The sequence below is a fragment of the Glutamicibacter sp. 2E12 genome, from assembly GCF_050030965.1.
GTDB lineage: Bacteria > Actinomycetota > Actinomycetes > Actinomycetales > Micrococcaceae > Glutamicibacter.
In genome coordinates this window covers 569167-624564 of record NZ_CP188297.1, presented here as the reverse complement: position 1 = coordinate 624564, position 55398 = coordinate 569167, and the positions used below count along the sequence as shown (strand labels likewise).

Below are 55398 nucleotides of genomic sequence, written 5' to 3'. Positions count from 1 at the left end.
ATCTGCTCGCCGGGTGCAGGGGAGTCCATGCACCGATTCTAGGACGATTCGCCCGGCCGGGTGAACCATGCGGGGTGCACTAGCATTGAGCAATGACCTCTTCTGTCTCCACAGGTACGGGAATGCCGCCAGCGGAAGTCGACATTGATGCGGAGCTGGTCAGGCACTTGCTGGCTAGCCAGGCGCCGCACTGGGCGAACCAGGACATTGCCTATCTGGCTACCGGGTGGGATAACGAGGTGTACCGGCTGGGAGCTGAGCTGGTGGTGCGCCTTCCGCGCCGGGAACTAGGCGAGGCCATTGGACTCAAGGAACGGCGTTGGCTGCCGCAATTGGCCGCCGAGACCGGCCTGCCCATCGCCATGCCGGTCTTCGTTGGCCGACCCGCGCCGCGATACCCTTTCACGTTCTCCATCTGCCCCTATGTCCCGGGCCGCAGCGCCGCGACGGTGGACCGCCGCAGGCGCGATGGCTACGCCGGAGAATTCGCGCAGTACTTGTACCGGCTGCACCAGCCTGCCGGAGCCGCAGCGCCCAGCAGCGAATTCCGGGGCGTGGGGCTGGCCGCACTCGATGCGAAAACCCGCGGCCAGATTGCGGCGCTGGACTCCCCGCTGCAAGGTCCGGCGCAGGTCCTCTGGTCCCAAGCATTGTCCGCCGCGCCGCATGATAAGGCACCGCTGTGGTTGCACGGTGATCCGCATCCGCACAATACGGTCATCACCGAGCAGCACGGCCGCTGCCAGCTAGCTGCGCTGATCGATTTCGGGGATTTGTGTGCCGGGGACCCGGCCTCGGATCTGGGCATGCTGTGGATGCACTTCAGCGCCGAAGCCACCGCCTCGGCTTTCGAAGGCTACGGCGCCCAACCGGGCAGCGACCTGTGGCAGCGGTCCAGGGGATGGGCGCTGCGCTACGCCATGCTCACCGCAACGCTGGCCGAGGAGGATCCGCTGGGCCGCATCGGGCGCCAGACACTACAACTGCTGCTCGCCGGCGGCCAGCGCCGGAAGTGAGCAGCAACCGGCCTGAGCGGATCGGGATTCTTGGAAGTGACCGGGGATTTGCGCCGGGCACTGGCCGGGCCCGGTTTCCGGCGATAGCCTGAAGCCACGCACGAAGTTTCTTGCAACTTCATCGATCCATGAGGAGCTGGACATGCCCAAGAAAACCTCGCCGGAACCGGTTCGCGATCAGCGCGCAGACCACTTGCTCACGCCGGAGAATTGCGTGCTGGCGTTGATCGACTTCCAGCCCGAGCAGTATGGCACCGTCACTTCCACCACTCGCGAGCGGATCGATCTGAATGTCGTGGCGCTGTGCCGGCTGGCTACGGAGTACGGGATTCCGGTGGTGCTCTCGACCGTGGGCGTGGACATGGGAGTCAACCAAGGCACCGCGCAGGTGATCAAGGACGAGCTGCCCGGGGTCAAGGAAATCGACCGCAGTGGAGTCAACGCCTGGGAGGATGCCGAGTTCAGGGAGGCCATCGAAAGCAGCGGCCGGCGCAAGGTGGTCATGGCCGGGTTGTGGACCGAGGTCTGCCTCGCCTTTCCCACCCTGGATATGCTTTCCGAAGGCTACGAGGTCTATCCGGTAGCCGACGCGGTGGGCGGCATATCCCAGGCGGCGCACGACTTCGCCTTCGAACGGATGATCGCCGCCGGCGCCCAGCCGGTCACGGCCATTTCCTTCGGAGGCGAGCTCATGCGCAACTGGGCCCGCGATGATTCGGACAAATTGCGCAAGATCATGCGCTGGTACTTCCCGCTGAAGCATGAACTGGATTCGGCTGGGAAGTAGGCCCCGCGGATTTGCCGAGGCGTCAGTGCGATAATTCCAGCTGGCGGTTACCTATTCTTGTGAATGTCCTCCGTTGAGTTTTCGAGAAAGCCGCACGATGTCCGCCAGCACGGGTCTTGATTTCTACCAGCACGGCCTGCGCCGCATGCGCGGACGCGATCCGCAGGAGCAGAACCGGACCGCCACCACCTTGGAACTGTTCTTCGACCTGACGTTTGTCACGGCCTTCGGAGTTGCCGGCAGCGAGCTGGCCCACGGCATCGAGGTGGGGCACTATGCGCCGGCCATCATCTCCTTTGCCATCGCGTGCTTGTCGATCATCTGGGCCTGGGCCAATTACGCGTGGCTGGCCTCGGCCTTCGACAACGACGACTGGCTGTTCCGCAGCCTGACCTTGGTGCAGATGTCGGGCGTCATCGTGCTGGCGGTCGGCATCCCGATGATGTTCGCGTCCATCGATCAGGGGGCGGTGTTTGATGCCAATGTGATGGTCGCCGGCTACATTGTCATGCGCGTGGCGCTGATCGGGCAGTGGCTGCGGGTGGCCCGGCACGATCCGCAGCACCGGATGGCAGCGCGCGGCAATGCTATCGGGGTGGGCATTGCCCAGCTGGGCTGGACCTCATTCCTCTTCCTTCCGCTCTCGCTGGTTCCGGCGTTGTGCTGCCTGGCGGTCTTCTGGATCATCGATTTCAGCGCACCGCTGATTGCGGAGCGGGTGGCCCGTTCCCATGGCGAATCGGGTATTCCCTGGCACGCCCACCATCTGGCGGAACGCTATTCGCTCATGTCGATCATTGCCCTGGGCGAATGCATCATGGGAACCTTGGCAGCTGCCCGGACGATCTCCCAAGGGGCGAACTGGAATTTCGAGAGCATCGTGGTGGTCGCCGCGGGCGTGCTGATTTCTTTCTCGCTGTGGTGGGCGTACTTCCAGCTGCCCTCCGGACCGGTGCTCCATTTGCGGCGGGACAAGGCCGCGGCGTGGATCTTCGGGCATATTGCGCTTTTCACGTCCATTGCCGCGATCGGCGCCGGGCTGCATACCATCGGCTACGCCTATGATCCCGAAGCCGCTACTGACCCCGTGATGGTCATCGTGGCTCTGGCGATTCCGGTTTTCGCCTTCATGGTCATCATTACCCTGCTGCTGACCTGGTTGCTCGGTGCCCCGATGTTCACCTGGGCGCATTTGCCCACATACCTGATGCCGCTGGCCGCGGCTGGGCTCAGCCAACTAGGCGTTCCGGTGTGGGCCTGCTTGCTGGTGCTGCTGTGCTCCCCGCTGACCGTGATCATCGTCTACGAGCTGGGGTATTGGCGCAAGCTGGCAGTATCCCTGGACAGGGTCCTGGTCCGGCCGGCGGGGTAGCGGTACTCGATCAGCGCAGCCGTCAATTATGCTCCGGAAGCCATGCCGGGCAGTGCGTCCATGCTGCTGAACACATGGGTTGCTCCGGCCGCGCGCAGCAGCTCGGGCGAAGTGCTCGTGGGTCCGCCGTTGGAATAGCCGTACACCGTCGCGCCGGCCGCGATCCCGGCAGCCACCCCGGTGGCAGTGTCCTCGATAACCAGTGCGCCAGCTGGGTCAATGCCCAGTGACGCGGCTGCGGCCAGGTAGACATCCGGTGCCGGTTTGCTGCGTGGGCATTCCATGCCGCTGAAGACCCGGTCTCCGAAGTACTCGGTGAACCCGGCCAGGGCCAGCTGCATTTCGACCTTGGCCCGGTCTGCGCCGGTGGCGCAGGCAATGTTCTGGCCGTAGACCGAGGAAATCTGCTTGACTGCTTCCAGCGCTCCGGGGATCGGCTGCAGCTCCGAGCGCAGCGCTTCGTCGCGGCGTGCGCGGAACTGGCTAATCCACTGGTCGTCGATGCGGAATCCGGTCTGGTCGAGAATGGGTTGCCACTGGTCTTTCAACGCCTTGCCGATGAAGATCTCGATGCATTGCTCGGGGCTGATCGCCCAGCCCAGCTCGATGAGCATCTGGCGGAGCACGGAATTGGTGATGGACTCGGAATCCACCAGGACGCCATCGCAATCGAAAAGCACGGCGGAAAATTTCGGATGCAGCAAGGACGGTCCCTTCCAAGGATTCAGCAATTGGCTACGCGGCAGAGAATTCGTGGAGAATGCGGGCCAGCGGCGCCAGCTCGGGCTGCTCTTCTGCCTGCTTCAACACGCGTTCCAGCGTGGCATCGTGAATGGGCTTGGCCTTCTGGTATAGCTCGTGGCCAGTGGCAGTGAGCTCGGTGTAAATGCCGCGGCGGTCATCGGCGCACAGCACCCGCGAGAGCAGATTGCGGTCTTCGAGCCTGGTAACCAGTCGCGTCGTTGCGCTGGGGCTCAGGGCCGTGGCGCGGGCCAGCTGCGCCATGCGCATATGCCAGCCATCCTGACGATTCAGGGCATCCAGAAGTGTGTACTCGACCACAGAGAGCCCCACTTGCGCCGTCAGGTCCTTTTCAAGTGCAGTATCGATTAATCCGTGCAACGACGCCAAAGTGCGCCACCCTCTTGCCCGAATTTCGACAGCATCATCTGCGATTCCCATCGGTTCCTCCAAAAGTACTTGCTTGCGCTGGTTAGTTGCGTGTGCAACGATAGTGTTCATCGCGCAATAACAAGCGTGTGCAACTAATTTATCTAGTCTATCAGGAGTAACGCTATGCCGCTCGGTCTTATTGCGTTGGCCATCGGTGCCTTCGGCATCGGGCTTACCGAATTTGTCATCATGGGCTTGTTGCCGGATGTGGCGGTCGACTTCGGCGTCAGCGAGGCCGCAGCTGGCTGGCTCATTTCCGGATACGCATTGAGCGTGGTGGTCGGCGCCCTCGGCCTGACCGCAGCCACCGTCCGCTGGCCGCGCAAGCCGGTGCTCGTCGGTTTGCTGGTGCTTTTCATCATCGGCAACTCGCTTACCGCGATGGCAGCAACGTACGAAGTGGCCATGATCGGCCGCGTCATTGCTGCCCTGTGCCACGGTGCCTTCTTCGGCATCGGCGCGGTCGTGGCAGCCGACCTGGTCCCGGCCAACAAGAAGGCTGGCGCCATTGCCATCATGTTCACCGGGCTGACCGCGGCCAACGTACTGGGTGTTCCCTTCGGTACCCTGCTAGGGCAGCATTCCGGCTGGCGCTCGACTTTCTGGGCCATCTCCGGCATTGGCGTTATCGCCCTGATCGGCATCCTCGTGCTGGTGCCAGTCATCAAGCACGCAGCCGAAGGCATCTCCCTGCGCAAAGAACTCGGGGCCTTCACCTCGCTGCAGGTCTGGCTGTCCCTAGGTGTCACGGTCCTTGGCTACGGTGGCATGTTCGGCGCCTTCACCTACATCGCCTACACCCTGACCGAGGTCACCGGATTCAACGAGACCAGCGTTCCGTGGTTGCTGATGCTCTTCGGCGCCGGCCTGTTCGCAGGCAACTGGATCGGTGGCCGCATGGCTGATAAGAGCATCGACCGCACTCTGCTCATCTTCATCTCGGCACTGCTGGTGGTCCTTGTCCTCTTCGGATTCTTCGCGAGCAACCAGATCGCCACCGTTATCGCTTTGCTGCTGATGGGCGGCTTCGGCTTCGGAACCGTTCCCGGTCTGCAAAGCCGCATCATGCAGTACGCCGGCAATGCGCCGACCCTGGCATCTGGCGCCAATATCGGTGCGTTCAATGTCGGCAACGCGCTGGGCGCATGGGCCGGCGGTCTGGGCATTGCGGCAGGTTTGGGCTACACCTCGCCGATCTGGATCGGCGCACTGATCACCCTCGTCGCACTGATCGTCATTCTTCTGTCCATGGGCTTGGCCAAGAAGTCTTCGGCAGCATCACCCCAGCTGGTTACAGCTGGCTAATCCACAGTTTTGTTCAGTCCCCAACCAATTTCTAGGAGTTAGATATGACTATCCCCATTCCAACCATCACGCTGAACGATGGCGTTGAAATGCCCCAGGTAGGTTTTGGAGTCTTCCAGGTTCCCAATGAAGAGACCACTGCTGCAGTGGGTTCAGCGCTCAAGGCCGGCTACCGCAGTATCGATACCGCCGCGATCTACGGCAATGAGGAAGGCGTGGGCGCAGCACTGGCCCAGTCCGGCCTTGCCCGCGAAGACCTGTTCATCACCTCCAAGATCTGGATTGCGGACATGGGTTACGAGCAGACGCTGGAAGCCTTTGATGCCAGTCTTGAGCGCTTGGGCCTGGACTACCTGGACCTGTACTTGATTCACTGGCCAGCCCCGGAAAAGAATCTCTACATTGAGACGTGGAAGGCGCTGGAGAGGCTGTATGCAGAGAAGAAGATCCGCGCCATCGGGGTTTCCAACTTCCAGCCTGAGCACCTGGAGCAGCTGGTCGCCGAAGGAACCATCGTTCCGGCCGTGAACCAGGTGGAACTCCACCCTGCCTTGCAGAACCGCGAAGTCGTTGCAGCTAACGCGCAGCACGGCATCGTCACCGAAGCATGGAGCCCGCTGGCTCAGGGCGCAATGCTCACCGATGAAACCATCGTGGGCATCGCTCAGGCACATGAGGTGTCCGCGGCACAGGTCATCCTGCGCTGGCATCTGCAGCAGGGCCGGGTGATCATCCCGAAGTCTGTGACTGAATCACGCATCATCGCCAACTTGGACCTGTTCGGCTTCGAATTGACCAGCGGCGAACTGGCAAGCATTGATGCCCTTGATCGCGATGGACGCACCGGCCCAAACCCGGACACCTTCAACGGCTAACTTGATGACAACAACCAAGATGCTGCCTGTGCCCTCATCGGGCCACGGGCAGCATCTATGGCTTGGATAGTCCGAGGATTTGTTCGGATGTGGACTTTCTGCACTGGCGCCGGCTGGCCACAAGCATTATGGAGTGACGGACGACTATGCGTCTGATACAGCTATACGGCGGATCGTACAGTCTCCATTGATCAATGCTCTGCGGAAAAATGTAGGTAGAAATCATGTTTCGCCCGTCGGCCAGCTATACAGTCAAATGGAGACAGATCGGCGACGCGTGCTGTCTCCGGTTCGGCATCCTGCTGGTACGGCAAATTTTTTTCTGCCGCAGTCACGGTTGGAGAACGCAACGGCGCGTACTTGCTTGAGAATCATGCCTATCAGCGCCGTAAGTTCGCCTTTGGAGATTTCGAATGCCGAACTTGCAACTGCAGCGGGCGTTAGTTCGCCACCCCGGAGATAGCCACGGCGAGGACTCCACCCGTTCCCTCACCGAGGATGCCGTTGAATTGCACCGCATCGACCTGTGCCGTAGACAGGATCTCTGAAACCGATACGTTGTTCTCCTCGCCATTGCAGATGACTTCGACAGTATCGTTGCCGCTCCAATTGGACCCAGTCTGGGTAGCGAATCCGAGTCGAAGCGTTCCCTCTCCGAAGCAACTGACGCGGATCCCCGTGATCCGGGCGCCGGAGTCATAGTTGAGAACGATGCCCGAATCAGTATCTCCCGGAGTACCTTGGCCAACGCGCAGGGTGCCCCCACCGAGGGATCCCTTTGCAGACGTGGCTGCCTCCAGGAACATACTTGCCTCGTTTTGTGACTGATTCCAATCGACCTCAGGCATCGACGAGCAAGAGGCCAACCCGATAATAAGGACAGTTGGCATGATGACCGGAGAAAGACGTTTAACCATTTGAAGCCATACTATCAAGGTGACTGAAGAATGAAACTTTGGTGTAACCGGACTGTCAGAGCTACGGCACGGCTGGTGTTTGAACGTGTTTGGTTTTAGGCGCATAATGTAGAAAGTTCGAAGGCCGTGAATCTGGGCGCGCTTTGTCTCAAAGAGGTGACGTACGCTGGGAGAGGTTCGATCCGCTCAGCCTTTACCCTACCTGGCGACGGAGCGCCCGCAAGGGAAGCCTCGTATTCATCCACCACATATGCATCAACTAGAGGCTGGACATTACTGTCGCGTCCATCAGTACAGTCTCGTTTCGGACGGAAACCAATGCTTGTAGCTAGTCTTTAAATCGACGAAATTGGCGTCAAAGATTCCCGATAGTTTGCAAAGAGAAAGATTGTGGAAGTGGGCTATCCTCCACGACTTTGAGCAACCGACGCGGCTAATCCATGCAGGTCCGCGATCGGCGTCATATCCGGTCTTAAATTGAATGCACACAATGTGCTCACCCATGAAGCCGACAATATCGTCAGGTTTGCAGTTAAGGTTGGTTTGTCGCCCGCACATGTGCGGATAGTTCGCATTCGGCAGAGTGCCTTTTAGCGAACGATTTCAAGGTTGGACGGTAGGGGGATCTTCGTCTGGGACACTTGCATCGGGGCAGGGAATACAGAACGGCTAACTGTCAGAACTGCCTTAGGTCTCCATCTATTTCGAATACATAGAAGCCGTTGTTGAAAAACCAGGCGAGAGATGTTGCCGGACTATCCAATTTTCCCTGCCATCCCGGAAGACCGATAAGAGTTGGTTCCATGCCCAAAACTTGAACGCGTGTTATTGCTTCATCGAGGATGATGGAATTTCTCACCTCCGGCATGCTGTCCGTAATCTCCCACACGTGGCGTACGACTATGTACGTCCCTGTGGAGCTATTTATGACGTCGGAGTAATCCACAAGGTCGAAATAGAATCCATCTTTCATGCTGTTCATTCTCCATGAATATGGAGGAATCCGGTGCCGTGCACTGTAGTGGAACTTATCGGACAATTGATCGACGAGCCTTGGCCACGACGCGATGAAGAACGTGAGAATCTCTTCGCTCGCCTTGGACTCAAATCTGGTGTTCGGGTCGAGCCAGGGAGTGATGAATCGCCTCACCAGATCACTAGACTGGATACGGGCCTAGGCAGGCGACCCTTTAGTTCTTGGGACACGTACGACGGTCAGTTCCTGGGAGTAACCGTCCATCTCTACAGCACCCCAGAATCCTGTGACCCAGCTACTCGAAGTGGTTTCAGCGAACTACGGATCCAACTCACTGAGCTCTTCGGAAAGGCAGAGCATCCCTGGGACGACATTGAAACGCCTCCCTGCATTTGGAATTCCAACGGCCGGACGATCACTATGCAACTCTTTGATCGCCGGGACAGCAGCATGATGCTGAGCGTGGCTGATACGGCCCTTGCTGACATTGCACAGTATGAAGCAATATCCCAATAAGCAATCACAGGCATTCGACAAGGGGTGCCTGACTTGGAAATTCCCGGCCCCGCACTCCGGACATAAAGGGAACCCCGTCCGGGCATAGCGTTTGCCGAGATCATCCCAAAGTATGGTGCCTTGGCTTTCGCCGACTGAAAGAATAGAAAAAAGAATTCACGCTCGGCAGCGACCACTGCCACCATTCTTGGACTTGCCGGACTAATGCTGGCGGGATGTTCAATTTTCGATCCGCAAGGTAACCTGACACTGCATGATGTGATGAGTTCCGAGTATGGCGGACCCGATGTTACGACGCAGGCAGAAGACATCACAGTAGCGGCGTGTGCAGCCCCCATCGATTGCCTTGAAGCCTACAGTACCGCCGAGGCAAATTATTTCCGGTTTGAAAGCAGAAAACGTGCTGAAGAGTATGGGGCAACTGTGACAGATGGATTCGTTGTCAATTACATCGTGATGGACTTCGCTGGCAAGGATGCCCCGGTAGAGAAACAGCTTTGGGCAATGCAGGAGTTGGCTGGCACCTGGAACGACTACGAAGGCGACTTCCCGGACCGCCGCTAACGCTCGCTAAGAATGACCCCTCAAGATGTTCGGTTTTACATTTCACATCCGTTGCGTCGTACCATTCGGTGTCTGTCCGGATCGGCATTTCAAACCCCGTCCCGTAACGAGGGCGACAGGAATTTCCCAGTAGCGTACTGGTTCATTCTTATATATTGGTCCCATGCGCGCCATAGAAACAGTTCACGCGGAACCACACGACTCTGTTGATTCACCCTGTTATCGCGTCAATTTTTGGGAACGACCCTGGTTGGGGCCCTGGAAAGTAGTCCAGTGACTATGTGAGTACTCGTGTCCGACAATGGACACAGAAGGAACCACAGAAAAATGGCACGCAGACACACCAGACCAGGTCATCGCTAAAGTCCGTCAAGGACAAAAGATGCTCAACGAAGGCCACCCGATGATCGAGGTCATCAAGGAACTTCAAATCACCGAGGCTACTTGGTACCGCTGGATCAACCACTACGGATCAGAGAAAAACGCTGAAGCCAGCAAACGCACCAAAGAGCTGGAGAAGGAAAACGCGCGCTTGAAGAAGCTGCTCGCTGATCAGATGCTCGCCAACGACATCCTCACCGAGGTAGCTAAGGGAAAATTCTAAGCCCTGAACCACGTCGCCGTGCTGTACGGATGGCAATGGATAAATTCGCCGGCGTCCGAACGCTTTGCATGCCAAGTCTTAGGCCAGAACCGCTCTGCATTGCGTAAGAAGAAATCACCGATGAGCTTTGACGAAGCGCAGCTTCGATCAGATCTGAGGGCTGTTGCGTCTAAGCATCCGGCGTGGGGTTGGCGCAAGGCCCGCTGGTATCTGCTTGCCACCGAACGGTGGGCAGGCACTGTATTGAACAGTAAGCGCATCAGACGGTTGTGGCGCGGGGAAGGCCTGGTCTGTAAACCCAGACGTCGAAAGAAGCGGCGCACCGGCCCTGATGCGGGGGATCAGAAGCGTTTGACCGCCGAGTACCCGATGCACGTGCTCAGCTTTGATTTCCAGTCGGACGTGACCTCTTGTGGCCGTCCTATCCGGTTCTTTAATATCATCGATGAGTACACGCGGACCGCTTTGGCGATCATTCCCCGCCGTGCTTTTAAGGCTGCTGATGTGGTGGCTGTATTAGAGGACATCATTGCTGAAACCGGGATCCAGCCGATGTTCGTGCGGTGTGATAACGGTCCTGAGTTCACGGCTGGCGCGCTGGTGGATTGGTGCATCAGTGTAGGGGTGTCCATTGCGTTTATCGATCCTGGTTCGCCTTGGCAGAACGGTTTTATTGAGTCGTTCAATGCGCAGTTCCGTCGTGAACAACTTTCCGGGGAAATCATGGACACTATGGCGGATGCGAAGTATTTGGCTGATGAATGGAAAGACATTTACAATCATGAGGTCCCCATGGGTCTTTGGATGGGTTGACGCCGTCCCGGTTTTGGGATGAATGGGTTAGAGGGAATCAGTTAGCTATCGCATAGTGGCTGGACTGCTCAAAGGGACCCAACCACAGCAACCCGAAAAAGATGGCATAGCTCGCAGCGACAGCTGCAGTGATGAATTGTCACCGTGAACTACACAGAAAAAAGTTTTACAAGTTTGAGGATGAGCGACGCCTCTAAATATGTCCGTGACGTGCAGCTGCCTCAAGGTACTGTACGAAAGCAGAATCTGATCTATCACCAGGGCGCATGAAAGGGCCTTCCTCAGGATCCTGAGGGCGACGCACAGGGAACCCGATAATGGCAGTGAGTCTCTCATTCAAATCATTGCCTGCAACACCATACACTTTGAAACCAGTAATCAATGATCCCTCTCGTTCGAGAAGTATCGAAACACGCTGGCCCAAGGCATGTTGCGCTGACATTACACGGTACGGGAGCTCTTCAACAGTACCGTCAAAAAGCTCACGCCAATAGAATTCAGCCTCCTCGGCATGTTCTTCAGCATTCTCATCTGTCGCACGTCCTTTCAGCAACTTTTCCAGGATAAGAGGATTGGTCAACGTATAGAGCGAATCGATGAGATCATTCCTGATTTCCTCGTCGTACTCGAATCCATCGGGCTCCATCAAGCCGACTGGAACCCGATAGGCTTCGTATTCCTTTGTCAGCAGATCCTTTACGGACCCCGTCTTCGGGGGAGTTGGTGAGGCGGACTTCCATCGATCAACGAGTTCGTCAATTGTAGGTTCAGGAATCGGCATTGTTATCATTCGAATCTCACATTAACATGTACCGCCAGCTGACCCATAGAGCGCATGGGATGCCGGTGTACGTCCAGAGCAACCTGAGCGTGACCTGAAAATGAACCTACCGGGATCTATTTGAAATTTCTAGACCTGGATGAATATTTCTAGTATTAGCCTTATCCAAGCAAGACGGGCTGCACTCAGCGCATGACCTCAACATACTTAATCATGCGAGGCTTTCCGGCTACTAAGTTCCTTTACTTCGATAGTCGCACGCAATGTATATACTACCGAGTAAGGCAGGTCACAGTAGCGGGTTGGGTATCGCTTTGAGATGAAGCCAGACGATCGATGGAATCGGTTACTTGTATTGGTACAGCGTCCAGGGCGAAGACGGTTCCGGCGTTGAGCAATCAGAGCACTGGATCGATGAAAAGCACATGCAGTACTGGCGCACATGCATCGATGACACCTTTCCTGCGGAAGATCTCAGACCACGTGTCACGATGATTCCGGAACGCGTGGAAGCAGCAATGAAGCCGCTGGCGACGATCGGTGGGATGAGCTAACCAATCTTCCGATCGTTTCTCAAACGGGGAACGTCTAACGAAACGATGTCCGTATGTCGATCCCTCTACGGGGCGAGAACTGTGCTTGTGCAGCATGGACATGAATGGCTGTAGCCTTGTGGGTACGACCGAGGCTTGGGTCGAAAGAAAATCGGTTATCGCCATGAAAAATTGAAGGGGCAACTATGAGTACTGATCAGCAGCCTGAGCCTCCTAGCCTGCCCCATTTGGATAGAGAAAAAGTAGTTGAGCTAGTTTCCTATGCAGAGCGTTACGTCTTGCTGTTGCAGTGGGAGGAGCGCGAGCTCCGTAGGCTGAATCGCGATTCTTCGGATCTGCTGCCGATCATCCAGGGCTGGGAATTCATGTCCATTGCTCTTCGAGAATCCTACGATTTAGAAGAAACCGATTTTCCTCGGTAGATCTCGTAACCCTGTCCCAATTCGGCAGATTTAGATGCTTGGTGACCTCTAAAGTTCGATTTCATGTCCATAAGAGGAACCTTGGGTTCTTGCGGTGATTGCAACACTAAGTGAATGAGTGTTGATATGGCGAAGTATTCAATCCTTTTCCGGCCGGATCTATTGCAGGTCTTTTGGGCAGGGATCCAGGCAGGTGATTTCATCACTGATGCCGTTATTCCGATCAATACCAGTAGGCGTACAGGGCGCACTGTCGTGGCCGCTGCCGGTGGCGTCCGACCTCGCCGTGGCAGGAATTTGAAGGGCCGGTGTCTGACGTTCGCCCAACGTGAAGAGATCGCGATTCTTTACGCTCAGGGCCAGTCCTTGAGAGCGATTGGGGAGGTTATTGGCCGGTCGGCTTCGACGGTCTCGAGGGAGTTGCGACGCAACACGAAACCCGGAACCGCCTACCGGGCAACCTCGGCTCATATGCTCGCCTACGAGCGTGCCAGCAGGCCGAAACCGGCCAAACTCCACACGAACATAGCCCTGCGTACAGTAGTGGAAGAGGACCTTGCCAAGAAGTATTCACCGGAACAAATCGCAGGACGACTGCGCGTCCAGTTCCCCGACCAGAAGGAGATGCGTGTGTCACCGGAGACTATTTACCAATCCCTGTACGGCCAGTCCAGAGGCGCCTTGAATCGGGATCTGGCCGCGTGTTTACGCACCGGGCGGGCCGTGCGGCGCCCCTCTCGCAAGGCCGGGCAGCGTAAGAATCGAATCCCAGAAATGATCAATATTTCCCAGCGCCCACCGGAGGTAGAGGACCGTGCCGTGCCAGGGCACTGGGAAGGGGACCTCATCATCGGCAAGGGTAACCAGACCGCTATCGGGACACTGGTGGAACGCAACACCAACTACACGATGCTCGTTCACCTACCCGATGGCTACAAAGCCGAGCAGATGCGTGAGGCGTTGACCGCGAAGATCAAAACACTCCCGCAAGCGCTGCAGCATTCCTTGACCTGGGACCAAGGCATCGAAATGCAGGACTGGAAAACCGTGAAGATGGATACCGGCATCGACATCGACTTTTGCGACCCGCATTCGCCTTGGCAACGCGGTATCAACGAGAACACAAATGGACTGCTGCGCCAGTATTTCCCCAAAGGCACCGATTTGAGCATCCACAGTGCCCAGGATCTTGACTGGATTGCCGCCGAACTCAACGACAGACCACGCAAACGACTAGAGTTCAAGAAACCGATCGAACTGATCGAACCCCTCCTGTTGCAATGACCGCCAGAATCCGCCGAACCCTCTACGGGACAACGTCGGCGCGGCGGTGTAGGGCTGCTCCATCGAGCAGGGTCATAGCGCGGTAGATGGTGTGGTGGATGGGAACCGGGACTCCGTGATGCTGAGCCAGCCGGACGACGGTGCCGTTTTGCTCCTCGAGTTCCGAGGAACGTCCTGCGGCCAGATCGCGTTGCATGGAGGCGGTGCTATCCGGGCTGAAGGCGTCGAATTGTGCCATCATCCGGGCCACGTCCGATTCTCCCAGGTTTGCCCCGGCATGGCCGGCGAGGGTAGCAACCTCTCGCATGGCATCTTCGACCAGGGCGCGGGTTTGCGGGTTGGTGCGGGTACGGCCAACCGGTTCGCGGCATAGTGCGCCGACTCCGCCGTAGGAGGTGATGAGCATGAATTTTCGCCACATGTCGGTGATGATGTCGGCCGAAACCGTGGTTGCGACTCCTGCTGCGTCCAGGGCGTTGGCCAGTTGCGCGGCCCGGGTTGTGGTTGTTCCGTCGAGTTCGCCCAGGGTGATGGCTGGTTGCCCGCCGACGTGGTGGACGGTGCCGGGTTGCTGGAGGTAGGAAATGATCATGGCGAGCCCGCCCAGGGCGTGGCCCGGACCGACCGCTTCGGTGATGCGTTCGGAGGCCGTGACGCCGTTTTGCAGCGGCAGGACAGCGGTGATCGGCCCGATCAAGGCGTGTGCCCCGCTCATGGCTGCGGAGACTTGTCCGGCTTTGCAGGCCAGGATGACCGCGTCGCACGCGCCGATGGTTTCTGCCGTAGTGCTGACACCGGCCAGAGGGGTGGTGAAGCCGGGGCTCCCGTCCCCGGTGGTGACGGTGATCCCGTGGTCGGTGATGGGTGCGATGTGTCGTTCGGTGGCCAGCAGGTGTACTTCGGATCCGCTTTTGGCCAGTGCGGCGGCGAAGTATGCGCCGACGCCGCCGGCGCCGATGACTCCAATTTTCACGGTGATGCTCCTACTATTCTCAGTTTGGGTGAGGGGGGCCGGTTAATTGGTGCCGGTGGCACTGATCTGGCTGATCCGCGTCAGGTGCCGATGGCTAGCTTGTGCCAGGTTCTAGTCCAGAGTGTATAGGTCGAGTCCTTCGTGGTGAGTTTCCAGTTGGAATCCGCGCCTGGTGAGCAGCCTGGCGGAGGCGGCATTGGCAGGATCGACGCGGGCGATGAGGGTCTTGGTTGCGTAGACCTCGGGAATCGTGGTTAGTGCGCTATCGAGCATAGCTCCTGCAATGCCCCGGCCCCAGTGCTCTGGTGATACCCAGTACCCGACCTCTATGCCGGTTTCCTTGCGTGTGGAAACGACGATGCCTACAGGTTCAGTTGTCTCAGTGGCCAAGAACCAGCGGGAGGCCCCGACTGTGTCGAGCGGGTCTTGCTGAAGTGCCGCCCGAACGCGGGTTTGGATGGTTTGTTGATCCCACGGCTGCCCGTCTCCGATGAAACGAGTCACCCTTTCATCCGACGCCATGTCGGCGAAGAATTCCGTGTCTGCCTCGTGGAATGGACGCAGGTCAATAGATGGCGGGTGCGGCATCGGGAACCTTTCAATAGCCGTGGTCTTGGTCAACCTATCAAAAACATTGAGCAGTCCTAAATCTGTAAGTCGGCAAACTTTCGCTGTATTGCGGTGATGAACTGTTCGAGGAACCCTCTGCGGGACGGAGAACTGTAAGCGATCGCGAACCTCCAACGTGGTCAACGGCCTAACAAGCAGCGTCAAGATGCGGGTGAATGGCTCAAGCCACGGAAGCTCTGCAATGAGAGTAATGCGCAAACGATGAAAAGCAATGAACCTGCTAGGAAAGGAACAGCAAGACCAAAAACAGTTGCAAACATGCCTCCAAGACCGGCGCCGATAGCAAGTCCAGCAAGGCCAAATAGCTTTAATACCGAGTTAACCCTGCCGCGCAGAGCATCCGGAACCAGTCGTTGTCGAACTGAACTCACCGAGACGTTGAAAAGCACTGCGTGCAGAATGTAGAGAGCCAATGCCAGGCCGGCTACAAATGGGCTATCAGTCAAGAATGTCGCCAACAAGCTTACAGAGCCTAGGACTAGGCTTCCTGTCGTGAGGGCAGCGTAACCGATCTTGCGCCTCAAAGGCGCTACGATCATTGAACCGAGCAGACCACCAACGGCTGAGGCTGCAAGGAGGACCCCATATTCAGCAGAATTCAATCCCAAGGTTTCCGTAGCGAAAAGTACGAGGATTGAAAACGGCATCATGTAGGCGATACTGGCCAGCCCACTGACTACAGCCAAAGTACGAAGCAGTCGATGTCTTGCCAGCCAACTTGCTCCAACTACTACCTCGCGGCGCAGAGAAGTCGCCGGACCCCGGGACCTGGCGGCCTGGAAGTTTCCTTTCATCGCCAGGAAAAACAGGCCGGCGGCTGCGTATGCGCTCCCCATGACAGCTATGGGAAGCGCCATGGCTGTTGCGAACAGCAATCCACCCAAAGGAGGCCCTACGAATTCGTCTGCGATCAGCTGAGTAGCAGAAATCTGGCTGTTGGCCTTGTCCAGGTCCTTGCTTCCCACTAGAGAAGGAAGGATGGATAGTGCTGAGTTATCTGCTGCGGTTTCCAACAGACCGATCAGGGTATAAACGACGTAGAGAGCCATAACCGATCCGGACCCGCTAGCGATCAGCAAGGCCAAAGCGGCCAGCAGAAGACTTCTGATCAGATTGGCAACCCATAGTAGAGTTCTGCGATCCAGGCGGTCAACGAATACTCCGATAGGAAGAACGGCAACAAGTCTGGCAGCGGAATACACCGCTGTCAGGCCCGCAACGGCCATGGGATCGTTGGTTAGTGTCGTTGCGAGGAGGGGTATTGCCACAAAGCTAATGCCGTCACCGAAGTTCGAGGCCGCGTTGCCAGCCCACAACTTTCGGTAATTTCTCCCCATCGACATGGGACTGAGCCTACTGTGACTTCCGTTATCCCAACAAATGTTTACAACTTACAGGCTAATAATTGCACCTAGTGGAGTGCGAACCGCATAGCCTGAGGGGAGCCCGCTAGGGGACATCCCGCGAGAATGAGCTTCCCAGCGACGCCGAATTTCTAAATCGCAGTTAATGTGGGTCCGGCGAGTCGGTAGGGTGGCCGTCGGTACGGAGCCGGAGACCGTCAGCCGCACGGTCTAGAACAAAATTGATGCAAGGCATGCTGAGCGAGGGCTTAGCTGTTCAAGGTGCAGCAGTTGGAGAGCGCGTGTTGCTCGATCAAGGGAGCTTGGTAGCCGCGTATTCGGAACGGTTGAAACCGCTTGTTGCCCGAGGTGCTGAATCAGTTGATGACCAAGCGTTTCACGGTGCTCCTGATCGCCTCGATGACATCATTGATAGTAATTCGATGCAGGTGCTCGGCTCTCAATAAAAGGTCGATTTGTCTCCCTGATTTCAATCCCTTGATTGGTCGTAAAGTCACCGTTTCATCCAAAGTCTTTCGTGCTGTGAAACGTGGGAGGATTCCCAGGCAACCACTGGCTTCAACCAAGGCGCCGGCGGTGGCGTAATCGTTGACCCGGTGCTCGATCCGCGGGGCTTTACCGGCCAGCGCGGCGATGGTTTCCAGAACGTCAGCCGGTGAGAATCCTGAGCGGGAAACGACCCAGGGCTCGTCAATCACCTGCTCGGGGGAGAGCTCTCCGAATTTGGCCAGTGGATGATCTCGGTGGATCGCCACGTCCAGCGGTTCGAAAGCCAGAGGTATAACGCTGATCCGGTCTTCGGGCCAGGGGGCCGTGTGCGGCATCCGGTGTGCCAACACCAAATCGTACGTCGAGGTCAGCGCCGGAAAATCCTGCTGCGAGACATCTTCGTCGGAAAAGCGCAGCGGGGGCAGTTGGCCTTCCGGGTAGGTTAGCAACGGGGCGAAAATGGTCTGCCCAATGGAATGGAATCCCGCGATGCGAATGGGGGTGTCCCGCTCTTGCTCCTGGGTGCGGATCCTCGCTGACACCTCGGCCAGGGTCGAAGCGACTGACGCTGCGGCGGAGGCCAGCAGTTTTCCCTCTGTTGTCAGGACCAGCCTGCGTCCGTCCTTCTGGGTCAGGGGCGCAGGGAAGTTGCGCTGCAGCTGCGCTAAATGCTGCGAGACCGCTGAGGGTGAGACAAAAAGGGCCCTCGCCACGGCGTTGACGCTGCCCAAATCCGCGAGTTCACGCAGAATCCTCAACTGATGTAATTCCATGAAGTAAATACTAAATCGTTGGATCAGTAAATAAGTGATCTTCTAAGGTGTTGTCCCGTGCTGTCGGGTGCGACACTTGAATCGACCCCATGTCTGTGTTGCGCGCACCCAGGTGCCCAATCCAAAGGAACCCGCATGAAAGCACTGTACAAGTCCGGCCCGCACGCAGGGCTGGAACTCGTTGATCGCCCAGAACCAGAGACCGGTGCCCACGAGGTCAAGATCCGTGTCATGACCGCCGGAATCTGCGGCACCGATCTGCACATCGAAGCCTACGACGATGCAGCCAAAACCATGATCAACACGCCGCTGGTTCCGGGCCACGAGTTCTACGGCGAGGTCGTGGAAATCGGCGACTTCGTGCACGGGGTCAAGATCGGCGACCGCGTCTCGGGTGAAGGCCACGTAGTGTGCGGCCTGTGCCGCAACTGCCGCGCGGGCCGCAAGCAGATGTGCATCAACGTCGATTCGGTAGGCGTGCAGCGCGACGGCGCATTCGCCGAATACGTGGTGATCCCCGAAAGCAACGTCTACATCCACCGCGATGAGCGCATCACCCCGCTGCTCGGCGCCATCTTCGACCCATTCGGCAATGCCGTGCACACCGCACTGCAGTTCCCGATGGTGGGCGAGGACGTGCTGATCACCGGCGCCGGACCCATCGGCCTGATGGCCGCGGCAGTGGCCCGCCATGTAGGTGCCCGCAACATCGCCATCACCGATGTCTCCGAGCAGCGCCTGGAATTGGCCCAGTCCATGGGCATCGACCTGGCCGTGAATGTCGCGACCACCCGCATCAAGGAAGCGCAGCAGAAGCTGGGCATGGTCGAAGGCTTCGACTACGGCATGGAAATGTCCGGGCACAAGACCGCCCTGCCGGAAATGATCGAGAACATGAACCATGGCGGCAAGATCGCCATGCTCGGCCTGCCCAGCACCTCGATCGACATCAACTGGGGCAAGGTTGTCACCCACATGCTGACCCTGCGCGGCATCTACGGCCGCGAAATGTTCGAGACCTGGTACGCCATGAGCGCCATGCTCACCTCCTCGGAGGTGATGCGCGAGCGCATCGCCTCGGTGGTTACCGACTTCCTGCCGGCCACCGAATGGCAGCAGGGCTTCGAAGCTGCTCGCAGCGGGCACGGCGGCAAGGTCGTGCTCGACTGGACCGTTTTCTCAGGCTAAGAATTTCCCGCATCAACAAGGAGCATTTGCAATGTACACGGATCTCAAAGACCAGCTTGCCGCCGAATTGGACGAGCTGAAGTCCTCCGGCCTGTTCAAGGCAGAACGCCACATCGACTCGGCCCAGTCCGCCTCCATCATGGCCGGCTCGCTGGGAGACGATGCACGGAAGGTGCTGAATTTCTGCGCCAACAACTACCTGGGCTTGGCCGATAACCAGCAGATCATCGACGCGGCCAAGACCGCCATGGATGAGCGCGGCTTCGGCATGGCCTCGGTCCGCTTCATCTGCGGCACCCAGGACCTGCACCTGGCACTGGAAGCCAAGCTCTCTAAATTCCTGGGCACCGAGGACACCATCTTGTTCTCCAGCTGCTTCGATGCCAACGGCGGCGTGTTCGAATCGCTGTTCGGCAAGGAAGACGCCATCATCTCCGATGCGCTGAACCACGCCTCGATCATCGATGGCATCCGCTTGTCCAAGGCCGCGCGCTTCCGCTACGCCAACCAGGACATGGCCGACCTGGAAACCCAGCTGCAAGCCGCCGCGCAGCTCAACGGCGGGGCGGGCGCCCGCCGCACCATCATCGTCACCGATGGCGTCTTCTCCATGGACGGCTACCTGGCTCCCTTGGAGGCCATCTGCGATCTGGCTGACAAGTACAACGCGCTGGTCATGGTCGATGACTCCCACGCCGTGGGCTTCATGGGCGCCACCGGGGCCGGCACCCCGGAGCATGCAGGAGTCTCGGACCGCGTGGACATCTACACCGGCACCTTCGGCAAGGCATTGGGCGGCGCCTCGGGCGGCTACGTGTCCGGCCGCGGCGAGATTGTCGCGATCCTGCGCCAGAAGGCCCGCCCGTACCTGTTCTCCAACTCGCTGGCTCCATCGATCGTGGCTGCCACGTTGAAGGCGCTGGACCTGGTGGTGGACTCCGGGGACCTGCGCGAGAAGCTCTTCGAGAACGCTGCGCACTTCCGCCGCCGCATGACCGAAGAGGGCTTCGAATTGCTCGACGGCGAGCACGCCATCATTCCGGTGATGTTCGGCGACGCGGTCAAGGCCGCAGAGGTCGCAGGCAAGATGCTGGAGCAAGGCGTCTTCGTGACGGCCTTCAGCTTCCCGGTAGTGCCCAAGGGGGCCGCGCGCATCCGCGTCCAGCTTTCTGCCGCGCATTCGGCTGAGGATATCGAGGCCTGCGTGCAGGCATTCGTCGCCAGCCGCTGACCCAGGGGGATTGCCCGCCGCCGTGTTTCAATAGGGATGACGAGTTGGAATAACCAAAGGCGGTGGGCCCATGGCTACCAGGAACGACGTGGCGCGCTTGGCCGGCGTATCTCCTAGTACCGTGTCCTACGTGATCAGCGGCCGGCGCACCATTTCCGAGGCGACCAAGGCCAGGGTCCTGGCGGCCATGCGGGAGTTGAACTACACCCCGGATGCCTTTGCCCAGGGCCTGGCCGGATCGCGCCGGGGCATCCTTGCCCTGCACTTTCCCACCAGCTTGGACGGCTATTCTTCCACCGAGTTCGAGTACGTCACCGCCGCCATGGAGCGTGCCCGCGCGCTGGGCTACCACATGCTGTTGTGGTCCAATCCGATGACCGATGCCATGGGATTGGAAAGCCTGGTCGGGCAGAAGCTGGTGGCCGGGGTGCTCTTGATGGAAGTGTCCATCAATGACCCGCGCTTTGATGTCCTGCGGCGCGCGGGCATTGCCTTTGCCTCCATTGGCCGTCCCGATGACAGCGCGGACCTGTCCTATGTCGATAATGATTTTGCCCAGGCCGGGCGCATCGCGGTGGACTATTTGGCGAGCCTCGGCCACCAATCCATCATGTACATCAACGTATCGGTGGAAGACCAGGAAGCCGGCAACGGCCCGGCCATACGCACGGCCCGGGCCATCTGCGATGCCGTGCGCGATCGGGGCATGGCGATGCAGGAAGTGCCGGTGGAAAATAACGCCCGCGGCGGCCGCGCGGCGCTGGCGGCCTACCTGGAACTGCGCCCGCGACCCACTGCGGTGCTGGCGCTCAAGGAGTTCTCCACCGCGGGATTTGTCAACGCCGCTGGCATGGCTGCGTTGCGGATTCCCGATGACCTCTCGGTGATCGCACTGGGGGTCGGCGACCGCTCGGCCGAGATGGTTGCCCCGGCGCTGACCACGGTAGCTCCGCCGGGGGAGGCCATTTCCCATGCCGCGGTGGACGCCCTGGTGCAGCAGATCGAGGGACGTTCCCAACCGGCGGTGCAGCAACTGGTCGCGCCGCTGATGGTGGTCCGGGACAGCTCGGGTCCGGCACCGCATTGATCTGCCCGCGCCAATTTCTCCAGGGTGTTCTCCCATAACTGTTGACGCGCGTCGATGACCTGCGTCACTATTGAGGGGATCACTCGTGCCAGGCCGCCTCATCCGGCAGGGCATTACCCAACGTGGAGGGCATCATGACTAAAGCAAAACGCGGGCTGAAGTTCGCGCCGGTTATCTCGGTGGCAGCAATCGGCCTGCTCCTGGCCGGTTGCTCGGGCGGAGCAGACCCCAATGACCCCAACGCCTCCGGCGGCGGCGAAGCCCAAGTGGGCCAAGCCGACGGCGTCGTCGACATCTACGGCCCGGTCACCGGCATTGAAGCGGAACTGCTGGAAGAATCCTGGGCCAAGTGGTCCGAGGAGAACGGCATCAAGATCCGCTACACCGGCGACAAGAACTTCGAATCCCAAATCGGAATCAAGGTCCAAGGCGGCGACACCCCGGACCTGGCCGTCTTCCCGCAACCGGGCTTGCTGCAGGCCACCGTGGCCCAGGGCAAGGTGCAGCAACTTCCCGAGGCAGTGCAGTCCCAGCTGCAGAGCAACTGGTCCGAAGACTGGCAGAACTACGGCAAGGTCGATGGGGTGCAGTACGGGGTGCCGCTGATGGCCAGCGTGAAAGGCTACATCTGGTACTCGCCCAAGCAGTTCGAGCAGTGGGGCTTGAGCGTCCCGGAAACCTGGGATGAAATGACCACCCTTGGCACCGAAATCTCGAAGCAGACCAATGAACCGGCCTGGTGTGCCGGATTCGCTTCGGGCGAGGCATCGGGATGGCCGGGCACCGACTGGATTGAAGACGCGGTCCTGCGCCAGTCCGGAACCGAAGCCTACGACAAGTGGGTTTCGGGAGATCTGGAATTCACTTCGCCAGAAATCACCAGCGCCTTCGAATCCGTTGGAAAGATCCTGCTGGACCCAGAGCAAGTCAACGCCGGATATGGCGACGTGAAGTCGATCAACGCCACCGCCTTCGGCGATGTTGGCACGGCCGTGGCCAAGGGAACCTGCCCGCTGACCCACCAGGCATCCTTCCTGGAAGGATACGTCCTGGATTCCAAGAACGCCGATGGCGAGAAAGCTACCGTGGCGCCTGACGGGGATGTCTGGGCTTTCGTTGCCCCGCCAGCCAAAGCCGATGACCCCGTATCTGTTGTAGGCGGCGGTGAATTCGTTGCCGCCTTCTCCAATGATGAGGATACCGCCAAGGTCCAGGAATACCTGGCCAGCGCGGATTGGGCGAATAGCCGCGTTGGACTCGGCGGCGTGATCTCGGCGAACTCCGGGCTTGATCCGAAGAACGCCAGCAGCGATCTGCTGCGCTCCGCTGTTGAATTGCTGCAGGATCCGAACACCACCTTCCGCTTCGACGGGTCTGATCTGATGCCCAAGAGCGTCGGCTCCGACTCCTTCTGGAAGGGCCTGGTGGACTGGGTCGATGGCAAGCCGACCAAGGAAGTGCTTGAAAATATCCAGTCCGGCTATGACTCCTAGTCGCCATCTGGTCCATCGCCAACGGCCGGGAGTCCCGGCCGTTGGCGGGATTGTAGGAGCCTGAGCGCATGTCTGAATTCTTCCAGTGGCTGGCTGGCGTTCCGCCGCTAGTCCAAGTGCCGATCGTCCTGGTTGCCTTCGCGGTCTTGATCGCAGCGATCCTCGCCTTTGTCGAGATAGCGACCAAGGGCGGACGGGTTTTCGCCGTCGTGCGCTTTGCCGCCGCGGTCTTGGTCCCGGTGGCGATCCTGCTGGTCCTGGGCCTGTACAACTCCGTGATGTGGGTGGCCGCGCTGGCCGCGGTGCTCGGCGCGGTGCTGTTTTTCCTGGACCGGCGCTCGCGATCCGGCGCCGGCTCGCTGCTGCAGCTCTCCGGTTTCCTGGCTCCGGCCATGCTGCTGCTCGCTATGGGCTTGATCTACCCCACGGTCCGCACCGCGCTCAGCGCCTTCATGGCCAACGACGGATCCGGCTTCGTCGGGCTGGGGAATTTTCGCTGGGTGTTCACCAGCCCCGATGGCCTGACCGCCCTGCTCAATACCCTGGTGTGGGTTCTGGTGGCGCCCGTGGTCTCCACTATTATCGGATTGGCCTACGCGGTATTCATCGACAAGAGCCGTGGCGAGAAGTTCTTCAAGCTGCTGGTGTTCATGCCCATGGCGATTTCCTTCGTTGGCGCATCGATCATCTTCAAGTTCTTCTACGACATCCGCCAGGGCGAGCAAATAGGCGTGCTCAACGCGATCATCACGGCATTCGGGGCCACCCCGGTCGACTGGCTCGGGCTCGAACCGTGGAACACGTTGTTCCTGGTGGTGATCCTGATCTGGACACAGGCGGGATTCGCCATGGTCATCCTGTCCGCGGCCATCAAGGGCGTGCCCGCAGAGCAAATCGAAGCAGCCTCCCTGGACGGGGCCAGCCTATGGCAGCGTTTCGCCAATGTAACTCTGCCGGGGATCCGCTCCACGGTCATCGTCGTATTGACCACCATTTCCATTGCCTCGCTCAAGGTCTTCGACATCGTCTCTTCGATGACCGGCGGACGCTCGGATACAACGGTGCTGGCATTCGAAATGGTGCGCCAGTTCCAGCTCGGGGCACGCACCGGCTACAGCTCGGCCCTGGCCGTCATCCTGTTCATCCTGGTACTGCCGATCATCATCTACAACGTCCGCCAGCATAAGAAGCAAAGGGGAATCCGATGAGCACCGTCAGCGAGTCCTCTCGACGCCTCTTGGCAGCTACCGAGAAAACCAGCGGGAAACTGCGCAAAGCCACCACCTCCCGCGCAGCCACCATTGCGGCGTTCATCATTGCCGCGGTGTGGACCATCCCCACCTTCGGCCTGTTTGTCTCCTCCTTCAGGCAGGCTGATGACATCAAGACCTCGGGCTGGTGGACGGCCCTGTCCAACCCTTCATTCACGCTCGATAACTATGCGCAGGCCTTTGCCTCCGGGGACAGCCTTCCGCTGTCCAAGGCGTTCCTGAATTCGCTGGTCATCACCATTCCGGCGGCGATTGTGCCGATCCTTGTCGCCAGCTTGGCTGCCTATGCCTTCGCGTGGATCAACTTCAAGGGGCGCAATACGCTCTTCGTTCTCGTTTTCGCACTGCAGATCGTTCCGATCCAGATGGCGCTAGTTCCGCTGCTCCAGCTGTTCTCGGACGGAGTGAAGATCGGCGGGCTGTATATCCTGCCGGGCTTGGGAGTCAACGGTTTGGATGGCGCCTACGCCAAGGTCTGGATTGCCCACACGATCTTCGCCTTGCCGTTGGCGATCTTCATGCTGCACAACTTCATTTCGGAGATCCCCGATGAGGTCATCGAGGCTGCTCGTGTTGACGGAGCCGGGCACGGGAAGATCTTCTCGAGAATCGTCCTGCCCCTGTCGATGCCGGCTATTGCGTCCTTCGGAATCTTCCAGTTCCTCTGGGTGTGGAATGACCTCTTGGTGGCGACGGTCTTCACCTCGGGTGGAGGCTTGCCGATCACGAAAGCGCTCCAGGACCTCTCTGGTACCTACGGGCAATCCTGGGAGCTGCTCACCGCAGGCGCTTTCATCTCGATGATCATTCCGCTGGCGGTCTTCTTCGCCCTGCAACGGTTCTTCGTGCGGGGATTGCTGGCAGGTGCCACCAAGGGGTAACCCTGGCCTGCAGTGGGAACAAAAGGGTGCCAGTCTGAAATCCCAGACGGGCACCCTGTTGTTCTGCCCCACAGGCAACAAGCCATGGGTAGGCTCTTGGCTAAAGGATTGGAAATACCACGAAGGCGGAGCGCTCATGGCAACCTTGTTGCTTACCAACATTGGACAGCTGACTACGGTTGACGCGAAGGGCCGCGTGCTGGAAGACGCGGCGGTGCTGATCGAGGACGGACTGGTTGCATGGATCGGCAACATGGCGCATGCACCTGCTGCGGGACACGAGATCGATTTGGGCGGCCGTGCGGTGCTGCCCGGTTGGGTTGATTCCCACAGCCACCTGATTTTCGGCGGCGACCGCGCCGAGGAGTTCGTAGCCCGCATGGCAGGCCAGTCCTATGCCGCTGGAGGCATCGCGGTCACCACCTCGGCTACCGGGCAGCTCTCGGACAAGGAGCTGGCCGACCTCGTGGCTGATCGCCGCCGCGAAGCTCTGGCGATGGGCACCACCTGGATGGAAACCAAGACCGGCTACGGACTGGCACTGGAGGAAGAAATCCGGCATTCGGTGCTGGGCAAGCCGCTGGTCGATTCCCTGACTTTCCTTGGCGCTCACCTGGTACCGGCAGGATGGGACGCCGATGACTACACCGATTTGGTCACCGGACCGATGCTGGATGCCGTGGCGGCCAACGTCGACTTCGTGGATGTCTTCTGCGAACGCGGCGCATTCACCGAAGAACAGTCGCGCCGGGTCCTGGACGCCGCAAGGAACAAGGGACTGGCAACCAAGGTCCACGGAAACCAGCTGGGTCCAGGGCCGGGCGTGAAGCTGGCCGTTGAGTTCGGCAGCCACTCGGTAGACCACGTGAATTACCTGGACGATCAGGACCTCCAGGCGCTCGCCGGAAGCTGGGCTGGCTGGGACACGGGAACAAGAACAGGGACTGCGGGCACCGTCGCCACCTGCTTGCCCGCCTGCGACCTGTCGACACGGCAACCGCTGGCACCGGGCCGTGCACTGCTAGATGCAGGCGTGCGAATCGCACTGGCAAGCAACTGCAATCCGGGTACCAGCTACACGAGCAACATGAACTTCTGCGTGGCTACTGCTGTGCTCCAAATGGACCTGACCCTGGCTGAAGCCATCGAGGCGGCAACCTACGGAGGGGCGCTCGCACTGGGGGTTGCCGACCAAGTGGGATCCATTGAGATCGGCAAGCGCGCGGATCTGCATGTTCTTGACGCTCCAGTTGCTGCGCATCTGGCGTACCGTCCCGGGATGAACCTGACCCACAGCGTGTATCGGGCCGGCAAAGCGATCTAGAGCGTTGCAGGAACTCATCGACAACCCGGATGGATTACGCGCGCCCAGGGAAGGGGATAGGGATGGCAGGGATCCGGCCGCAAGGATTCCTCGGCCCCGAGCCGTGCTGCGGATTGAAGCAGTCCAAGCCGTAAGCAAAACTAGGACGCTGCATTCTGTCCGCCCGGTAGATAGAAACGATGAGAAGCCTTCAATGCCTGCTCCTGCTGGCCGCGCAGGTCCGGTACTCCCGATTCCCGACGATTGTTGGCGGCTTCTGGTGAGATCGAGGCAAGCCTCCGTGCCTTCCTGGACCGGTAGCTTCCTAGCGCTGGGGAATTAGCGTCTCGTGCCCGGAGCCATGGGCAATTCTCCCCGCTTGGCTCAGCACAGTTCTGCATGGGGATGCCCACTGTCCCAATGACATCGGAGAATAAAAGAGGCTTGCCGGCGGCTCGTGGAAACCGATGAAACGGCAGCTTCCCTTGCGAAGTCAGTTGGCTGCGAAACACCGGTCGCAAACAGGCAGCGATTCCAGGCCTTGAAAAGCTTGCCGACTGTTGAATACCTGGCGGCGTTTCGCAAATAGCCACGAGGCTAGGAGGGCAGAATGAATATTCCATCTGGGCTCTGGAATCCTGAACGCTGACCGGTGCGTGCGTACACGCTCACCGACCATTGGGAGCCAGAACGGTAGGGAGCCAAATGCCAGTCGGCGAATCGCTGCACGAGCTGCAGCGAGGTTCCTTCGCGGAGTTCGTCCTGGTCTTCCGGTCCGCCGTTGGCATGGCGGGTGGTTCCGACAACGAGTACGCCCGTGACGCTGAGCACCTGATCGGCTAAGTTGAAAACGCCTCGCAGTTCATCGCGAGAAATGAAAGCAGGCACATTACCGGTCAACAATATGGCGTCGTACGTCCTTGGCAGGTCATGCTCGCCCAATGAGCCCACGACCAGCTGGTTCGCCGATAGCTGCCGGAACCAGCTCCCGTCGAATAGCTCTGCAGCTACATCCAGCACTTGGGGTGTGGGATCTATGCCGTAGCCACGGTGTCCCAAGCGGCGCAAGGCGTTGACGGTGTTGCCTACCCCGCAACCGATATCGAGAATTCGTGAATTGCGGCGGCAGAGCATGTCGGTGAAACGGGCGACTACTTCCAAATCAGTGCCGTCAAGGGTCTGAGCACGCATCTTCGCTGCGTATGAATCGTAGTCGGGGCCCATGTCCACAGTTTTGCATAGGAACGAGAAGTGAGCGACTTGTTTGCGCTAGTAGGCAGAAAATATAGCTCCGGATTAGGCATTCATGATAAACAAGACCTATGGCTAATACTGCTTTCAAGGGAACCCCTGTACAGACTATTGGTGATCTGCCGGCCGTTGGCTCGCAGGCTCCAGCTTTCACTCTCACCGACACCGGCCTTGCAGATGTCACCAGCGAATCGCTGGCTGGCCGTCGCGTTGTCCTGAACATCTTCCCGTCGGTTGATACCGGCGTTTGCGCTGCCAGCGTGCGTCGCTTCAACGAATTGGCTGCGGGTCTGGAGAACACGACCGTGGTGTGCGTTTCTGCTGACTTGCCATTCGCTCTGGGACGCTTCTGCGGTGCCGAAGACATCGAGAACGTTACCGCTGCTTCGGTCTTCCGTTCCGACTTCGGTTCGGACTATGGCGTGACCCAGATTGACGGTCCACTAGCTGGTTTGCTGGCCCGTTCGGTTGTAGTCCTGGATGAAGACGGCAAGGTTGTTTACAACCAGATCGTCCCGGAGATCACCACCGAGCCGGACTACGAGGCAGCCATCTCAGCACTGAACTAGATATTCTTTGTATCGGAGACGATACGCCGAAATGCCCACCTGAGCATCGTGCTCGGGTGGGCATTTTGCTTTTTCAACGCGTTTGAACAAAATAATGTTTCGCTAGATCCTGATAGACGAAGACATCGGGAGGGATCATCACCAAGTGCTAAGTCGCGTTTGAGGCAATTGATACCGTAAGTTCGTGTCCTTGCAACTCTCTTGCGACGAAAGTGAACGAACTTGAGTAGCCGTTTAGAGAAATCTCTTCGCGGGCGTTTGCGCCGTCATGGGTGCAGGGAACGCTGACTTCTCCTTTGTCAGGTTTCTCATCGCTTTGCCATGCGATGCTGGACGACATGTCTTCGCCCGAGCATTCGAGCACTACCGTATATTTGCCGCCGCGGAGCGGAATAGCAAGGGAGATATTCTGGTCTTTCCTATCAATTTCTGTGCTGATGGCAGCCAGCTCATGGTCTTGCAGCGGCATCATCGAATCTGTACCTGGTGGAGGAGGACTGCTGGAATCGCTGAGGGAGCAACCTGTGAACGCCATTGAAGTTCCTACGAGGGCAATGAGAGCGAATGCGTTTTTCAGGGTCATATTTTTCCTCGCTTAGGAAGCTACAGTTCGATATCGGATTCTGGTTGGTGAGAATGCTGTCGCGATGGGATGAATGGTTAGCGAGGAGCTCACTTCCGTACCGTCTGCGCGGCGGTGAGGATGCGCGGACCAATCTTGCGCATGAGCTTGCCCATCTTCGGGTTGTCGGTGCGCGAGAGCGTATCCGATAGCCGTTCAAGACTCATCAGGCCCAACCAGATTTTGGCCCGGTATGCTTCCTCTGCGCTGGGAGCAATCAAATCCGCCATTTCCAATCCATGCCACAGGCTCAGGTAAGCGGTGTTCAAAGCCGGGTCCCACGCAGCGGCCAGGTCCCAATCCAAGAGGCCAACCAGTTTCTCGCCGATCCAGTGCATGTTGTGGCCGGCCAAGTCGCCATGGACTAAGCCCGCAGGAACCTGCGCCAGGATATCGAGCTGGGCCCAGAGCTCGGTAGCAGGCCCTCGCAGTTCCTCGGGCAGCGCATCGAAGCATTGCTGCTGCCTGGCCTGGGTCCATTCGCCACGGAATGAAAACGGTTTGGCCAGATGCTCGCTGATCGGCTCCAGCGGCAGCTCGGCCAAATCCTTGACCAGCTGTCCCAGCACCTTCGGATCCCCGTAATGCGGTTCATGGGCGCTGCCGGGGATGAAAGACATGGCCACGGAGCTGAGTCCGTCGACGTGCAGGATCTCGGAGACCGCCACCGGAATCTGGTAGTTGAGCTGGCCCTCCAGCAAAGACAGCAGCTTGACGGAACGGGGCATCTGCTCCGTGGCCGCTGGCGTGCGCGCCATGCGAATCACCGCTTGCGGATTGCCAATGACCACCTTGTGGAATTGTCCGCCTTCGTTCACGGCCGCATCTTCCCAGGAAAGATCGGGGCAGAGCTGACGGGCAATCTGCAGTTCTCCAATGGTGGCAGGACGGCTCACTCGCACTCTTCTCGTTCAGCTTGCTGGTGGTCTCAACCTCAGGCTATCGCAGGTTTGCCACGTGGCTGCTCAGTACGCGCACAGCCAGATCAGCCTATGATCGGAAACGTGAACGCTGAACAATCTAAGCAGACAGCAACCCGCAAGACCCTCAAATTCGAGATCGTCTTGGTTCTTGCCCTGTCTTTGGGACAAAGCGCGGTCTACTCGCTGCTGAGCTTTGCCGACAAGGTCACCCGGGCGCCGCTGCGCGAGCAGACTACATCGCTGAACAACCCGCTGAGCACCCGCGAGTTCTTTGATTTCTCCTACCAGCTGCTGGACATCTTCTTTGCCTTGGTTCCCGTCGTGCTCGCGCTCTACCTGATGAAGCGCACGACCGGACGAACTATCCGGGACATCGGTTTCGATATGCGCAAGCCGGGCAAGGACGCACTGCTCGGGGCGGGGATGTTCTTGGCCATGGGAGTAGGAACGCTGGGCGTCTATGCCGCTGGGCGGGCACTGGGCGTCACCACGGCACTGTCAGCAGCGAATCTTGGCGATTATTGGTGGAGCGTCCCAGTGCTTCTGCTGTCGGCTGCACGTCATGCAGTCCTCGAAGAAGTGCTGATGCTCGGATTCCTGTTCACCTACGCCAAGAAATTGAAGCTGGGCCTGTGGAGCACGATTATTGGTTCTGCGATGATCCGAGGCAGCTACCACCTGTACCAGGGGGTGGGGCCGATGATCGGCAATATGCTCATGGGCGTCGTCTTCGGCTGGGTATACCAGAAGTACGGGCGGGTGATGCCGCTGGTTATCGCGCACTTCCTGCTTGATGCCATCGGCTTCGTGGGATACGCCTTGGTCGGGCCGGCCATCGGAATCGGCCAGTAGCGCCGGTAAGCTGAGCCAATGCAGATTACCGTGCTGCGCGAAGAGGACCTTCGCCAAGCAGTTGAATTGTGGGAAGCAACTGGGCTGACTCGTCCGTGGAATGATGCGCTCGCCGACGCCCGACGGGCTTTGGCCGAGCCTACTTCCACGGTGCTGTCCATCGTTGAGAACGATCAACTCATGGCTACTGCGATGGTTGGCCATGATGGCCACCGAGGTTGGCTCTACTATGTTGCGGTGGATCCGTGCCGGCAGGGCAACGGCCTGGGAAGGGCGCTGGTGGATGCCGCTGTCCTGTGGCTGCGGGATCTCGGCGTGCCCAAGGTGCAGCTCATGGTCCGCGAGGAGAACTCTGCCGTCATCGATTTCTATGAACGGCTGGGCTTCGAAGACCAGCACGTCGCGGTCCTGGGGAAGCGGCTGGACCGGCCTTAACGAAAAGAAAGTAGGTGGGGACGCCATTGTCCCCGCCTACTTGCGATCTCTGCGGAACTGTTTACAGCACCACGGTTCCGGACTCGGTCTCAAAGGTAACCGACATGATGCCCGGAGTGCCATTCGGCGCTTCATATTGCATGGTGACAGCGCCCAAATTGACGTTCTGCGGCTGGCCCAGCCAATCCAGCACCCGTTCACGCGAGCCGGCGATGGCGATCTGGCTGATGGCGCCGGCAGGTTCCAGCGCCTTGGACGGATGCAGCTCCTCGGATCCTTCATCCCAGGAAATCAGGTACGGGCACTGCGGATCGGCGATCAGGCCCTTGATGCCAATCTGCTGCCAGGTCAGTTCGCGGCCATCAGGGAACTTCCGGTTGCCCGGCACCGACTTGCGGCCCAAGCGGTCTTCGGCACTGGATAGATCTTCCACCGAGACGCACCAGCCCATCCAGCCGCCGCCGAGCTCCGAACGGGCGCGAACCGCCTGTCCGAAGGGTGCCTTGTCGCTGGCCGGGTGGTTCAGGACTTCAACCACCTCCAGGTACTGGCCATGCTTGAGCGGGAAGATGACATTGCGTGTTCCGAATCGTGGATGCACGCCGCCCTTGACGAATTCCAGTCCAAGGGACTCGGAGATTCTTTCAGCGGTTGGCAACAGCCCGTCCGGGCCGCATGCATAACTTACGTGATCTAGCCTCATCATGTGCCCATCATGGCAACATGTGATGCGAGTCTCTACTTAGGCACACCTAAGTGCCGTGATGCTATCGAATACTCTGCGATGAACCTGCAATATTCGCGAAATATGACCGATTGAGTCCAATGACGAGCCCTTGCGTTGCAAAGATCTTCGGTTTTCGGGCAAACTGGTACCAGGTCATGAGTCCCAGTAACAAGCCCCGGCTTACTGGGCGGCAACCCTCCAACCGCGGTGGGGTGCCCCGGGTGAAGACCTGGCCCTTGAACGCACAAGGCATCAAGGACAAGCGCGGGTTACCCCTGGAAGTCGTCACGATATGGTGCTTCCTGTCGGTGTCTTTTCAGTGGCGTACCCCCATAGTCATGAAACGCTATTTGGAGGAAACCATGAGCAATAACTGGTCATTTGAAACCCGTCAGATCCACTCCGGCCAGACCCCGGATCCGACGACCGGAGCACGGGCTCTCCCGATTTTCCAAACCACCTCTTTCGTCTTCCCCAGCGCCCAGAGCGCTGCTGCACGTTTCGCGCTGCAGGAACTGGAGCCGATCTACACCCGTATCGGCAACCCGACCACCGACGCGGTGGAAACCCGCATCGCTGACCTGGAGGGCGGCGTTGGAGCACTGCTGCTCTCCTCGGGACAGGCTGCCACCACTTTCGCTATCTTGAATTTGGCCGAAGCCGGCGACCACCTGGTGGCCAGCCCCAGCCTGTATGGCGGAACCCAGAACCTGCTCAAGCACACGCTCAAGCGCCTGGGCATCGAGGTCACCTTCGTTTCGGACCCGGACAACCTGGATGATTGGCGTGCCGCGGTGCGTCCGAACACCAAGGCCTTCTTCGGGGAAACCATCTCCAATCCGCGACAGGACGTCCTGGACATCGAGGGCATCTCGGCGATCGCCCACGAAGCTGGCGTGCCGCTGCTGGTGGACAACACCCTGGCCACCCCGTACCTGATCCGCCCGATCGAGTGGGGTGCGGATATCGTGATCCATTCGGCCACCAAGTTCCTTGGCGGCCACGGCAATGCCATTGCCGGTGTCATCGTGGACTCGGGCAACTTCGACTTCGCCAAGGACGCCGACCGCTTCCCGGGCTTCAACACCCCGGACGAGTCCTACAACGGCCTGGTCTTCGCCCGCGACCTGGGTGTCAACGGCATCCTGGGCGCCAATCTGGCCTACATCCTCAAGGCCCGCGTGCAGTTGCTGCGCGATTTGGGTTCTTCGGTTGCGCCGTTCAACGCGTTCTTGATCGCGCAGGGCCTGGAAACCTTGTCGCTACGCATTGAGCGCCACGGCCAGAATGCCGTAGAAGTTGCCAATTGGCTCGAAGCCCGCGAGGAAGTGCAGAAGGTCGCTTACGCAGGCCTGAAGTCCTCGCCTTGGCATGAGCGTGCGCAGAAGTACAGCGATCAGGGCGCCGGCTCGATCATCGCGTTCGAACTGGAGGGCGGTTCGGAAGCCGGCCAGGCCTTCGTGGACGCACTGGTATTGCACTCCAATGTCGCGAACATCGGCGACGTGCGCTCCTTGGTCATCCACCCGGCCTCCACCACCCATGCCCAGCTCTCCGAAGCGGAGCAGGTTGCGGCCGGCGTGAGCCCGGGACTGGTGCGGCTGAGCGTCGGACTGGAGAATATCAAGGATATTCTGGCCGATCTGGAACTGGGCTTCCAAGCTGTTGCAGCCCTCGAGAACAAGGAACTGCAGGAAACCCTCTAGGCATGGCATCCATTGTGACTACTGAAGATACTCTGCGCGCCGAAGAGCTCGCCGGCGGACAAGACGGCATTTTGCGCCGTAAGTCCGTGGGGGAGCACCACTTCGAATTCGGTGGATTCCTTCCGGACGTGGTGCTGGCCTATGAAACGTGGGGGACGCTAGCAGCTGATGGCTCCAACGCGGTGCTGGTGATGCATGCGCTCACCGGTGACGCCCACGTTGCGCAAGGCGATTCGCAAAGCGCCGGCTGGTGGGAAGAGCTCGTAGGCCCCGGCGCCACGGTTGACACCAATGAGTACTTTGTCGTGTCCATCAACATGGTGGGTGGTTGCAATGGTTCCACCGGCCCCTCGTCCTTGGGCGACCAGGGCCTGCCCTACGGTTCGAGCTTTCCCTTCGTCACCATCAAGGACTCGGTGCGCCTTGAAGCGCGGCTGGCCAAGCAACTGGGAATCGATTCCTGGCATGCGGTCATTGGCGGTTCGATGGGCGGTGCGCGCGCGTTGGAATACGCCGTCGAGTTCCCCGACCAGGTCAAGAACCTCGTAGTGATGGCCTCGAGCGCGCAGGCGACTGCCGAGCAAATTGCCTTTGCACAGGTGCAAACCCAATCCATCCGGTTGGATCCGCACTTCTGCAATGGCGACTACTACGGCAACGATGCGCGCCCGGACGCCGGTCTTGGCTTGGCTCGCCGCCTGGCCCACATCACCTATCGTTCCGAGGCCGAGCTTGAAACCCGTTTCTCGCGCAACCCGCAGGATGGCGAGAAGCCAACGGGTCTGCTCGAGGGGCCTCGCGGGCGGTACCAGGTGGAAAGCTATCTTGACCATCAGGCCAGCAAGTTGGTGAATCGTTTCGATGCCAACAGCTACCTGGTGCTCACCGAGGCGCTGATGAGCCATGATGTGGCTCGCGGCCATGAATCCCTGGAAGCCGCCTTGGCGCGACTGGCGAAGGTCAACGTGGTGGTTGCCGCGGTAACCACTGACCGGTTGTACTTTCCTGAGCAGTCAGTGAAGCTGGCTTCGTCGCTGGCCAAGCCAAAACCGGTGCACTACATTGATTCGCCGATTGGCCACGATGGATTCCTGACCGATGCCACGCAGCTCGATGGCGTGCTTCGGACCTTGGTGTTCGGAGACTGAACCCCGGAAGGGGCTCGGGAAGATTTCAAAGCCTGAAGCAGTTCCGCCAGTAGTCGGTGGAACTGCTTCAGGCTTTTCATGCCTACTTGGCGCTGTCGCCGGCGCCGAGCGAGTCGTTTGGCTTGGTCTGCGCAAACGGCGTGGCCGAGGGCCGTTTCGGGGTGATGCCGTCGCCGGAGGACTGGTGGCGCAGGCGGCGCAATACCCAGGGAGCAAGATGCTCGCGCGCCCACTGCAGATCCTCCTTGCGGGCTTCCCTCCAGCTGCGTTCATCCACGGCCGGAACGATTTCGGTGTCCAGCGGATGCGCGACGTTCAGCGAGTCCAGTGCCATGGCGGCAATGCGCTGGTGCCCGGCGGGGGAGAAGTGCAGGCGATCCGGTGCCCACATCTGGGATTGGTGCAACTCCTGCAAGGCCCACATGTCCGCCACGATGGCGTCGTGGCGGGCGGCTACGGTGCGCACGTTTTCGTTGTAGATCGCCACCTTGCCTCGGATGCTTCCCAAAACCGGGGTATCGCGAATATCGGGCCCGGTGAAGAGCAAGAGCGTGGCGCCCGTATCGGTGAGCTTGGCTACCGCATTGTCGAGGATATCTGCAATCTTGTCTGGATCCCCGCCCGGGCGCAGGACGTCGTTGCCGCCTGCGCAGAGCGAGATCAGATCGGGCTTCAGGTCAATGCAGGGATCGAGCTGTTCGGCAACGATCTGGCCGATCAGCCGGCCTCGAATGGCGAGATTGGCATACGAGAAGTCCGGGACGGTGCGGCTGAGCTCATGGGCCAAGCGGTCGGCCCAGCCAAGGTGGCGGCCGGTGCTCGACGGGTCGGGGTCGCCGATGCCCTCGGTGAACGAGTCCCCAATGGCGACATAGCGGCGCCACGGATGCAGTGGGGCATTGGCGGATGTTGATGGTTCAGAAGCAGAATCGTTTGGCACGAATCTATTGTTACCAATGGGTAACTTATAGTCAATCATTCCCGAGGATGATTCCATGAGCCGCCGTGCTAGTCGCTCAAAGCGTCCCGGCGCGCCTGCAAGTACTCGTCGCGGGTAATGATTCCTCGCGAGTGCAGGGAATCGAGTTCGGCAAGCTTGTCCTCAAGGGATTTTTCCGGCGTCAGCATAGCTGAATTAGCGGCTCTTGCCATCAGTTCGGTTTCCAGGGTCAGCGGATCAAAACCGGCGCTCTTGGCTTTGCGGTAATTGCGCACCGCTACGAAGATGATCAATCCGATAACGGCGATAAAGAGCATGGCGAACAGGGGAATGCCGACTGAAAATACGGTGTCCACGTTATCGAATAGGGACGAAGCGCTTCCCGGGTCCGGTTCGATGTACCCGAAACTATCGAGATCCTCTTGCAGCTGCCCCGGAATATTTTCGCTGTATTCAATTTCGTCCATGGCGCCTATTCCTAACTCTGTCGCTGTCGCCGTCCCGTCCGGCGAGAGCGGCGTTCCGGAGGACCGAGAGGCGGTTGGTCCAGTTGAACACGAAAAGCTTGGAAAGCTAAGCAATTTTTACAAGATTTATAATCTTGTAACATGTCAACTTGATTTCCAGGCCTTGGAAGACCAAGGTTCCAGGAGAGTGCCGGCCAACGCCTTCAGCAGATTCGACGGCGATTATGGGGAAGTTCTGCTGCACCCGGGCGCTGCCATCGCCGGTGGACGGGGACTTGATGGAATCGGGCCGCGGAAGCGCTGAGCTAGCTGTAGTTCCCCGCGAGGTCCTGTTCGATAGTCTTGGGGAACTATGACTATCCCGGACCAGGCTCCAGTGGCCATCATCTCCCGTAACGACGAATCCCGCCTTGGAACTCCGCTGCTGGTGTTCCTGCACGGCTATGGCTCGAATGAACAAGACCTCATGGGGCTCTCGCAGCATCTGCCCGAAGAGTTCACTTACCTCTCGGTGCGCGCACCGCTCCAAGCAGGCCCGGGGTACAGCTGGTTCCCGCTGACCCAGGAAATCGATTACTCCATCGAGTCGGTGGCACGCAGCGTCGAAGCGCTATGGGCATTGCTGGAACCGCTGGTAAAGCAGCACTCCTCGATCACCCTGCTCGGTTTCTCCCAGGGCATGGCCATGGCGACTTCATTGGCACGCTACCAGCCCGATTCCATTGAAGCCGTCGTCGGGCTCTCGGGCTTCGCCGTGGATCCCGGGCCCTTGGATATATTCGACGACGCGAAGCTGGCAGAAAAGCCGCTGCCGCTGTTCTGGGGCCGCGACCTGGCTGACCCGGTGATCACCCGGGACAAGATCGAATACACCCTGGGGTGGGTTCCGGGGCACACCGAATTGGCCAGTGAAACCTACCGGCAGATTGGCCACTCGGTGTGCATGGAAGAACTGCAGGATGTGGCCGAGTTCCTCAACAGGGTCGTCCTGGGGAAAAGCTGACTACTGCTGCGCGGTGACCTTCACGCATTCACCATTCACGCACACCACGTCGCCGGGGCGGATCTGCGCCCCGCGACGGGTGTCCACCTCTCCGTTGACGGTGACGATTCCGTCGGAAATCATTTCCTTGGCGTGGATGCCATCCTCGGCCAGGGAGGCAAGCTTGAGCAACTGGCCCAAGCGGATGGACTCGTCGCGGATTTCTAGGTCAAAAGCTTCGTTGGCACTCATGGCTTCCATTCTTCCCTAAATAAGCGCGCTGCATCGTTAGAATCGGCCAAAGGCGTGGAAGTTCACGTCGGCGTTACCTGATTCGGCTTCGTCTGCAGGCCGCGGAAACGATACCCTTGGAAGGTATGTATTTTTCTACGGACCGCAACCAGCGGCCTCGTAATTCCCATTGGAGTTGATATGGCGCCACAGTCCAAGCTAGACCAGGTTATTTCCCTCGCAAAGCGTCGAGGATTCGTTTTCCAGGCTGGTGAAATCTACGGTGGTTCCCGTTCGGCATGGGATTACGGTCCCCTGGGCACCGAACTGAAGGAAAACATCAAGCGCGAGTGGTGGCAGAACTTCGTTCGCGGCCGCGAGGACATGGTTGGCCTGGACTCGTCGATCATCTTGCCCAAGGCTGTCTGGGAAGCATCGGGCCACGTGGCCACCTTCACCGACCCGCTGGTCGAATGCATCCAGTGCCACAAGCGCCACCGCCAGGACCACCTGATCGAGGCTTTCGAGGCCAAGAAGGGCCGTGCGGCCAAGGACGGGATGAGCGAGATCGCCTGCCCTGACTGCGGCACCAAGGGCCAGTTCACCGAGCCGCAGATGTTCTCCGGCCTGATGAAGACCTTCCTGGGCCCAGTGGATACCGAAGCCGGCCTGGCTTATATGCGTCCGGAGACCGCCCAGGGCATCTTCGTGAACTTCGCCAACGTGCTCACCGCCTCGCGCAAGAAGCCGCCATTCGGCATCGGCCAGATCGGCAAGGCTTTCCGCAACGAAATCACCCCGGGCAACTTCATCTTCCGCACCCGCGAGTTCGAGCAGATGGAAATCGAGTTCTTCACCGCTCCAGAAGATGCCCCCGCCTTCTTCGACCAGTGGGTCAAGGATTGCTGGGCATGGTTCCTGGATCTGGGCATCAAGGAAGAGAACCTGCGCCAGTTCGACGTGCCAGAAGACGAGCGCGCGCACTACTCGGCCGGCACCATCGACTTCGAGTACCGCTTCGGCTTCCAGGGCTCGGAGTGGGGCGAGCTCATGGGCGTTGCCAACCGCACCGACTACGACCTGTCCAGCCATGCGAAGGCTTCGGGCTCCGAGCTGTCCTACTTCAACCAGGCCACCGGTGAGCGCTACACCCCCTACGTGATCGAGCCTTCCTTCGGCTTGACCCGTTCCATGATGGCCTTCCTGGTCGATGCCTACACCGAGGACGAAGCACCGAACACCAAGGGCGGCGTGGACAAGCGCACCGTGCTCAAGCTCGATCCGCGCCTGGCTCCGGTCAAGGCCGCGGTGCTGCCGCTGAGCCGCAATGAGAACCTTTCCCCGAAGGCCAAGGACCTGGCTGCCGAGCTGCGCAAGCGCTGGAACATCGACTTCGATGACGCCGGTGCCATTGGCCGCCGCTACCGCCGCCAGGATGAGATCGGCACCCCGTTCTGCATCACCGTGGACTTCGACACCCTCGAGGACCAGGCCGTGACCATCCGCGAACGCGACACCATGTCCCAGGAACGTGTTTCCCTGGACCAGGTCACCGCTTACCTTTCCGAGCGCCTGAACGGAGCCTAGAGCCCGATGAACGAACTGGAATTCCGCCTGTGGCGCTCCGGGGACGACCTCCAGCTGCTGCAGATCTTCGGCGACCCGCGTTCCCCGCAGGCCCACCAGGACCGCACCATGCTGCGCGAAAACAGCGATGCACCGTTCTCCCGCACGCTGGTAGCCACCGTTGACCAGGTGGCTATCGGCGCCGGGGTGGTGTTCGCTTCCTCGCTGCATCCGCAGCGCCTGTGGCTCTATGTCGAGGTAGCCGCCGAGCAGCGCCGGTCCGGCGTGGGCACCGCCCTGGTGGAACAGCTGCGCAAGCAGATCTCGGCCGGCCAGGCGCAGGAGCTCAAGGCCCGCTACACGGTGACCGCGGGCGATCCTGCTGCCGCGGCGGCTGGCTTCTGCCAGTCGCTGGGCCTGGGAGAAATCCAGGTCTCGCGCGATGTCATCCTGGAGCCGGGGGCTCTGGCTGAACCGGTTTTCGACACCAATGACCGGGTGATCGAGGACCTGTCCACCGGCAGTGTCGAGCTGACCCAGCTGGTGATGGATTTCTACAACGCGGTGCACACCGGTTGGGATCCAGCCAAGATGACCGTGGGTTCGGCGCAGCGCATGCTGCTCGACGAGCACACCGGCGCGCAGGGCGCCCTGGTGCTGCGCGACAAGCCGAAGCGCGAGGGCGGTGTTCCGCTGGCTTTCGCGGTCAGCTACGTGCCCGCCCGCGAGAACGCCCCAACCGACGTGCTGGTAGGCCACAACCCGGCCTTCAGCGATGACGAAGTGGCAGAAGCGGTGCGCGACATGGTCGCCATGCTGATCCACCAGTACCCGGTGAAGCTGGAAGTCGACTCGTCGATGTTCGTCCTCTCCTCGCTGATTGATGCGTTGGCAGTGGTTGACCAGGCCACCGTCATATCCACGACGCATATCCTCGCCAGCGACGCGGCGAAGTAATGCCAGCAAGAACGGGACCCGCCTGGCGGGTCCCGTTTTTGCCATTCTGCACCAGCCTCCACTTCTTGAAAGAACTCCGTTGACCACCAGCACCACCATGACCGCGCAGGTCCGCTCCGGCGGAAAGATCCTGTTCATCCTGCTTGCCATCGCTTCGGGCCTGCTGCTGTGCGTGCAGTCGCGCATCAACGGGGCGCTGGGCGCGAAGCTGGGGGACGCCATCGCGGCATCAACCATCAGCTTCGGTGTCGGCTTGGCGGCATTGGTACTGCTGGCCATCTTTGTTCCCGCGGTGCGCGGCTCGGTGGCACAAGTGCCGCGCGCCTTGGCCCAGGGCTGTTTCCCGCGCTGGTACCTGGTGGCCGGCGCGGTAGGTGCCCTGATTGTCTTCAGCCAGGCCGCAGCGGTGCCGCTCATTGGGGTGGCGCTGTTCACCGTTTGCCTGGTGACCGGCCAGGCAATCGGTTCCATGTTCATGGACCGGGTGGGCTTTGGCGGGGCCGCGCCGCGCAAGATCAATGCCTTGCGCATCCTCGGCGTGGTGCTGACCATTATCGGCGTGGTTTGGGCGGTCAGCCCGCGCGGAGCCGACGCGGACCTTTCCTCCTTGCTCCTGCCAATGGCGCTTTCGGCAGCCGTCGGCATGCTCATGGGCTTCCAGGCAGCTGCCAACGGCGCGCAAGCGGCGGCTTATGGCGGCGCCACGGCGGCGACCCTGGTGAACTTTGCCGTCGGGTTCGTGGTCCTGGCGATGGTGATGCTGGTGCGGTTGCCTGCCGGCATCGGCCTGGACCCGCTGCCAGGCACCTGGTGGTACTACATCGGCGGACTGCTCGGTTGCCTGTTCGTCGGCATCACCGCCCTGGTGGTCAAGCGGCTCGGAGTGCTGGTCACCAGCCTCGCGGCCGTTGGCGGCCAGCTGGTGGGCTCGCTGCTCCTGGACGTTTTCTTCCCGGCCCCCGGTTCGTCCGTCACCGCCGCAACTGTCATGGGTACCTTGCTGACACTGCTCGCCGTTGGCCTGGCCTCGATCTCAGGAGCGCGGAACGCGAAGCGCGCCAGCCCCCGGATCCCGGTGGCATCACGCAATTAGCGTGGCGCGCTATCGCTGTTTACCTTCCGTTTTCCTCCACGACTTATGCTGGAATCCATGGAATCACAGCGCATGGCACAGGGCTCGGCCAGGGAAGTCTTCAAGGTCTTCCTGAAGCTCGGCTTGACCTCTTTTGGCGGTCCCATCGCCCACTTGGGATACTTCCGCACCGAACTGGTTGATCGCCGCCGCTGGCTCGATGACCAGCAGTACGCCCAACTGGTCGCATTGAGCCAGTTCCTGCCGGGCCCGGCATCCAGCCAGGTCGGTTTCGGCTTGGGCTTGCACCGGGCCGGAATGCGCGGTGCCCTGGCGGCATTCCTGGCGTTCACCCTGCCCTCTGCGGTGGTGATGGCGGTCTTCGCCTTCGGCGCTTCGCTGTTCAGCGGTCCCATCGGTACCGGGCTGCTGGCCGGCCTGAAAATCGTTGCGGTCGCCATCATCGCCCACGCGGTACTGGGCATGGCAAGGAACCTGGCTCCGGATCGTGCCCGTGCCGCCATTGCGGTTGTCGCCGCCGGATCGGCGCTGCTTTTGGCCGGAAGCTTCGGGCAGGTCCTGGCCATTGCCTTCGGCGCATTGGCAGGATATTTCTGGTGCCGCGGCAAGGATGCCGGAGCAGCGGCGGCTATGCAGTTTCCGGTATCAAGGACCGTGGGCATCAGCTGCCTGTCGCTGTTCGCCATCCTGCTTTTCGGGTTGCCGGTGGCAGCCCTTGCAACGGGCTGGGATCTGCTGGGCTTCATCGATGCGTTCTACCGCTCCGGCGCCCTGGTCTTTGGCGGCGGGCACGTGGTCCTGCCGCTGCTCCAAAGCGCAGTCGTGGATCCCGGGCTGATCAGTTCCCAAGAATTCCTCGCCGGCTACGGCGCGGCCCAGGCCATGCCCGGACCGCTCTTCACCTTCGCCGCGTACCTTGGCGTCCTCGTCGACTCGGGTCCCGGCGGCGCTGCCGGAGCGCTCATCGCCTTGCTTGCCATTTTCCTTCCGGGCTTCCTGCTGCTGCTCGGCGTGCTGCCGTTCTGGAACCGGGTGAGCCACTGGCCTGCCGCCAGGGCCATCATGCATGGCGCCAACGCGGCAGTGGTCGGGGTGCTCGCCGCCGCACTGTACAACCCGGTCTTCACCTCGGCGATTACTTCTGCTCCCGCTTTCGTCCTGGCCTTGCTCTGCTTTGTTTTGCTGACCGCCTGGAAGATGGCCCCATGGATTGTCGTGGCCATCGGTGCGCTCGGGGGAGTGCTGCTGGGCGTGCTGGCTTAGGCAGGCTCGGTGAGCTGCTGGGGCCGGCACCCCGGTGCGCCTCGTGGCGCCCGGGTACCGGACCTCGGCGCAATGCCCCTAGTTCAGGCTCTTGGCTGTGTTGAGCACTGCGATCAGCTCGTCGAACCATTGCGCATAGCTGCTGTAGGTGAACGGACGCTTATCATCCCATTCGACCACCTGGCTGGCCTCTACCGCTGGCAAAGACTCGAAGACGGGATGGTCCTTGACCTGCTGCGCGGTGCCCGAATAGCTCAGCACCACATCGGCAGGGTAATCGGCAACCTTCTCCCAGCTCATTGAAGCCCAGCCGCTGTCCTCGGTCTGGCCGACAATATCGAATCCGAGTTCGTCCAGCAGGGCCAGCTGGCCCAGTGATTTTTGGCCGACGTACAGGTCGTCATACCCATTGAGCGCGATGATCCGCAACGGCTGGTCCTTGGCCAAGGCACGCAACTGTTCAAGTTTGGCTTGGTAGTCGGCCTTGGCGGCGGACTGCGACGCAATATCCCCACCCAATGACTTGGCCAATGATTCATAGTCCTCGATGACCTCCAGAACAGGCCGGTTGCCAAATTTGATGCCCAGGAATGGAGCCGTGGCAGTGGCCTCTGCCTGGACCTTGTCATCCCACCAGGTCCAGCCCGTGCCTTCGGCATTGCCGAAGCCCACGATCAGATCCGGGTCGAGGCCAAGCAACTTCTCCAGGCTGAACTCTCCGTCCTGGCCGATGATGGTCATCTCTGCTGGATCCGCACTGCCAAGGGCCAGGCTGCCCGACTCGTCCAAACCGTATCCGAAGACGCCCGAGGGGCGGATGCCGTAGTCCCAGAGTGCCGCAGCCGAATAGGAATCGGTGACCAGCGTTTGCGGTGCGGCATCCATGGAGATGGTTTTTCCATAGCCGGAATCGGTGAAGCTCCACGCTGCGCTGGCTTCGCCGCTTGAAGGGGAAGCGGCCTGGGTGCTCGGGCTGCAGGCGGCCAGGGCCAGGGCTGCGGCCAGCGAAGCTGCGCCGAAAAAGACGCGTCGGGTCATTGGTTGCATGTTCTTTTCCGTCTTAGATGGCCTCGTGGCCCAGCGGGATCACGAGTGGTGTGTGCGAGACGGGATCCTGGATGATGGTGCAGGGCAAGGCGAAAACCTCGCGGATCAGTTCCTCGGTGACAATCTGCGAGGGAGGTCCTGCGGCGACGATCTCACCGGATTTCATCGCGATCAGGTGCGTGGCGTAGCGGCACGCTTGGTTCAAGTCATGGAGCACCGCAACCACCGTATTGCCCTGTTGCTCGTTGAGCCTGCGGCACAGTTCCATGATTTCGATCTGGTGGGAGATGTCCAAGAAGGTGGTCGGTTCATCGAGCAGCAGCAAAGGAGTCTGCTGGGCCAGTACCATAGCGATCCAGACGCGTTGGCGTTGCCCGCCGGATAGTTCGTCGACCAGCCGCTGGGAGAGCCCGGTGGTGCCTGTGGCGTGCATGGCGCTGAGCACTGCTTGCTCGTCCGCGGCAGACCATTGGGAGAACAAGCCTTGGTGCGGGCTGCGGCCGCGGGCGATCAGATCCGCAACGGTGATGCCATCCGGGGCGATGGAGGACTGCGGCAGCAGCCCCAGCCGCTGGGCCACCTGCTTGGCTGGCAGGGACAGGATCGGTTTGCCATCCAGGATGACCTGGCCGGAGGAAGGCTTCAGCACCCTGGACAGGGCGCGCAGCAAGGTCGATTTGCCGCAGGCGTTGGGTCCAATGACGACCGTAAACGAGCCCGGGGGGATGGATAGCGAGAGGTTTTCGGAGATGGCCGATGGCCCGTAGCCCAAGGTGAGCCGGTCGGCGGATAGCTGCGGATGGGTCATGCTCATTGGCGTCGTGCCTCACGAAGTAGTAGCCAGATCAGGTAGACCCCGCCGATGCTGACGGTGACTACGCCAACCGGCAGGGAAGTGTTCTCCAAAACGCGCTGGGCCAGCACATCGCTGGCCAGCAGCAGCACGGCGCCGAGCAATGCCGAGTAAGCCAACGACACGCCTGCGCTGCCCATGATCCGGCGCGCGATTTGCGGAGCAGCTAGCGAGATGAAGGCGATGGGGCCTGCCGCCGCGGTGGCCAGGGCAGTCAACGCCACCCCGATCACCAGCAAGGACAGCTTGCTGGATTCGGTGTTGATGCCCAGCGCCACAGCAGCGTCATCGCCCAATTCCAGCAGGCGCATCCTGCGCGTGCAGGCCATGGCGCCCAGCGCGAGAGGCAACGCGACCGCTGCGGCCGGTATGGCCTGGTCCCAGCCGATGGCATTCAGCGAGCCGGCACCCCAGATGGCCGCGGACATGGCGTCCTCCAGCTCGCTGCGCAAGATCAGCCAGGTGTTGGCCGAAGCGAGGATCGCGCTGACCGCGATCCCGACGATGATCAGCCGGAATCCCTCAGAACCGTTCTTAAAGGACAAGGCATACACCACGGCCGCGGTGGCCAAGCCACCAGCCAATGCACCGAGTGCCACCTGGAAATACCCGCCGCCGAAGACCAGCATGACGGCCAGCGCACCGGTATAGGCACCGGTATTGAATCCGATAATGTCTGGAGAACCCAGGGGATTGCGGGTCATGGATTGGAAAATCGCCCCGCTGGCGCCTAGCGCTGCGCCCAATAGCAGTGCCATCAGAACGCGGGGCAGCCGCCATTGCAGCACCACCCGCTGGCTGCTGGCCTCCCCGGCTCCAGCCAGGGTATTGAGCACTTCGCCCAAGCCCAGCGTGTAGTCGCCAGTGGCCAACGCGTAGAGGCCCAGGGCGGCCGCCAACACCGAGAGCAGTGCGGCGAGAAGCAGCTGACGTGGTTGCACGCGCAACCAGATGCGTCCAATGCGCAGTACCCGGTGGCCCGGGCCGAAATCCACAGCACTCATAGTCCGCTAGCCTGCTTGCGCCGAACCAGCCAAATCAGCACCGGAGCGCCAAGCAAGGCCGTGACGACCCCCACCTGCATTTCGCCGGGCGGGACAACGATGCGGCCGAGCACATCGGAAACGAGCAACAGCACCGGGCCGAGGATCATCGAGAAACACAGGATCCATCGCTGATCCGGTCCGACGATCCAACGGCTGATATGCGGGATCATCAAGCCCACGAAGCCGATCGGGCCGGCGGCGGCGGTCGCTGCGCCGCAGAGCAGGGTGACCGCCACAATCACCACTGCGCGGGTCAGGCCGATATTGGTACCCAGCGCGAGGCTGGCCTCATCGCCCAAGGCCAATGTGTTCAGCGAGCGGGTGCACAGCACCGCCAAGACCAGCCCCAGGATAACGAAAGGGGCGATGACGCCCACCATGGGCAGGGTGCGGTTGTTCAAGGTTCCCGCGCCCCAATAGCGCATGCGGTCAAAAGCCTCGGGGTTGAGCAGGGTCATCCCGTTGGAAATTCCTCCCAGCACGGCGCCCAGTGCGACGCCGGACAAGGTCAGCCTGGCCGGTGTCGCTCCACCGCGGCCACGCGATCCAATGAGGTATACCGCGAGGGTGGCCAGCACGGCTCCGGCGAAGGCGAACCAGATGTACTGGGAAATGTGGGTGATGCCGAGGAACGCCACAGCGAGCACGACGGCGAATCCGGCGCCCGCATTGACCCCGAGGATACCGGGATCTGCCAGCGGATTGCGGGTCAGTGCCTGAATCAATGCGCCGCCAACAGCCAGGGACATTCCTGCCAGGAGCCCAATCGCGGTGCGCGGCAGGCGCAGCTCGTTGATGATCACCAGTGTTTCGGGTGTGCCAATTCCCCATAGCGCCTGCCCGGCAGCCAGCGGCGCAATCGCCTTTGCTCCAATGCCCAAAGACGCGAAGAGGGCGACTGCGAGCAAGCCGAGGCAGAGGGCCAAGGCCGCTGACTTCCAAGCATTGCTGGCGGCCAATCCTGCTGATCCATGGGCGGCTTTGGCTTGATCGGACTTGTTGGCGGGCTGATGCGGCGCAAGGAGGGTCATGCGACTTTCCGTAATTAGGGAACACTCACTGAATCGCGAGCACGAAAAGTCACACTACCATGATGTTTTTAGTTTAGGGCAAAATAAGTCCCAATAGACGCACCTATTTACGAATTGGTGCTGAATGCGTTCCGACTAGGCGAGATTGATAAAACGCACCGACCCGTCAGCTTCGGCAAGAACCATGAAGGAATCATGATGAGTTGCCAGGTATTCCTCGATGCGCGCCAGCACCGACACCTCGGCCCGGTCGTCCAATGCAGGGCCGGACGAAGCCATCCACGTCACCGCTAGCTCCGGGCGCGCTTTGAGCTGAGCCGCCATCGGCTCGGAAGCCGCCGGGCCAACGATTACCACTGCTCGACGTGTTATCGCCCCCTGAGAGGCAATGGATTCTCCGGAAGAACCGGCTCTGGAATCCTTATCCGAACGCCACAGCGCAAAGTGGTAGCCGGCCACGGCAGCGGTCGCAACCAGCCAGCCCAGCGGGCCGCGAACGGTGTCCAGGAGGGAATCAAGACGAGAATCGGGTTCCAGGTAGAACTCGAAAATCCGGTACCCGAAGACCAGCAGGGAAACCAGCGCGACGACGGAACTGGCTCCGAAGAACAGGACCAAATAGGCGCTGCGCGAGTCTGCCGGGAAGGGCTTCCAGGGCTTGAAGTACCAAAGCCATGCGGCGGCTCCGAAGGCGAGCAAGCCGAGACCATGGCCCAGCAAACCCGCGGAGTAGCCCACCGAGACGCTGGACCCGAGTGCTGCGAAGAGCGCATTGACCACCATGCCCAGCCCGGTAGCCAGCACGGCCAGGCTGACACCGCTCAGCGCCAGGTGCGCTGCGCCAACCACGGCGGCAGGGTGCAGCCCGGAACGCAGCTGGGACTGGTGGTAAATCCAGAGAACCGCGGCCGCCACAATGATGGCCAGCAGGCTTGGACCGCCGTCGAGGAACAGCTCGGTGCGTTCCTGCGCCGTCCATGCCTGCGGCCACACCCAGGAAACCAGCTCGGCGATCGCCAGCAGGAACGCCAACGCCGGTGCGGCCAGGCCCAATACAACCAGCAGGACGCTGTTCAGGAGATTGGACATCTTCTGAACTCTGCGCAGTTTCCAATGCCAGAACCACAGGGCCGAGGAACCTGCCAGCCAGACCAGCGCCATCAGCAGATTCGGCATGCCGGTGGGGCCCACCAGGGTGTTTTCCGGCACGACCAGGATTTCCAACGCGACCGTCAGCGTGGCAATCAGCGAAAGCGCGAAGAGCACCATGCTGAAGTAATTTCCCGCGGTGGCCGCCAGCTGGGCGAATTGCCGCGGTGCCGTACGCGATGAAGTGATTTGGCGGTGCTGCCAGGCGCACACCGTGCCCCAGCCCAAGGCCACCGCCAGCGTCGACTGCCATGCACCGTCGCGGGCTGCGGAAACAAGTCCCGCCAGGAACGCCAGCGCGGCGCAGCTGCTGGCAGCCAGGGTGGCAAGGTACGCGGCCGAGGCCTGCAAGGACCAGATGGCTGAGTCGAAGGCCGACGGCCGGGCCAAGCGCTTGCGGATGGAACGCCACAACAGCCAGGCCAAGGGGATTCCAACCAGGGTGAAGGTGAAGGCCATCGCCAGCTGCTCGGTGCTGACCAGCAAGGAATCGAAACCATGGAAGAGCGCGGTAAAGAGCGTAGACAAGCCCGTAGCCGAGACCATCAACAGCACGAACAGCAAGCCGTGGAGGATCACCGGACGCAGCACGCTGCTGCTTTGCACGTGGAACGCCGGGGCGGTTGCGGCCATCAGTAACCCATCTCCTCGGCGGTGCACAGGCCGACCTGCCACGGCATGCGGTCAATCAGCCAGGCTCCATCGATCTTGCGCAGCTCGAACGCCTCTTCATATGAGGACAGATTCCCCAAGGGCAGGAATTGGGCGTCGCGGGTATTGAACCTGGTGCGCACGGTAGCGCTGGACTCCCCGACGGTGCTGCGCAGCAGCTGCACATCAAGCGGCTGCGGGGCGTAGGGTTCGGGAGAGCACAGCGTCCTGGATTGGCCTTCAACGGTGTAGCCCTGCATGGCCGGCAAATCCTCGGCCTCGAAAGCCATCAGATATCTTTGCACGACCCCTTCCGGAGTGTTCTCCCCGTGGACCTCTGGTGCCGAACGCAGCGAAACCACGAGCAATGCGGCTATAACCAAAGCCACAATGGCGGCGGCAAGGGCCAGCAGAACCACCCGCGCCGCCGAAAATTTACTTGTCATTGCATCATTTTGGTCCACATCAGGACAATAATCCAGCGCCTCGGCATCAAGATTTGATGAAGATCTCAGTTACTGTTTTGCGTTCGTGCGGGATAATGGATGGGTGACGACCCTGACTGATGCGCCAACCAACACCCCGACCCTCAAGCTGCCTCCATTGCAGCTGGGCAAGCTGACCATTGATACCCCGGTGGTTCTTGCTCCGATGGCTGGGGTGACCAACCGCGCCTTCCGCCGCCTCTGCCGCGAATATGGCGGCGGGCTGTACGTGACCGAAATGGTGACCGCCCGGGCACTGGTGGAACGCAACCCCGAATCCTTGCGCATCATCTCCCACGATCCCGACGAGGAGATCCGCTCCATCCAGATCTACGGCGTGGACCCCGGCACCGTGCGCGCTGCCGTGCGCATGGTGGTTGACGAAAACCTGGCGGACCACGTTGACCTGAACTTCGGCTGCCCAGTTCCAAAGGTCACCCGCAAGGGCGGCGGCTCGGCCCTGCCCTGGAAGTCGGATCTCTACACCTCCATCATCGAAGCCGCGACCTCAGAGGCCGCCAAGGGCGATATCCCGCTGACCGTGAAGATGCGCATCGGCATCGACAAGGACCACCTGACCTACCTGGAATCAGCGAAAATTGCCCGGGACCACGGTGCGGCCGCAGTCACCTTGCACGCGCGCACCGCCGGCCAGTACTACGCAGGGCACTCCGACTGGGACGCGATCACGACCTTGCGCGAAGCCATGGATGACATGCCGGTGCTGGGCAACGGCGATATCTTCAGTGCCGAGGATGCCATTGAAATGGTTGAGCAGACCGGTGCCGCCGGCGTCATGGTAGGCCGTGGCTGCCAGGGCCGGCCATGGATTTTCGGCGACCTGCAGGCGGCCTTCGAGGGCCGTGAAGACCGTTTCCGCCCGGGCGTGCGCAAGGTCGCCGACACCGTATACCGCCATGGCGAACTGCTGGCCGAATTCTTCGAGGACGAGGGCAAGGGCATGCGCGATATCCGCAAGCACATTGCCTGGTACTTCAAGGGCTACCCGGTAGGCGGCGAAATCCGCTCGCAGCTGGCCCAGGTGCCATCCCTGGCAGTGCTGCGCGAACTGCTGGACCAGCTGGATCTGGACCTGCCGTACCCGGGGGTTGCCGCAGAAGGCACCCGCGGACGTGCGGGCCACCCGAAGAAGACGCACGTCCCCGACGGCTGGCTGGATAACCGCGTGATGAGCGATGCCCACCGCGAAATGATCAAGGCCGCCGAGCTGGATATCTCCGGCGGCTAGCCACCCCGGGATAGCCACGGCTACGCCACTAGTGGATAACTCCTCAATGCCGGCAAAGAGTTACTAGACTAGGAACTATGACTCAGATCCCCGGATATACCGAAGCCGACCAGCAGCGGTGGGTGCCTGAACCAGCGAAGAAGTCCTACCGTACTGCCTTTGAGCGGGACCGTGCCCGCGTGCTGCATTCCTCCGCCTTGCGCCGTTTGAGCGCCAAGACCCAGGTAGTGGCACCGAACCAGAATGACTTCGTGCGCAACCGGCTCACCCACTCATTGGAAGTGGCCCAGGTGGGCCGCGAGCTCGGTGCGGCCCTTGGCTGCGATCCGGATGTCGTCGACACCGCCTGCTTGGCGCACGACCTGGGTCATCCGCCCTTTGGCCACAACGGCGAGAAGGCGCTGGACAAGGCAGCCAAGGACATTGGCGGATTCGAGGGCAATGCCCAGACCTTGCGTTTGCTCACTCGCTTGGAAACCAAGACCTTCCGGCACAACGGGCATTCGGCCGGGTTGAATCTTTCGCGGGCCTCGCTGGATGCAGCGTGCAAGTACCCGTGGCTCAAAACCGATGCGCCAGAGGTCAACGGCAAGAAAACCAAGAAGTTCGGTGTCTACGAGGATGACGCCACCGTCTTCAACTGGTTGCGCAATGTCCCGGAAGCCACCGCCGGAGCAGTCTGCATGGAAGGCCAGGTCATGGACTTGGCTGATGACATTTCCTACTCGGTCCATGACGTGGAAGACGCAATTGTCGGCGGCAAGCTGCAACTGCGTTGGCTCAAGCAGGATCTGCAGCGCGAGCGCGCGTTGCAGGTGACCAAGGACTGGTACTTGCCGACCACTGGGGAGGCCGACATCGACGCGGCGTTGCGCCGCCTGGAAATCAGCGATGAGTGGGTTTCGCATTTTGACGGCTCACGGCGTTCCATGGCGGCGCTGAAGGACATGACCAGCCAATTCATTGGCCGCTTCGCCGCCGCCGCAATGGATGCCACCCGGGCACGCTTCGGGGAAGGCAAGCTCACCCGCTATAACGCGAACCTGATTGTGCCCGAGGAAACCGAGCACGAGATTGCCGTGATGAAGGGCATCGCGGCCAGCTACGTGATGACTTCGGAAGTGCGCCAGCCGCTCTATCTGGATCAGCGCACGCTGCTGACCGAGCTGGTCGAACTGCTCTGTGAAACGGGCCGGGATAATCTGGAGCCGATCTTCGCAGCTGACTGGGAAGACGCCGCTGATGAAGCGGCCCAGCTGCGTGTGGTGATTGACCAGGTCGCCTCGCTCACTGACGTCTCAGCTACCGAATGGCACTCGTATCTGGTCAAGGGCGAAGCCCCTGACGCAAAGTTGTTCTAGAAGGGAATCATGGCAGGGCTGATCAAGCGTGAAGATATCGACGAGGTGCGTAACCGCACCGACCTCCGTGAGGTCGTCGAATCCTATGTCACGCTCAAATCCGCGGGCATTGGCTCGTTCAAGGGCCTGTGCCCTTTTCACGACGAACGCAGTCCGTCCTTCCATATTCGCCCGCAGCTAGGAACCTTCCACTGCTTTGGCTGTGGCGAGTCCGGCGACGTGATCGCCTTCATCCAGAAAATGGACCACTCCTCGTTCACCGAAACTGTGGAACTTCTGGCTGCCCGGATCAATTACGAGCTTCGCTATGAAGACGGGGGACCGGGACCGCGCCGCGAAGACTACGGCAAGCGCCAGCGCCTGGTCGACGCGCACAAGGTCGCCGAGGAATTCTTCCGCGCGCAGCTGGCTACCGAGGAAGGAGCCGCCGGCCGCGAGTTCCTTGCCGGTCGCGGTTTTGACCAGGAAGTCACAGCCCAATTCTCCGTGGGCTATGCGCCCAAGGGCTGGGATTCGCTGCTCAAGCACCTGCGCTCCAAGGGCTTCGTTGATGATGAGCTGAAGCTGACGGGCATGTTCTCCGAGGGCAATCGCGGAATCTATGACCGATTCCGAGGACGTGTCATGTGGCCGATCCGCGACCTGTCTGGTGCCACCATCGGCTTCGGTGCACGCAAGCTCTACGAGGATGACCAGGGCCCGAAGTATCTGAACACCCCGGAGACCCAGCTCTACAAGAAATCCCAGGTCCTCTATGGCCTGGACCTGGCCAAGAAGCAGATTTCCAAGAGCCGCCAGATCGTTGTGGTGGAAGGCTACACCGACGTGATGGCCTGCCATCTGGCTGGCATCACCACCGCGGTGGCCACCTGCGGTACCGCTTTCGGCACGGACCACATCAAGATTGCCCGTCGCCTGCTGCAGGATGACGGCACCGGTGGCGAAGTCGTCTTCACCTTTGATGGTGACGCCGCAGGCCAGAAGGCCGCGCTGCGCGCCTTCGAAGAAGACCAGCGATTTATTGCCCAGACTTACGTTTGTGTTGAACCAACCGGTGCTGACCCGTGCGACTTGCGTTTGCACCGCGGAGACGAAGCTGTACGCGAGCTCATCGAGCTCAAGCGTCCGCTGTTTGAATTCGCCATCCGTGCCGAATTGAAGAAATTCAATCTGAACACCGTTGAAGGACGTGTCCAGGCCTTGCGCCAGACCGCTCCGATCGTTGCGCAGATCCGCGACTCGGCCATTCGTCCGGCATATGCCCGTGAGCTTGCCGGCTGGCTGGGAATGAATAATGAGGACGTCAACCGCTCGGTGGGCGCCTCCATCAAACGCGCCCGGTTGCCGAAGAACGCCGACCTGCAGGCACCACACCCGCAACCGGGGGAGGCTGAACAGGCAATCCCGGCGGCGGCCTTTGAACGCCCGGATCACCGCGACCCGGTGATGCGCCTTGAACGACAGGCCCTGGAAGTGGTGATCCAGCAGCCGCAGCGGTTGAAGGACGAGCAATGGCAGGCGTTCTACGAGGCTCGCTTCCTGGCCCCGGCGCACTCTGCTGTCCACGATGGCGTCGTTGCCGCGTCCAGCGCAGGCGCTTCGGCGACCTCCTGGGTTGAAGTCATTCGCGACGAAGTCCCCGAGCAGTTGCGCAGCTTCGTTTCAGAACTCGCAGTGACCAGCATTCCGGCATCTGACGAACATAGCCTGAACCGCTACTGCGCCGATATCATCAACGGCTTGATTGAGCTTCAAATCACACACCGCAAGGCTGAGCTGATCGGCCGCTTGCAGCGTGCTGAAATGGCACCCGAGGGTGAAGAATATGCCCAGATCAACCGGGAACTGATGGAACTGGAGATGCGCCGGAGGATCCTTCGCGGAACCTAGGATCCCGATTTTGCATTCGCGGGAATCTTGGGTAAAGTTATATCTCGTTGCAATCCTCCATAGCTCAATTGGCAGAGCATTCGACTGTTAATCGAAGGGTTACTGGTTCAAGTCCAGTTGGAGGAGCTTACAAGAAGGTTCCGGCTCGCATTCGCGAGTCGGAACCTTTTATTTTCGCCTGAAACCGGAATTCTGGCACCTAGTCCTGACTAGCCTCGCCAGGAAAAAGCCGAGTTAGGTAGCAGGGGCCAGTTGCTGGACCAGCGGCGGGTTTTTTGCCTAGCGGATTCAGGCAGCCGGGTTCCATAAGCGCCGGGATTCCAGATACCAGAAATACGAGAAAAGGCTGATCTCGAACCATTCGACAATGAATAGGGCCTCCTGGATGCCCGCGGCCAGCAGGATCGGCCAGGCAATCAATCCGATGAGCATCAGCACCAGGATGATTGCGTAGTGCAGCTTCTTGCCTCCGCTGGTGTCCATCGCGCACAGCGGCTTGTGGTCCAGGTGGCTGGCGATGGCGATGCCCATGGAGAAGATCAGCAGGAATGCAGCGCTGGCATGCACGCCGGCGAACTGCTTGCCTTCAACGGTCCGCCACAGCAGCAGCAGGACAAAGCCGACCAGGAGCAGGGTGCTCAGCAAACCGAGCGCTTTGGTCGCGGTGCTGTGGAACAGCGCGCGGTGCGGAGCGCGGCTAGTCCTGATTCCCAGCCAGATGAATACCGAGCTGACGACGAGAACCGCAATAACCGATACCTGCACGGAGAAGATGAGCCGCCTCTGCTCGCCCAGGGGCAGTTGCGCCAGCGTTTCACCCAGCTTGGTGGGAACCAAGGCGACGAACATGGCGTAGAAGCCGGCCAAATTCAGTGCATAGTCCTCCAGCTCGTCTCCGGTGTAAACCACGAGCAGCACTCCGGTAGTCACCAGCATCGCAACGAACAAGTCCCGTGCTGGACCCAGGTAATAGGAACTCAGGGAGTCTTCAATGCGCTGGTTGGCAATGCCATAGATGACGATGGCAACGACAAGGAGCAGGGGCACCGCGAGCAGCATGAGGCGCACGTAGCGCAATGTACTGCGGCCCGGGGAGTGTTCAAGGGAAGTGGCCATAAGTGCATTCTGTAATGAATCACCCAGGTTTTGCCAACGGGCCCGCCTAGCGCAGGAAAATTCCCGGGAGAGTCGCAGGCATCGGTCCGCGGGCCAGATGCACCTGCTGGAACACCTGAATGGTGCACGTCAATCGCCCGCACTTGGCTTCCGGAAACTGCAGCTGCCTTGGGCAGCTCGGCTGGAGCCGAATCCGGGGCAAGCTAAATTGTCGGTAGGCACTGGCATGATTCTTGAAGAGTCAACAAAGACTCTTTTCGGCCGAAGTCCTCATCCGCTTGGGCTGATATCCGCCTCGGCGCCAGCGTGGCGCCGTCTTCACTCGAAGGAAGCTTTCATGTCTGTACAAAATCCGGTCGATCCGAACATGGTGCCACCGGCACCGCCTGCCAAGAGCTCAGCTGGCAAGGGCCTGGGCATTGCGGCCCTGGTCGTGGCCATCGTTGCATTGGCCCTGTGCTGGGTACCGATCGTCAACAACTTTGCCGCCGTGCTCGGTTTCATTGCTCTGGTACTGGGCATCGTCTCGCTCATTGTCGCTTCCAAGCGCCGTGGCAGCAAGGGCTTGGGCGTTGCATCGAGCATCATCGCCATCGTAGCCATCGTTCTTGTGTTCGCCACCCAGGCAGCCTATGTGAAGGCGATCGACGAGGTCGCCAACGGCATTGCCGACGCTTCCGACGGCGAAGTGGCGGCACCGGCTGAGATCATCGAGCAAGCCGAAGACGAAACACAGGTATTGGCCTTGGGGCAGGCCGCTGCTGTTGGCGAGTATTCGGTCAATGTCAGTGCGGTGAACCTGGATGCCGGCGCACAGATCGCCAAGGCAAATGAGTTCAACCAGGAGGCCGAAGGCCAGTATGTCCTCGTGGACCTTTCTGTTGTCTACAACGGAGAAGAAGAAGGCGACGCATGGCTGGACCTTAATCCAGAGCTGGTGGGCTCGGATGCAAGCATCTACAGCACCAGCAGCGCGACTGCGATCACCGCCAAGCCGGGCATGGACGTTCCTACCTTGGCCAAGGGCGGGAAGGGAAGCTACCAGGTGGTCTTCGACGTGCCGGCCGAGGCCGTGGCAGATGCGAAAATCCGCATGAGCGAAACGCTCTCGTTCACTGACGACTCGGTGCTCTGGTCTGCGAAGTA

General features: G+C 60.3%; 54 protein-coding genes, 1 tRNA gene, 1 pseudogene and 1 riboswitch (2 of these 57 cut by a window edge). Of the genes and pseudogenes, 32 read left to right on the top strand and 24 right to left on the bottom strand.

The genetic code is table 11. The features are described from left to right. Positions 1 to 29 carry the 5' portion of a DUF664 domain-containing protein gene (locus ACP3TE_RS02905; protein ID WP_426735205.1) on the bottom strand. The gene continues 445 nt to the left of window position 1, outside the view, so 29 of the gene's 474 nt are visible here — the first part of the coding sequence; its start codon is at positions 27 to 29; the stop codon falls past the left edge of the window. Positions 30 to 92: 63 nt separating this feature from the next. Between ACP3TE_RS02905 and ACP3TE_RS02900 the strand changes: the two genes are divergently transcribed. The 3 genes from ACP3TE_RS02900 to ACP3TE_RS02890 all read left to right on the top strand — a co-directional run bounded on the left by ACP3TE_RS02900 (position 93) and on the right by ACP3TE_RS02890 (position 3175). Beyond that, positions 93 to 1016: an aminoglycoside phosphotransferase family protein gene (locus ACP3TE_RS02900; RefSeq protein WP_426735203.1), complete on the top strand. Its 924-nt coding sequence runs from the start codon at positions 93 to 95 to the stop codon at positions 1014 to 1016. Positions 1017 to 1158: 142 nt separating this feature from the next. Continuing rightward, complete coding sequence (locus ACP3TE_RS02895; RefSeq protein ID WP_332727898.1) at positions 1159 to 1803, top strand: isochorismatase family protein; 645 nt, start codon at positions 1159 to 1161, stop codon at positions 1801 to 1803. Between the two features lie 97 nt (positions 1804 to 1900). Beyond that, entirely contained in the window at positions 1901 to 3175 is a 1275-nt protein-coding gene (locus ACP3TE_RS02890; RefSeq protein ID WP_426735201.1) for a low temperature requirement protein A, read from the top strand. A gap of 26 nt (positions 3176 to 3201) precedes the next feature. Here the strand turns inward: ACP3TE_RS02890 and ACP3TE_RS02885 are convergent, their stop codons facing one another. Both ACP3TE_RS02885 and ACP3TE_RS02880 read right to left on the bottom strand, forming a co-directional pair. Beyond that, positions 3202 to 3855: an HAD family hydrolase gene (locus ACP3TE_RS02885; RefSeq protein ID WP_426735199.1), complete on the bottom strand. Its 654-nt coding sequence runs from the start codon at positions 3853 to 3855 to the stop codon at positions 3202 to 3204. 55 nt (positions 3856 to 3910) lie between these two features. Then, positions 3911 to 4357 (bottom strand): MarR family winged helix-turn-helix transcriptional regulator, encoded by a 447-nt coding sequence (locus ACP3TE_RS02880; RefSeq protein WP_332503593.1) that lies wholly within the window; start codon positions 4355 to 4357, stop codon positions 3911 to 3913. A gap of 114 nt (positions 4358 to 4471) precedes the next feature. On the opposite strand from ACP3TE_RS02880, the gene ACP3TE_RS02875 reads away from it, so the two are divergent. Together ACP3TE_RS02875 and ACP3TE_RS02870 are read left to right on the top strand one after the other, a co-directional pair. Beyond that, positions 4472 to 5653 (top strand): MFS transporter, encoded by a 1182-nt coding sequence (locus tag ACP3TE_RS02875; protein ID WP_426735197.1) that lies wholly within the window; start codon positions 4472 to 4474, stop codon positions 5651 to 5653. 44 nt (positions 5654 to 5697) lie between these two features. Further along, positions 5698 to 6528, top strand: coding sequence for an aldo/keto reductase (locus ACP3TE_RS02870; protein WP_426735196.1), 831 nt, complete (start codon positions 5698 to 5700; stop codon positions 6526 to 6528). 440 nt (positions 6529 to 6968) lie between these two features. Here the strand turns inward: ACP3TE_RS02870 and ACP3TE_RS02865 are convergent, their stop codons facing one another. Both ACP3TE_RS02865 and ACP3TE_RS02860 read right to left on the bottom strand, forming a co-directional pair. Then, complete coding sequence (locus ACP3TE_RS02865; RefSeq protein WP_402696430.1) at positions 6969 to 7334, bottom strand: hypothetical protein; 366 nt, start codon at positions 7332 to 7334, stop codon at positions 6969 to 6971. A gap of 787 nt (positions 7335 to 8121) precedes the next feature. Further along, positions 8122 to 8418, bottom strand: a complete 297-nt coding sequence (locus tag ACP3TE_RS02860; protein ID WP_426735194.1) for a hypothetical protein — start codon at positions 8416 to 8418, stop codon at positions 8122 to 8124. A gap of 723 nt (positions 8419 to 9141) precedes the next feature. On the opposite strand from ACP3TE_RS02860, the gene ACP3TE_RS02855 reads away from it, so the two are divergent. Together ACP3TE_RS02855 and ACP3TE_RS02850 are read left to right on the top strand one after the other, a co-directional pair. Beyond that, positions 9142 to 9501: a hypothetical protein gene (locus ACP3TE_RS02855; RefSeq protein ID WP_426735192.1), complete on the top strand. Its 360-nt coding sequence runs from the start codon at positions 9142 to 9144 to the stop codon at positions 9499 to 9501. 327 nt (positions 9502 to 9828) lie between these two features. After that, positions 9829 to 10974 (top strand): annotated as a pseudogene (locus tag ACP3TE_RS02850) (IS3 family transposase). A 137-nt stretch (positions 10975 to 11111) separates the two neighbouring features. Here ACP3TE_RS02850 and ACP3TE_RS02845 read toward each other — a convergent pair. Continuing rightward, positions 11112 to 11699, bottom strand: coding sequence for a hypothetical protein (locus tag ACP3TE_RS02845; protein ID WP_426735191.1), 588 nt, complete (start codon positions 11697 to 11699; stop codon positions 11112 to 11114). Positions 11700 to 12031: 332 nt separating this feature from the next. Here ACP3TE_RS02845 and ACP3TE_RS02840 point away from each other — a divergent pair, with 332 nt between their 5' ends. From ACP3TE_RS02840 to ACP3TE_RS02830, 3 genes are all read left to right on the top strand, one after another. Further along, positions 12032 to 12253 (top strand): DUF6176 family protein, encoded by a 222-nt coding sequence (locus ACP3TE_RS02840; RefSeq protein WP_426736186.1) that lies wholly within the window; start codon positions 12032 to 12034, stop codon positions 12251 to 12253. A 185-nt stretch (positions 12254 to 12438) separates the two neighbouring features. Next, a complete protein-coding gene (locus ACP3TE_RS02835) occupies positions 12439 to 12675 on the top strand; it encodes a hypothetical protein (protein ID WP_426735189.1) in 237 nt (78 codons plus the stop codon). Between the two features lie 114 nt (positions 12676 to 12789). Continuing rightward, complete coding sequence (locus ACP3TE_RS02830) at positions 12790 to 13959, top strand: IS30 family transposase (protein WP_426735187.1); 1170 nt, start codon at positions 12790 to 12792, stop codon at positions 13957 to 13959. A gap of 22 nt (positions 13960 to 13981) precedes the next feature. Here the strand turns inward: ACP3TE_RS02830 and ACP3TE_RS02825 are convergent, their stop codons facing one another. From ACP3TE_RS02825 to ACP3TE_RS02810, 4 genes are all read right to left on the bottom strand, one after another. Continuing rightward, positions 13982 to 14932, bottom strand: a complete 951-nt coding sequence (locus tag ACP3TE_RS02825) for a ketopantoate reductase family protein (protein WP_426735185.1) — start codon at positions 14930 to 14932, stop codon at positions 13982 to 13984. Between the two features lie 111 nt (positions 14933 to 15043). After that, entirely contained in the window at positions 15044 to 15520 is a 477-nt protein-coding gene (locus tag ACP3TE_RS02820) for a GNAT family N-acetyltransferase (protein ID WP_426735183.1), read from the bottom strand. Between the two features lie 182 nt (positions 15521 to 15702). Beyond that, the gene (locus ACP3TE_RS02815) at positions 15703 to 16944 is read right to left on the bottom strand and encodes an MFS transporter (protein WP_426736185.1); all 1242 of its coding nucleotides are present in this window, start codon (positions 16942 to 16944) and stop codon (positions 15703 to 15705) included. Between the two features lie 338 nt (positions 16945 to 17282). After that, on the bottom strand, positions 17283 to 18188 hold the full coding sequence (locus ACP3TE_RS02810) for a LysR family transcriptional regulator (protein ID WP_426735182.1): 906 nt from the start codon (positions 18186 to 18188) through the stop codon (positions 17283 to 17285). A gap of 135 nt (positions 18189 to 18323) precedes the next feature. Here ACP3TE_RS02810 and tdh point away from each other — a divergent pair, with 135 nt between their 5' ends. The 7 genes from tdh to hutI all read left to right on the top strand — a co-directional run bounded on the left by tdh (position 18324) and on the right by hutI (position 26663). Continuing rightward, a complete protein-coding gene (gene tdh, locus ACP3TE_RS02805; protein ID WP_426735180.1) occupies positions 18324 to 19376 on the top strand; it encodes an L-threonine 3-dehydrogenase in 1053 nt (350 codons plus the stop codon). A gap of 31 nt (positions 19377 to 19407) precedes the next feature. Then, on the top strand, positions 19408 to 20607 hold the full coding sequence (locus tag ACP3TE_RS02800; RefSeq protein WP_426735179.1) for a glycine C-acetyltransferase: 1200 nt from the start codon (positions 19408 to 19410) through the stop codon (positions 20605 to 20607). Positions 20608 to 20677: 70 nt separating this feature from the next. Further along, entirely contained in the window at positions 20678 to 21694 is a 1017-nt protein-coding gene (locus tag ACP3TE_RS02795) for a LacI family DNA-binding transcriptional regulator (protein ID WP_426735177.1), read from the top strand. A gap of 134 nt (positions 21695 to 21828) precedes the next feature. Beyond that, on the top strand, positions 21829 to 23187 hold the full coding sequence (locus tag ACP3TE_RS02790) for an ABC transporter substrate-binding protein (RefSeq protein WP_426735175.1): 1359 nt from the start codon (positions 21829 to 21831) through the stop codon (positions 23185 to 23187). Positions 23188 to 23255: 68 nt separating this feature from the next. Further along, a complete protein-coding gene (locus ACP3TE_RS02785) occupies positions 23256 to 24395 on the top strand; it encodes a carbohydrate ABC transporter permease (protein ID WP_426735173.1) in 1140 nt (379 codons plus the stop codon). Continuing rightward, positions 24392 to 25339 (top strand): carbohydrate ABC transporter permease, encoded by a 948-nt coding sequence (locus ACP3TE_RS02780; RefSeq protein WP_426735171.1) that lies wholly within the window; start codon positions 24392 to 24394, stop codon positions 25337 to 25339. Before ACP3TE_RS02785 ends, ACP3TE_RS02780 begins: the two co-directional genes overlap by 4 nt. Before the next feature lie 136 nt (positions 25340 to 25475). Beyond that, positions 25476 to 26663 (top strand): imidazolonepropionase, encoded by a 1188-nt coding sequence (gene hutI, locus ACP3TE_RS02775; RefSeq protein WP_133833010.1) that lies wholly within the window; start codon positions 25476 to 25478, stop codon positions 26661 to 26663. A gap of 576 nt (positions 26664 to 27239) precedes the next feature. Here the strand turns inward: hutI and ACP3TE_RS02770 are convergent. Next, complete coding sequence (locus ACP3TE_RS02770) at positions 27240 to 27866, bottom strand: class I SAM-dependent methyltransferase (protein WP_426735169.1); 627 nt, start codon at positions 27864 to 27866, stop codon at positions 27240 to 27242. Between the two features lie 98 nt (positions 27867 to 27964). On the opposite strand from ACP3TE_RS02770, the gene tpx reads away from it, so the two are divergent. Then, a complete protein-coding gene (gene tpx / locus ACP3TE_RS02765; RefSeq protein WP_332731326.1) occupies positions 27965 to 28462 on the top strand; it encodes a thiol peroxidase in 498 nt (165 codons plus the stop codon). A gap of 148 nt (positions 28463 to 28610) precedes the next feature. Here tpx and ACP3TE_RS02760 read toward each other — a convergent pair whose 3' ends face one another. After that, positions 28611 to 29045 (bottom strand): hypothetical protein, encoded by a 435-nt coding sequence (locus tag ACP3TE_RS02760; protein ID WP_426735167.1) that lies wholly within the window; start codon positions 29043 to 29045, stop codon positions 28611 to 28613. Positions 29046 to 29134: 89 nt separating this feature from the next. Then, entirely contained in the window at positions 29135 to 29980 is an 846-nt protein-coding gene (locus ACP3TE_RS02755) for a phosphotransferase family protein (RefSeq protein ID WP_426735165.1), read from the bottom strand. A 96-nt stretch (positions 29981 to 30076) separates the two neighbouring features. Here ACP3TE_RS02755 and ACP3TE_RS02750 point away from each other — a divergent pair, with 96 nt between their 5' ends. Both ACP3TE_RS02750 and ACP3TE_RS02745 read left to right on the top strand, forming a co-directional pair. After that, positions 30077 to 30859: a CPBP family intramembrane glutamic endopeptidase gene (locus ACP3TE_RS02750; RefSeq protein ID WP_332489388.1), complete on the top strand. Its 783-nt coding sequence runs from the start codon at positions 30077 to 30079 to the stop codon at positions 30857 to 30859. 18 nt (positions 30860 to 30877) lie between these two features. Beyond that, positions 30878 to 31294 (top strand): GNAT family acetyltransferase, encoded by a 417-nt coding sequence (locus ACP3TE_RS02745; RefSeq protein WP_332489387.1) that lies wholly within the window; start codon positions 30878 to 30880, stop codon positions 31292 to 31294. Between the two features lie 61 nt (positions 31295 to 31355). On the opposite strand, the gene ACP3TE_RS02740 is transcribed toward ACP3TE_RS02745, so the two are convergent. Next, entirely contained in the window at positions 31356 to 32000 is a 645-nt protein-coding gene (locus ACP3TE_RS02740; RefSeq protein WP_332498748.1) for a VOC family protein, read from the bottom strand. A 172-nt stretch (positions 32001 to 32172) separates the two neighbouring features. Then, positions 32173 to 32292: riboswitch (SAM riboswitch) on the top strand. 91 nt (positions 32293 to 32383) lie between these two features. Here ACP3TE_RS02740 and ACP3TE_RS02735 point away from each other — a divergent pair. Both ACP3TE_RS02735 and metX read left to right on the top strand, forming a co-directional pair. Then, positions 32384 to 33727 (top strand): bifunctional o-acetylhomoserine/o-acetylserine sulfhydrylase, encoded by a 1344-nt coding sequence (locus ACP3TE_RS02735; protein WP_332731328.1) that lies wholly within the window; start codon positions 32384 to 32386, stop codon positions 33725 to 33727. 2 nt (positions 33728 to 33729) lie between these two features. Further along, entirely contained in the window at positions 33730 to 34875 is a 1146-nt protein-coding gene (gene metX, locus ACP3TE_RS02730; RefSeq protein ID WP_332489386.1) for a homoserine O-acetyltransferase MetX, read from the top strand. Between the two features lie 82 nt (positions 34876 to 34957). Here metX and ACP3TE_RS02725 read toward each other — a convergent pair whose 3' ends face one another. Both ACP3TE_RS02725 and ACP3TE_RS02720 read right to left on the bottom strand, forming a co-directional pair. Continuing rightward, positions 34958 to 35854, bottom strand: coding sequence for an SGNH/GDSL hydrolase family protein (locus tag ACP3TE_RS02725; RefSeq protein WP_400290280.1), 897 nt, complete (start codon positions 35852 to 35854; stop codon positions 34958 to 34960). A 29-nt stretch (positions 35855 to 35883) separates the two neighbouring features. Continuing rightward, on the bottom strand, positions 35884 to 36282 hold the full coding sequence (locus tag ACP3TE_RS02720) for an SHOCT domain-containing protein (protein ID WP_426735163.1): 399 nt from the start codon (positions 36280 to 36282) through the stop codon (positions 35884 to 35886). Positions 36283 to 36634: 352 nt separating this feature from the next. Between ACP3TE_RS02720 and ACP3TE_RS02715 the strand changes: the two genes are divergently transcribed. Further along, positions 36635 to 37285, top strand: a complete 651-nt coding sequence (locus tag ACP3TE_RS02715) for an alpha/beta hydrolase (protein ID WP_105657201.1) — start codon at positions 36635 to 36637, stop codon at positions 37283 to 37285. Here ACP3TE_RS02715 and ACP3TE_RS02710 read toward each other — a convergent pair whose 3' ends face one another. Continuing rightward, positions 37286 to 37516, bottom strand: a complete 231-nt coding sequence (locus ACP3TE_RS02710) for an RNA-binding S4 domain-containing protein (RefSeq protein WP_181148825.1) — start codon at positions 37514 to 37516, stop codon at positions 37286 to 37288. Between the two features lie 180 nt (positions 37517 to 37696). Between ACP3TE_RS02710 and ACP3TE_RS02705 the strand changes: the two genes are divergently transcribed. The 4 genes from ACP3TE_RS02705 to chrA all read left to right on the top strand — a co-directional run bounded on the left by ACP3TE_RS02705 (position 37697) and on the right by chrA (position 42374). Beyond that, positions 37697 to 39082 carry a glycine--tRNA ligase gene (locus ACP3TE_RS02705; RefSeq protein ID WP_105657203.1) on the top strand — a complete coding sequence of 462 codons (1386 nt, stop codon included), beginning with the start codon at positions 37697 to 37699 and terminating at the stop codon, positions 39080 to 39082. A 6-nt stretch (positions 39083 to 39088) separates the two neighbouring features. Next, complete coding sequence (locus ACP3TE_RS02700) at positions 39089 to 40018, top strand: GNAT family N-acetyltransferase (RefSeq protein WP_426735161.1); 930 nt, start codon at positions 39089 to 39091, stop codon at positions 40016 to 40018. A 79-nt stretch (positions 40019 to 40097) separates the two neighbouring features. Further along, complete coding sequence (locus ACP3TE_RS02695; RefSeq protein ID WP_400290288.1) at positions 40098 to 41111, top strand: DMT family transporter; 1014 nt, start codon at positions 40098 to 40100, stop codon at positions 41109 to 41111. Between the two features lie 57 nt (positions 41112 to 41168). After that, positions 41169 to 42374, top strand: coding sequence for a chromate efflux transporter (chrA, locus tag ACP3TE_RS02690; RefSeq protein WP_105661782.1), 1206 nt, complete (start codon positions 41169 to 41171; stop codon positions 42372 to 42374). A gap of 78 nt (positions 42375 to 42452) precedes the next feature. On the opposite strand, the gene ACP3TE_RS02685 is transcribed toward chrA, so the two are convergent. The 6 genes from ACP3TE_RS02685 to ACP3TE_RS02660 all read right to left on the bottom strand — a co-directional run bounded on the left by ACP3TE_RS02685 (position 42453) and on the right by ACP3TE_RS02660 (position 48597). Beyond that, complete coding sequence (locus tag ACP3TE_RS02685; RefSeq protein WP_426735158.1) at positions 42453 to 43412, bottom strand: ABC transporter substrate-binding protein; 960 nt, start codon at positions 43410 to 43412, stop codon at positions 42453 to 42455. Positions 43413 to 43434: 22 nt separating this feature from the next. Continuing rightward, complete coding sequence (locus ACP3TE_RS02680) at positions 43435 to 44235, bottom strand: ABC transporter ATP-binding protein (RefSeq protein ID WP_426735156.1); 801 nt, start codon at positions 44233 to 44235, stop codon at positions 43435 to 43437. Beyond that, the gene (locus ACP3TE_RS02675) at positions 44232 to 45278 is read right to left on the bottom strand and encodes a FecCD family ABC transporter permease (RefSeq protein WP_102598151.1); all 1047 of its coding nucleotides are present in this window, start codon (positions 45276 to 45278) and stop codon (positions 44232 to 44234) included. Before ACP3TE_RS02675 ends, ACP3TE_RS02680 begins: the two co-directional genes overlap by 4 nt. Then, entirely contained in the window at positions 45275 to 46351 is a 1077-nt protein-coding gene (locus ACP3TE_RS02670; protein WP_105657208.1) for a FecCD family ABC transporter permease, read from the bottom strand. The genes ACP3TE_RS02675 and ACP3TE_RS02670 overlap by 4 nt, the downstream gene beginning before the upstream one ends. 135 nt (positions 46352 to 46486) lie before the next feature. Then, positions 46487 to 48133 (bottom strand): DUF5671 domain-containing protein, encoded by a 1647-nt coding sequence (locus ACP3TE_RS02665; protein ID WP_332486680.1) that lies wholly within the window; start codon positions 48131 to 48133, stop codon positions 46487 to 46489. After that, positions 48133 to 48597, bottom strand: coding sequence for a hypothetical protein (locus ACP3TE_RS02660; protein WP_134780863.1), 465 nt, complete (start codon positions 48595 to 48597; stop codon positions 48133 to 48135). The genes ACP3TE_RS02665 and ACP3TE_RS02660 overlap by 1 nt, the downstream gene beginning before the upstream one ends. A 103-nt stretch (positions 48598 to 48700) precedes the next feature. Between ACP3TE_RS02660 and dusB the strand changes: the two genes are divergently transcribed. The 4 genes from dusB to ACP3TE_RS02640 all read left to right on the top strand — a co-directional run bounded on the left by dusB (position 48701) and on the right by ACP3TE_RS02640 (position 53262). Next, a complete protein-coding gene (gene dusB / locus ACP3TE_RS02655; protein ID WP_105657211.1) occupies positions 48701 to 49885 on the top strand; it encodes a tRNA dihydrouridine synthase DusB in 1185 nt (394 codons plus the stop codon). A gap of 77 nt (positions 49886 to 49962) precedes the next feature. Next, positions 49963 to 51246 (top strand): deoxyguanosinetriphosphate triphosphohydrolase, encoded by a 1284-nt coding sequence (locus ACP3TE_RS02650; protein ID WP_426735153.1) that lies wholly within the window; start codon positions 49963 to 49965, stop codon positions 51244 to 51246. 9 nt (positions 51247 to 51255) lie between these two features. After that, positions 51256 to 53136, top strand: coding sequence for a DNA primase (gene dnaG, locus ACP3TE_RS02645; protein WP_105657213.1), 1881 nt, complete (start codon positions 51256 to 51258; stop codon positions 53134 to 53136). A 53-nt stretch (positions 53137 to 53189) separates the two neighbouring features. Continuing rightward, a tRNA-Asn gene (locus ACP3TE_RS02640) sits at positions 53190 to 53262 on the top strand. 162 nt (positions 53263 to 53424) lie between these two features. Here the strand turns inward: ACP3TE_RS02640 and ACP3TE_RS02635 are convergent. Beyond that, positions 53425 to 54252 (bottom strand): hypothetical protein, encoded by an 828-nt coding sequence (locus tag ACP3TE_RS02635; RefSeq protein WP_105657214.1) that lies wholly within the window; start codon positions 54250 to 54252, stop codon positions 53425 to 53427. A 337-nt stretch (positions 54253 to 54589) separates the two neighbouring features. Here ACP3TE_RS02635 and ACP3TE_RS02630 point away from each other — a divergent pair, with 337 nt between their 5' ends. Then, positions 54590 to 55398, top strand: partial view of a DUF4352 domain-containing protein gene (locus ACP3TE_RS02630; RefSeq protein WP_426735150.1) — the 5' portion only. Its footprint extends 1 nt past the window's final position; only the first 809 of its 810 coding nucleotides appear in the window; it begins with the start codon at positions 54590 to 54592; the stop codon is cut by the window's right edge — 2 of its three bases fall inside, at positions 55397 to 55398.

Excerpts from the sequence above, each read along its gene's own strand:
- ACP3TE_RS02785 (WP_426735173.1), top strand. The coding sequence starts at position 23,256 with ATGTCTGAATTCTTCCAGTGGCTGGCTGGCGTTCCGCCGCTAGTCCAA.
- ACP3TE_RS02865 (WP_402696430.1), bottom strand. The coding sequence starts at position 7,334 with ATGTTCCTGGAGGCAGCCACGTCTGCAAAGGGATCCCTCGGTGGGGGC.
- ACP3TE_RS02725 (WP_400290280.1), bottom strand. The coding sequence starts at position 35,854 with ATGATTGACTATAAGTTACCCATTGGTAACAATAGATTCGTGCCAAAC.
- ACP3TE_RS02635 (WP_105657214.1), bottom strand. The coding sequence starts at position 54,252 with ATGGCCACTTCCCTTGAACACTCCCCGGGCCGCAGTACATTGCGCTAC.
- ACP3TE_RS02880 (WP_332503593.1), bottom strand. The coding sequence starts at position 4,357 with ATGGGAATCGCAGATGATGCTGTCGAAATTCGGGCAAGAGGGTGGCGC.
- ACP3TE_RS02650 (WP_426735153.1), top strand. The coding sequence starts at position 49,963 with ATGACTCAGATCCCCGGATATACCGAAGCCGACCAGCAGCGGTGGGTG.
- ACP3TE_RS02810 (WP_426735182.1), bottom strand. The coding sequence starts at position 18,188 with ATGGAATTACATCAGTTGAGGATTCTGCGTGAACTCGCGGATTTGGGC.
- metX (WP_332489386.1), top strand. The coding sequence starts at position 33,730 with ATGGCATCCATTGTGACTACTGAAGATACTCTGCGCGCCGAAGAGCTC.
- tpx (WP_332731326.1), top strand. The coding sequence starts at position 27,965 with ATGGCTAATACTGCTTTCAAGGGAACCCCTGTACAGACTATTGGTGAT.
- ACP3TE_RS02735 (WP_332731328.1), top strand. The coding sequence starts at position 32,384 with ATGAGCAATAACTGGTCATTTGAAACCCGTCAGATCCACTCCGGCCAG.
- ACP3TE_RS02780 (WP_426735171.1), top strand. The coding sequence starts at position 24,392 with ATGAGCACCGTCAGCGAGTCCTCTCGACGCCTCTTGGCAGCTACCGAG.
- ACP3TE_RS02835 (WP_426735189.1), top strand. The coding sequence starts at position 12,439 with ATGAGTACTGATCAGCAGCCTGAGCCTCCTAGCCTGCCCCATTTGGAT.
- ACP3TE_RS02745 (WP_332489387.1), top strand. The coding sequence starts at position 30,878 with ATGCAGATTACCGTGCTGCGCGAAGAGGACCTTCGCCAAGCAGTTGAA.
- ACP3TE_RS02685 (WP_426735158.1), bottom strand. The coding sequence starts at position 43,412 with ATGACCCGACGCGTCTTTTTCGGCGCAGCTTCGCTGGCCGCAGCCCTG.
- ACP3TE_RS02855 (WP_426735192.1), top strand. The coding sequence starts at position 9,142 with ATGCTGGCGGGATGTTCAATTTTCGATCCGCAAGGTAACCTGACACTG.
- ACP3TE_RS02890 (WP_426735201.1), top strand. The coding sequence starts at position 1,901 with ATGTCCGCCAGCACGGGTCTTGATTTCTACCAGCACGGCCTGCGCCGC.
- ACP3TE_RS02705 (WP_105657203.1), top strand. The coding sequence starts at position 37,697 with ATGGCGCCACAGTCCAAGCTAGACCAGGTTATTTCCCTCGCAAAGCGT.
- ACP3TE_RS02660 (WP_134780863.1), bottom strand. The coding sequence starts at position 48,597 with ATGACAAGTAAATTTTCGGCGGCGCGGGTGGTTCTGCTGGCCCTTGCC.
- hutI (WP_133833010.1), top strand. The coding sequence starts at position 25,476 with ATGGCAACCTTGTTGCTTACCAACATTGGACAGCTGACTACGGTTGAC.
- ACP3TE_RS02670 (WP_105657208.1), bottom strand. The coding sequence starts at position 46,351 with ATGACCCTCCTTGCGCCGCATCAGCCCGCCAACAAGTCCGATCAAGCC.
- ACP3TE_RS02675 (WP_102598151.1), bottom strand. The coding sequence starts at position 45,278 with ATGAGTGCTGTGGATTTCGGCCCGGGCCACCGGGTACTGCGCATTGGA.
- ACP3TE_RS02750 (WP_332489388.1), top strand. The coding sequence starts at position 30,077 with ATGATCGGAAACGTGAACGCTGAACAATCTAAGCAGACAGCAACCCGC.
- ACP3TE_RS02800 (WP_426735179.1), top strand. The coding sequence starts at position 19,408 with ATGTACACGGATCTCAAAGACCAGCTTGCCGCCGAATTGGACGAGCTG.
- chrA (WP_105661782.1), top strand. The coding sequence starts at position 41,169 with ATGGAATCACAGCGCATGGCACAGGGCTCGGCCAGGGAAGTCTTCAAG.
- ACP3TE_RS02820 (WP_426735183.1), bottom strand. The coding sequence starts at position 15,520 with ATGCCGCACCCGCCATCTATTGACCTGCGTCCATTCCACGAGGCAGAC.
- ACP3TE_RS02845 (WP_426735191.1), bottom strand. The coding sequence starts at position 11,699 with ATGCCGATTCCTGAACCTACAATTGACGAACTCGTTGATCGATGGAAG.
- ACP3TE_RS02895 (WP_332727898.1), top strand. The coding sequence starts at position 1,159 with ATGCCCAAGAAAACCTCGCCGGAACCGGTTCGCGATCAGCGCGCAGAC.
- ACP3TE_RS02870 (WP_426735196.1), top strand. The coding sequence starts at position 5,698 with ATGACTATCCCCATTCCAACCATCACGCTGAACGATGGCGTTGAAATG.
- dnaG (WP_105657213.1), top strand. The coding sequence starts at position 51,256 with ATGGCAGGGCTGATCAAGCGTGAAGATATCGACGAGGTGCGTAACCGC.
- ACP3TE_RS02710 (WP_181148825.1), bottom strand. The coding sequence starts at position 37,516 with ATGAGTGCCAACGAAGCTTTTGACCTAGAAATCCGCGACGAGTCCATC.
- ACP3TE_RS02760 (WP_426735167.1), bottom strand. The coding sequence starts at position 29,045 with ATGACCCTGAAAAACGCATTCGCTCTCATTGCCCTCGTAGGAACTTCA.
- tdh (WP_426735180.1), top strand. The coding sequence starts at position 18,324 with ATGAAAGCACTGTACAAGTCCGGCCCGCACGCAGGGCTGGAACTCGTT.
- ACP3TE_RS02770 (WP_426735169.1), bottom strand. The coding sequence starts at position 27,866 with ATGGGCCCCGACTACGATTCATACGCAGCGAAGATGCGTGCTCAGACC.
- ACP3TE_RS02715 (WP_105657201.1), top strand. The coding sequence starts at position 36,635 with ATGACTATCCCGGACCAGGCTCCAGTGGCCATCATCTCCCGTAACGAC.
- ACP3TE_RS02680 (WP_426735156.1), bottom strand. The coding sequence starts at position 44,235 with ATGAGCATGACCCATCCGCAGCTATCCGCCGACCGGCTCACCTTGGGC.
- ACP3TE_RS02830 (WP_426735187.1), top strand. The coding sequence starts at position 12,790 with ATGAGTGTTGATATGGCGAAGTATTCAATCCTTTTCCGGCCGGATCTA.
- ACP3TE_RS02875 (WP_426735197.1), top strand. The coding sequence starts at position 4,472 with ATGCCGCTCGGTCTTATTGCGTTGGCCATCGGTGCCTTCGGCATCGGG.
- ACP3TE_RS02740 (WP_332498748.1), bottom strand. The coding sequence starts at position 32,000 with ATGATGAGGCTAGATCACGTAAGTTATGCATGCGGCCCGGACGGGCTG.
- ACP3TE_RS02720 (WP_426735163.1), bottom strand. The coding sequence starts at position 36,282 with ATGGACGAAATTGAATACAGCGAAAATATTCCGGGGCAGCTGCAAGAG.
- ACP3TE_RS02900 (WP_426735203.1), top strand. The coding sequence starts at position 93 with ATGACCTCTTCTGTCTCCACAGGTACGGGAATGCCGCCAGCGGAAGTC.
- ACP3TE_RS02795 (WP_426735177.1), top strand. The coding sequence starts at position 20,678 with ATGGCTACCAGGAACGACGTGGCGCGCTTGGCCGGCGTATCTCCTAGT.
- ACP3TE_RS02700 (WP_426735161.1), top strand. The coding sequence starts at position 39,089 with ATGAACGAACTGGAATTCCGCCTGTGGCGCTCCGGGGACGACCTCCAG.
- ACP3TE_RS02665 (WP_332486680.1), bottom strand. The coding sequence starts at position 48,133 with ATGGCCGCAACCGCCCCGGCGTTCCACGTGCAAAGCAGCAGCGTGCTG.
- ACP3TE_RS02790 (WP_426735175.1), top strand. The coding sequence starts at position 21,829 with ATGACTAAAGCAAAACGCGGGCTGAAGTTCGCGCCGGTTATCTCGGTG.
- ACP3TE_RS02860 (WP_426735194.1), bottom strand. The coding sequence starts at position 8,418 with ATGAAAGATGGATTCTATTTCGACCTTGTGGATTACTCCGACGTCATA.